The following is a 57,671-nucleotide window of genomic DNA, read 5'->3' on the forward strand; positions in this document are numbered from 1 at the left end:
TCTGAGCACCTGACACCGCCCGAGGTGAACCCAGCCACCGCGTGTCTGTGCCGGTGTCGCGGTCATGGTGTGGCTCCGGTGGGTCCGAGTACCTGACATCGGCCGAGGTGCAGCCGGTCGTCGTACCGGAACCGCCCCGGTGTCCGCGCCTGTGTCCGCGCCCGTGTCACCGTCATGCCCCGGCCCCGGGCGGCCCAAGTACCCGCCGTCGCCCGGGTACTGCCCGACGGCCTCTTCCGGAGAACTCCGCGCTCATGCCCCCGCCCCGCTCACCCCGTGGTCGCCGGGATCGTAACCGGCGGTCGCCGGTGGGAGCGCCGTATCCAGGGAGCTGCCGTCAGCGCGCACGCAAGCCCGAACAGGACCATCGGTGTCGCCCGCCCCGTCTCCTCGTCCATGAACAGCAGCATCCCGAGGTTGACCAGGGCGTGGAAGCCGCCCGCGAGGAGCAGGCGGTGGGGTCCGCCGGACTGTTCCAGGGCCAGGCCCAGGGCGAGGGACATCGCGACCGTCGCCAGCAGGAAGCCCGCCGCGTAGGCCGGGCTCTGCGCCAGCACCTGGACGTGCCACAGGCCCCACACCAGCCCGGTCGCCGCCGACGCGGTGACCGCAGGGAAGCGGGTGCGCAGCAGGGGCTGGAGGAAGCAGCGCCAGCCAATCTCCTCGCCGCAGGCGCCGATCAACTGGGCGAAGGCGATGAGGAGGAAGGGGTGGTGCAGGGTGCGCGGGTCGGTGGCGTGCGCGGTGCTGGTGAGGAGGGCGTACGGGGCTGCCGAGAGGAGGATGATCAAGAAAGGTGTGGTGAGGAGCGGGCGCCATGGGGGTCCGCAGGGCCCGGCGAGCAGGCCCCGCGTTCGGGACGGCCACAGGAGCGCCGCCACGGCCACGCCCAGTGCCGGGCCGAACTGGGTCAGTTGGACGACCTCCGTGGGGATCCCGGTGGCCGGCTGTGCGGCTCCCAGCCCTCCGGCCGCCACGAAGGCGACCGTCAGATAGACCCCTGCCTGTGCTTTCCACCGCTGTCTCGTCTGCATGGCCTCGACGATGCCGGGCGGGCCGCGCACGCGGACTGCACCTGAATGCCGAACCGGGCTGTACTCAGATCCACCCCCTGGGTGACCCGTCAGCGCGGCACCCGGGTTCCGGCGCGGCCGCGCGTTTGGCTGATCGCATGATCAGCAGACGAATCGCGTACCGGGGCGTCGCGGCGCTGCTCGCCACCGCGACCGCTCTGGCGGCGGCCGGAACCGCCGTAGCCGCCCCCCTGCCCGCGACCAGCCCGGCACCTCCGGCCCCTGCCCCCGCCCCCGCCTCCGAGCTGGTTCCGGGCGTCCCGCTCGGCCCGGCGCAGCCCTGGCAGATCGACACGCCCGACCAGATGCTGCCGCCGAAGGTCTACACGCCCACCGAGAGTGAGGAGGCCGTGGAGCCCGAGGACGCGGTGGCGGGGGCGTACGACCTCATCGAGTACGTGCCGATCTCCGACGCCGTCACCAAGGTGGCGTGCAGCAAGCAGACCGGGCCCTACCAGCGGCAGGTGGAGCGCTGGCTGAAGCTGAAGGCGGACGGCAAACAGTCCTCCGGCGACTGCAAGGCCGTTCGTGCCTTCCAGGTCCAGCACAAGATCAAGCCCGCCATCGGCTTCGCCGGGCCCGTCACTTGGTCGACGATGATGCTGATTTCGGCCAAGAAGAATCCCAACAAGGCCAAGAAATGTCCGGTCCGGTCGTACCGGGTCGCCTGTGTCGACCTGAACCGGCAGCTGACCTGGGTGCAGAAGGGCAGCAAGGTGGTGTTCGGGCCGGTCCCGATGCGCAGCGGCCGCAAGGGGCTCGTCACCCGGAAGGGCTGGCACACCATCTACTGGCGGCACAAGAACCATGTGTCGACCCTCTACAACCAGCCCATGCCGTACGCCCAGTTCTTCGACGGCGGCGAGGCCTTCCACGCCGTCTACGGCACCATCTACACCACCATCGGCTCCTACGGCTGCGTCAACCTGAAGCTCGCCGACTCGCGCAGGCTGTGGGACGTGCTGAAGAAGGGCGACCACGTCTACGTGTGGGGCCGGCGGCCGGGTACCTAGGCCCTGTCACCCGGGGCCCGTGCGGCCCTCTGAGACACTGGGGGCGCGATGAGTGAGACTGCACCTGTGCCGACCGCGCCCCTGCGCGCCCGGGCCGAGATCGATCTGGCCGCCCTGCGCGCCAATGTGCGGGCCCTGCGTGCCCGGGCGAAGGGCGCGGCCCTGATGGCCGTCGTCAAGTCCGACGGGTACGGCCACGGGGCCGTGCCGTGTGCCCGCGCGGCTGTCGAGGCGGGCGCGAGCTGGCTCGGCACGGCCACCCCCGAGGAGGCCCTCGCGCTGCGCGCGGCCGGTCTGTCCACCCGCATCCTGTGCTGGCTGTGGGTGCCGGGCGGGCCCTGGCGGCAGGCCGTCGAGGCGGACATCGACGTCTCGCTGAGCGGCATGTGGGCGCTGCGTGAGGTGACGGAGGCCGCGCGGCAGGCGGGCCGGCCCGCCCGGGTGCAGCTGAAGGCCGACACCGGGCTCGGGCGCAACGGCTGCCAGCCCGACGACTGGCCCGAACTGGTCGCCGAGGCCCTGCGCGCCGAGCGTACGGGGCTGGTCCGGGTCACCGGTCTGTGGTCCCACTTCGCCTGCGCCGACGAACCCGGGCACCCCTCCATAGCCGCCCAGCTCACCCGGTTCCGGGAGATGGTCGCCTACGCCGAGGAGCAGGGCCTGCGCCCCGAGGTGCGGCACCTCGCCAACTCCCCGGCCACGCTGACCCTTCCCGAGACCCACTTCGACCTGGTCCGTCCCGGTATCGCCATGTACGGCATCTCGCCCAGCCCGGAGATCGGCACCCCGGCCGACTTCGGCCTGCGGCCGGTGATGACGCTCAGCGCCTCCCTCGCGCTGGTCAAGCAGGTGCCGGGCGGGCACGGCATCAGTTACGGCCACCACTACGTCACGCCCGGCGAGACCACCCTCGGCCTCGTTCCCGTCGGCTACGCGGACGGCATTCCCCGGCACGCCTCGGGCACCGGGCCGGTGCTGGTCGACGGCAAGTGGCGGACCGTCGCGGGCCGGGTCGCGATGGACCAGTTCGTGGTCGACCTCGGCGGGGACACACCGGAAGTGGGCGCGCAGGCGGTGCTGTTCGGGCCCGGCGACCGGGGCGAGCCCACCGCCGAGGACTGGGCGCAGGCCTGCGGCACGATCGCGTACGAAATCGTCACACGGATCGGAACGCGCGTTCCTCGCGTCTATGTGAACGGGGAACAAGAGGGGTAACCCCTTGAAAAGGGCGCCTCGCGCTCGGTTACACCTGTCACGACCGGCACACCACGCACCACACCGGCACCACCTGTTTCATTCACCCAGCGAACTGCAGTACGGCGAAGAGGAGCGGTACGTGAGCGAGAGCAGTGCGGAGGCCGTGGCGGACGTCGTCGCCTCGGCGGCCGTCGCCTCCGCCGCGGGGGCGGCGAGCTGGCGCAGGGCGACCGGCATCGCCGGTGCCGCGATAGGCGTCCTCGCCGCGGGGGCGGCCGCCGGTGTGGCCATCGAGCGGATGACGGTCGGCCGCGGGATGCGCAGCAGGGCCCGGCTGGCGCTGGACTCGGCGGGCCCCTACGGCACCCTGCGCGGCACCCCCGGCAAGGCGTACGCCGAGGACGGCACCGAGCTGTACTACGAGGTCGACGACGTCGAACCCGACCCGGGTCCGCAGGTCTCCCCGCGCCGCCGCCGGCTCTTCGGCCGCAAGGCGCCCGCCCCGGTCACCGTCGTCTTCTGCCACGGCTACTGCCTCAGCCAGGACTCCTGGCACTTCCAGCGGGCGGCCCTGCGCGGGGTCGTACGGACCGTGCACTGGGACCAGCGCAGCCACGGGCGCTCCGGGCGGGGCGTGGCCCAGACCCAGGACGGCGTGCCCGTCACCATCGAGGAGCTCGGCCGCGACCTGAAGGCGGTCCTCGACGCGGCCGTGCCGGGCGGCCCGATCGTGCTGGTCGGCCACTCCATGGGCGGGATGACGATGATGGCGCTGGCCGCCCAGTACCCGGAGCTGATCCGGGACCGGGTCGTCGCCACCGCCTTCGTCGGCACGTCCTCGGGGCGGCTCGCCGAGGTCAGCTTCGGGCTGCCCGTCGCCGGGGTCAACGCGGTGCGCCGGATCCTGCCCGGAGTGCTGAAGGCGCTCGGGCAGCAGGCGGAACTGGTGGAGAAGGGGCGCCGGGCCACCGCCGACCTGTTCGCCGGGGTCATCAAGCGGTACTCGTTCGCGTCCCGGGACGTCGACCCGGCGGTCGAGCGGTTCGCCGAGCGGATGATCGAGTCCACGCCGATCGACGTGGTCGCCGAGTTCTACCCGGCCTTCACGGACCACGACAAGACCGAGGCGCTCGCCTGTTTCCGGGACATCCCGGTGCTGGTGCTGGCCGGGGTGCAGGACCTGGTCACGCCCAGCGAGCACAGCGAGGTCATCGCCGACCTGCTGCCCGACGCCGAGCTGGTGCTCGTGCCGGACGCAGGGCATCTGGTCATGCTGGAGCACCCGGAAGTGGTCATAGACCGCCTTGCCGACATGCTCGCCCGCGCTGGGGCAGTGCCACTAGCGGCTACCGTAAGTGGCTGTGACTCCGCCTCCTCCTAAGAGGTGGCTTCCAGCCTTACGGCTGCGGTTCAGCCCGAACCGATCCCTCACGGGACGTCACCACTGTACTACTGTAAGTGAGTGATCATGGAAGTGACTGCCGTACCGCACAATCCCGCTGAGGCCCGGCTGACCGTCACCTCTCCCGAGCAGATGCGGGAGCTGGGCCGACGGCTAGCCAAGCTGCTGCGCGCGGGCGACCTGGTGATGCTCACCGGGGAGCTGGGCGCGGGCAAGACGACGCTGACCCGCGGGCTCGGCGAGGGGCTCGGAGTGCGCGGTGCGGTCACCTCGCCGACCTTCGTGATCGCCCGTGTGCACCCCTCCCTCGGCGACGGGCCACCGCTCGTCCACGTCGACGCCTACCGGCTCTCCGGCGGCCTCGACGAGATGGAGGACCTCGACCTGGACGTCTCCCTGCCCGACTCGGTGATGGTCGTGGAGTGGGGCGAGGGCAAGGTCGAGGAACTGGCCGAGGACCGGCTGCGGGTCGTCATCCACCGGGCCGTCGGAGACACCACCGACGAGGTACGGCAGGTGACGCTGACCGGGCTCGGGCAGCGCTGGACGGACACGGACCTGGAGACGCTCGAGGCCTGAGCGGACCGGCTTTCCGACAAGCCGTCGGCAACATGTTGCGCAGGACGTCCCGGGCGTGGTCACATGGTAGCCAGCCCGTGGTTAGGTGTACCTAACCACGCCCGCCCCCCGCATGTCAGGAGGCGCCCATGTCCGCTACCGGGGTGTCCATGCGCGACCTGCTGGCGTCGTGCGCGGCCGCGGCCGCGATTTCCAGGCCACCGCGCCCCGAACAGCGTCCCCAAGAGGCGCGGGGAACGGCGCGACCGGCCACGACGACGCAGCAGACGACCGACGACCCGGCGCGGCCCCTCCGGCGGAGCGCTTAGCGGATCACCACCACCGGCACGCCGATCGTCGCGAACTTCCACGTCGCGTCGCCGTCCTCGCGCGTCTCCCGGATGCCGCCGGTCTTCACCGTCTGGTCGGCCGGGCCGGAGCCGCCGCCCACGGCCGCGCTGAAGCCGATCGTCACGCCGTCCAGGCTGGTGAAGCGCACCACGTGCTCGATGGGGATGCCGTCCGTCCCGGTGGCCGCGTGGGAGCGGGACGTGACCCAGTACTTTCCCGGCGGCGGGTCGACGGTGCCCGGGCGCACCCCGAAGCTGCGCTGCACCTGGCTCCACTGGTCGACCAGCCAGACCCGGTCGTCGTCCACCGAGTACACGACCCGCTCACCCGCACCGGAACCGCTCGGCAGCGCGGCCGGGTTGCGCCGGTCGCGCGGCGCCTTGGTCGCCCTCGCCGAGGGCGACGTACTCGCGCCGGGCCTGCCGCCGAGGCCCGGCGGGGCGGTCGCCTGCGCCTGGTAGGCGAGGAATCCCACGGCGCCGATGGCCACGGCGGTGAGGCCGGCCACGATCCCCGAGCTGGTCCCTGCCACGTGCGCCACCTCTGCCTCGTGTCATATGTCCTACTTCGTACAGACCGTAGCAGTCAGTCACGATCTGCCCTGGACGGCCGTGCGCGAGCCGCGGGCGCCGTAGGCTGTTCGCGTGCTCTTGCTCGCTCTGGATACCGCCACCCCCGCCGTCACCGTCGCGCTGCACGACGGCACGGACGTCATCGCCTCGTCGAGTCAGGTGGACGCGCGCCGGCACGGAGAGCTGCTGCTCCCGGCCGTCGACCGTGTGCTCGCCGAGGCCGGGCTCAAGCTGGACGCGGTCACCGGGATCGTCGTCGGAATCGGACCCGGCCCCTACACCGGCCTGCGCGTCGGTCTGATGACCGCCGACACCTTCGGTCTCGCGCTCGGCGTCCCCGTGTACGGCGTGTGCACGCTGGACGGCCTCGCCTACGCCGCCGACATCGAGAAGGGGCCCTTCGTCGTGGCGACCGACGCCCGGCGCAAGGAGGTCTACTGGGCCACGTACGCCGACTCCCGCACCCGCCTGACCGGCCCGGCCGTCGACCGGCCCGCCGACATCGCCGAGCAGGTCGCCGGGCTCCCCGCGGTCGGCGCGGGCGCGCTGCTGTACCCGGACACGTTCCCGAGCGCCCACGAACCCGAGCATGTGTCCGCCGCCGCCCTCGCCCGCCTGGCCGCCGAGCGGCTGGCCGCGGGCGAGGAGCTGCCGGCGCCGCGCCCGCTGTACCTGCGCCGACCCGACGCCCAGGTCCCCAAGAACTACAAGGTGGTCACCCCCAAGTGACTGAGCCGGCAACCCTCCGACTGCGCGAGATGCGCTGGTGGGACATCGACCCGGTGCTGGAGCTGGAGAAGGACCTGTTCCCCGAGGACGCCTGGTCCCGGGGCATGTTCTGGTCCGAGCTGGCCCACTCCCGGGGCCCCGAGGCCACCCGGCGCTACCTCGTGGCCGAGGACGACGACCGCATCGTCGGCTATGCCGGGCTCGTCGCCTCCGGTGAGCTGGCCGACATCCAGACGATCGCCGTCGCCCGCGAGCTCCAGGGCACCGGCCTCGGCGCCCGCCTGCTGACCGAGCTGCTGAAGGCGGCAACCGCCTTCGAGTGCGCCGAGGTCATGCTCGAATGCCGGGTCGACAACGTCCGCGCCCAGAAGCTCTACGAGCGCTTCGGCTTCGAGCCCATCGGCTTCAGACGCGGCTACTACCAGCCGGGGAACGTGGACGCCCTGGTGATGCGCCTGACCGACCCCTCAGCATCCGTACAAGGAACCGGGACCCATGACTGACGAACCCCTCGTCCTCGGCATCGAGACCTCCTGCGACGAGACCGGCGTCGGCATCGTCCGCGGCACCACCCTGCTGGCGGACGCCGTCGCCTCCAGCGTCGACGAGCACGCCCGCTTCGGCGGCGTCGTACCCGAGGTGGCGTCCCGGGCGCACCTGGAGGCGATGGTCCCGACCATCGACCGCGCCCTGAAGGAGGCCGGCGTCTCGGCGAAGGACCTCGACGGCATCGCGGTCACCGCGGGGCCGGGCCTCGCGGGCGCCCTGCTCGTCGGCGTGTCGGCGGCCAAGGCGTACGCCTACGCGCTCGGCAAGCCCCTGTACGGCGTCAACCACCTCGCCTCCCACATCTGCGTGGACCAGCTGGAGCACGGCCCGCTGCCGGAGCCGACCATGGCCCTGCTGGTGTCCGGCGGCCACTCCTCCCTGCTGCTGTCCGAGGACATCACCTCCGACGTCCGCCCGATGGGCTCGACCATCGACGACGCGGCCGGCGAGGCCTTCGACAAGATCGCCCGGGTGCTGAACCTCGGCTTCCCCGGCGGCCCGGTCATCGACCGCTACGCCCGCGAGGGCGACCCGGAGGCGATCGCCTTCCCGCGCGGCCTGACCGGCCCGCGCGACCCGGCGTACGACTTCTCCTTCTCCGGCCTGAAGACCGCCGTCGCCCGCTGGATCGAGGCCAGGCGCGCGGCCGGCGAGGAGGTCCCGGTGCGGGACGTGGCCGCCTCCTTCCAGGAGGCCGTGGTCGACGTCCTCACCCGCAAGGCGGTCCGTGCCTGCAAGGACGAGGGCGTCGACCACCTGATGATCGGCGGCGGCGTCGCGGCCAACTCCCGCCTGCGCGCCCTCGCCCAGGAACGCTGCGAGGCGGCCGGCATCCGGCTGCGCGTCCCGCGCCCCAAGCTGTGCACGGACAACGGTGCGATGGTCGCCGCGCTCGGCGCCGAGATGGTCGCCCGTAACCGGGCCGTCTCCAGCTGGGACCTGTCCGCGGACTCCTCCCTGCCGGTGACCGACCCGCACGTCCCGGGCCACGACCATGTGCACGAGGTCAGCAAGGAGAACCTGTACCCGTGACTGTCGCCCTGATGTGGGAAGCCCGGGCCGCCGAGGGGCGGGGCGAGGAGCTGCTGTCCTGGGTGCGGGGGCAGGACCTCGCCCGGGAGCCGTTGCGCCGCGAGACCTTCCGGGCCCCGCAGGACCGGGTGCTGGTCATCACCTGGTGGGATGCCCCGTACGACGCCTCGCTGCCCGAACTGCCCGAGCCGGACGCCGAGTTGGTGACGCGGGCGGTGCACCGGTGGCGGTTCGAACCGGTGGAGGGGGAGCGGCCGGAGCGCTGATTGGTGCGGTGCCCGTGCACGCGCTATGATCATCACACGCGAACGGCCGGAACTCCGGTCCGGACGCAGTGCGTTGGTGGTCCAAGGAAAGACGTCCCGCTTCCTGCGGGGAGATGCAGGTGCAAGGCCTGCCCGGCGCTCCATGAGACACCCCGCCTCCCCATCTTGGGGAGGCGGGGTGTTCGCGTTACGGGCGGCCGGCCTCCTGGGGGCTGACCGCCTCCGCCTCCGGGCCCTCGGACTCGGCCGTCCCGGCCCGCCGCTCCTGCACGTGCCCGTACGCCATCAGGCCGAACAGGACCGCGAGCAGCACCGCCGACGAGCCGGCCGTACCCAGGTCCAGTCCGCCCTTGGCGACCGGCTTGGTGAGGAAGTCGCCGGCCGTGGCGCCCAGCGGGCGGGTCAGCACGAAGGCGATCCAGAAGAGCAGGACGTTCGGGACGGACGGCGCCTTCATCAGCGCGAGCAGCACCAGCAGCAGGCCGGTCACCAGGGCTGCGCCGCCCAGGTAGCCGAGGCCCGAGCTGTCGGAGAGGAAGTCGCCCATCGAGGTGCCGAGGGTGTTGGAGACCAGGATCGCCGACCAGAAAAGGGCCTCGCCCCGGAAGGTGACGATCTCGGTGATCTGGAAGGTCATCCCGCTCAGCTTCCAGCCGAGGAAGATCAGCAGCAGGATCGAGATCAGGATCGCCGCGCCCTCCGGGTAGCCGAGGCCGAGGCCCTGCGGACCCCAGCCCAGCTTGGTCGCGCCGTTCGAGAGGAACTTGGTGCTGGCGTCGCGGTTCATGAAGTCGGACATCGTGGTGCCGGCCATGGAGGTCGACAGGATCACGGTCCAGTAGAAGAACGGGTTGTAGCGGGACGAGCGCAGCTGGATCACCAGCGTCACCACGAAGACCAGGAACAGGCCGATGGTGGTGAGGAAGTAGCCGAGCTTCAGCGTCTGGGCGAACAGGTCGCCCGCCGTCTCGCCCAGGGTCGTCGCGGCGATCTTCATGATCCAGAACGCCAGGGTGACCTCGGGCAGTTTCTTCATGACGGACTTAGTCGTCGTCAAGGGTGCTCCTGTCGGTTTGGGGGGACCGTGATCCGACCCTGACAGCGGCAACCTGAACACATCCTGAACGCGTGCGCCCCAGGGTCTTGCGGAACCGGCCGTTCTGTGGTCGCGATGTGGCTCAATCCGTTCCCCTCCATACGCTCGCCCCGGTCGGTTCGCTCAATCCGTTCCGCCGGACACCTCCACCTCGCACCGCAACCGCCGGTCGGCCCCGACCACCCGCACCGGACCCGTCAGCCGTAGCCGCGCCGTGTGCCGTACCTCGGCGCTCGACGGGCCCAGCCGGAGCTCCAGCGCGCCCGGCTCGACGCGACGGGCGCCTGTGCGGTCGGTGAAGGACGACAGGTCCGCGTGGAACCGGAAGGTCAGTCGGCGGCACTCACCGGGGGCGAGTTCCAGTCGCCGGTAGCCGATGAGCCGGACGTCCGGGCGGGTCACCGACGCCACCGGGTCGTGCAGGTAGAGCTGGACGACCTCGGCGCCCGCCCGCTCGCCGGTGTTGCGGACCGTCAGCGAGAGGTCGTACGAGCCGTCCGTGCCGGTCTCCGTGACCTCGTCGCCCGCGAACTCCTCCCAGGCGAATGTCGTGTACGAGCGGCCGTGGCCGAAGGGGTACAGCGGGGTCGGGTCCAGGCTGCTGACCTCGCCGGCCAGGCCCAGCGGGGGCTGGAGGTAGGTCCAGGGCTGTCCGCCGGGCAGGCGCGGGACGCTCACCGGGAGGCGGCCGGAGGGGTTCACCCGGCCGGAAAGGACGCCGGCGAGTGCCGGGCCGCCCTCCTCGCCGGGGAAAAAGGCCTGCACGACCGCGCCGAGCCGGCCGTGCCAGCGGCCCAGGGCGTACGGGCGACCGGTGAGGAGTACGAGGACGACCGGGACGCCCGTGGCGACCAGCGCGTCCAGCAACGCGCCCTGTACGCCGGGCAGGTGAAGGTCCGCCACATCGCAGCCCTCGCCGGACGTGCCCCGGCCGAACAGACCCGCCCGGTCGCCGAGGACCGCCACGCACACGTCCGCCTCGGCCGCCCGGGCCACCGCCTCCTCGAAACCGGCGGTGTCCGGGTCCGAGACCGGGCAGCCTGAAGCGAAGGTGACCTTGGCGTCCGGGAGTTCGGCGCGCAGGGAGTCCAGGACGGTCGGGATCGCGAGGCCCAGCGGGACCTCGGGGTGGTGCGTGAGCACGTGCGACGGGAAGGAGTAGCAGCCGAGCATCGCGAGCGCGTCCGCGGCGCGGGGGCCCACGACCGCGATGCGGGTGTCCGGGGCCAGCGGAAGAAGGCCTGCGGGGTTGTCCAGCAGGATCACCGACTCCTCGGCCAGCCGGCGGGCCAGCGCGCGGTTCTCCGCCGAGTCCAGGTCGACGGGACCCGCCGGCTCCGGCTGCCAGTCGGCGTCCAGCAGGCCCAGTTCGCACTTCTGCAGCAGGACGCGGCGGGCCGCGCGGTCCACCAGCGCCTGGGGGACGCGCCCCTCCCGTACGGCGGCGACGAGCGGCCTGCCGTAGCACTTCAGGGTCGGCAGTTCGACGTCGATGCCCGCCGTGAGGGCCAGCAGCGCGGCGTCCGCCTCGTCCGCGGCGACCCGGTGCTGGGTCTGGAGGAAGCCGATGCCGAAGTAGTCGGCGACCACCGTGCCGGTGAACCCCCAGTCCTCACGCAGGAGTTCGGTCAGCAGGCGCGGGTCGGCCGACACGGGCACCCCGTCGGTCTCGGTGTACGACGCCATCACCGAGCGCGCCCCGCCCTCGCGCAGCGCCATCTCGAACGGCGGCAGGGTCACCTCCGCGAACTCCCGCACGCCCGCCCGTACCGGGGCCAGGTTCCGGGCCCCCGCCGAGGACGCGTACCCGGCGAAGTGCTTGAGCGTGGCGATGACCCCGGCCGACTCCAGGCCGCGTACGTAGGCGGCGCCGATGGTGCCGACCAGGTACGGGTCCTCGCCGATCGTCTCCTCCACCCGGCCCCAGCGCGGGTCGCGGACCACGTCCAGGACCGGGGCGAGGCCCTGGTGGACGCCGACCGAGCGCAGATCGTGGCCGATGCGCCGGCCCAGCTCCGCCACCAGCGCGGGGTCGAAGGCCGCACCCCAGGCCAGCGGGACCGGGTACGCGGTCGCGCCCCAGGCCGTGAAGCCCGCCAGGCACTCCTCGTGGGCGACGGCCGGGATCCCGAAGCGGCCCGCGGCGGCGATGCGGCGCTGGGCGCGGGCCAGCGCGTGCGCGCCGAGCGCCGGGTCCACGGGGGCGGTGCCGAAGGATCGGGTCAGCTGGCCGAGGCCGAGGGTGATCAGCTCGTCCCAGTCGTAGTCGGCGGTCATCTCGCGCTGCAGCGGAGCGACGCCCTCGCCGTCCGTGGCGGCGCCCACCCACACGCCGTACAGCTGGGCCGTCTTCTCCTCCAGGGTCATCCGGGCGAGCAGGTCGTCGACGCGGGCGGCGGCCGGCCGGGCGGGGTCGCGCCAAGGAGCGGTGGTCATGGAACTCCCGTCGGAAGGGGTCCGGATGCTCACGAATGTTTCGGACAGTGCCTCGAATGTTCCGGGAACCTATGGCGCGCGAAGGCCTTCGTCAAGAGGGGCCGCAGGGATACGATCGCGGGCATGAAGCCTTCGAAGCCCGCAGAACCGCAGACGGCGACCCTCGCCGAAATCGCCCGGGAGGCCGGGGTCTCCGCTCCGACTGTTTCGAAGGTCCTCAACGGCCGCGCCGATGTCGCCCCCGCGACCCGCACCCGGGTCGAGGAGCTGCTGCGCGCCCACGGCTACCGGCGAAGGCGCGCCGAGGCCTCCCGCTCGCCGCTGATCGACCTGGTCTTCCACGAGCTGGAGAGCGCCTGGGCGATGGAGGTCATCCGGGGCGTGGAGAACGTGGCCCGGGACGCCGGGCTGAGCGTGGTGCTGTCCGAGTCGGCCGGGCGGCTCACCCCGGGCCGGACCTGGGCCGACCAGGTCGCCGCCCGCCGCCCGCACGGCGTGATCCTCGTCCTGTCCGGGCTTGACGAGTCCCAGCGGGCGCTGCTGACCAGCCGCTCCATCCCGTTCGTGGTGATGGACCCGGCCGGCGACCCGGGGCCCGACGTGCCGTCCATCGGCGCCACCAACTGGCAGGGCGGCCTCGCCGCCACCCGCCACCTGGTCGAACTCGGCCACACCCGGATCGGCGCGATCAGCGGCCCCTCCCGGATGATGTGCAGCCGTGCCCGGGTGGACGGCTACCGGGCCGCCCTGGAGACCGCCGGGCTCCCCGTCGACCCGGGCCTGATCAAGACCGGCGACTTCCACCACGACTCCGGCTACCGCCTGGGTCTGCAGCTGCTGCGCGGCCCGGGCCGGCCCACCGCGGTCTTCGCCGGCAACGACCTCCAGGCGCTCGGCCTGTACGAGGCCGCCCGCGAGCTGGGGCTGCGCATTCCGGAGGACCTGAGCGTGGTCGGCTTCGACGACCTGCCGGTGGCCCGCTGGGTGGGCCCGCCGCTGACGACCGTACGGCAGCCGCTGACGGAGATGGCCGAGGCCGCGGCCCGGCTGGTGCTGGAGCTGGGGCGCGCCGAGGACGAACGGGCGGCGACCCGGGTGGAGCTGGCGACCAGTCTGGTGGTGCGGTCCAGCGCGGCGGCGCCGGCCGTGGCCGGAAGGTGACGTATTGACGGGTGGGGTGTCCGCCCCGACACTCCTCCGAAGTCAATCGGTTGCACGACCGAAACTTTCGGAGGCACCCGCAATGAGATCCTCCAGAACTTCAGTGAGGGCCTGCCTGGCCGCGTTGCTCACCGCCGTCGGCCTGTTCGCCGCCGGCACCGGCACCGCACACGCCGCCGACACCCCGCTGCGCGACCTCGCCGCCGCCAAGGGCAAGGTCATCGGCACCGCCGTCACCGGCTCCAAGCTCACCGGCACCTACGGCGACCTGGCCGGGGCGCAGTTCAGCTCGCTGACCCCGGGCAACGCCATGAAGTGGGGCACGGTCGAGCCCACCCGGGGCAGCTTCAACTGGAGCGAGGCCGGCCAGATCGTGGCCTTCGCCCAGGCCCACCACCAGCAGGTGCGCGGCCACACCCTGGTCTGGCACAGCCAGAACCCGAGCTGGCTGACGAACGGCAGCTGGACCTCCGCCCAGCTCGGCAGCCTGCTGCAGAACCACATCGGCACCGAGGTCGGCCGCTACAAGGGCAAGATCGCGGCCTGGGACGTGGTCAACGAACCCTTCAACGAGGACGGCACCTACCGCTCGACCCTCTGGTACGACGGCCTCGGCTCCGGCTACATCGCCAGCGCTCTGACCTGGGCTCACGCGGCCGACCCGGACGCCAAGCTGTACATCAACGACTACAACGTCGAGGGCGTGAACACGAAGTCCACCGCCCTGTACAACCTGGTCAAGTCCCTGAAGGCACAGGGCGTCCCGGTCGACGGCGTCGGCCTCCAGGCCCACCTGGTCCTCGGCCAGGTGCCGGCCACGCTCCAGCAGAACATCCAGCGCTTCGCCGACCTCGGCGTGGACGTGGCCGTCACCGAGCTGGACGTGCGCATGGCGCTGCCCGCCGACAGCACGAAACTGGCCCAGCAGGCAGCCGACTTCACGTCGGTGGTGGCCGCGTGCGCGGCCGTGGCCCGCTGCGTCAACGTCACCGTGTGGGGCTTCACCGACTCCGACTCCTGGGTGCCGAGCACCTTCCCCGGCTACGGGGCGGCGACGCCGTACGACGAGAACTACGCGCCGAAACCGGCGTACCACGGCATCGCCGAGGCCCTCGGCGGTACCACGACCACCCCGCCGCCGACCGGCGCCTGCACCGCGGCCTACAGCGTGAGAAGCCAGTGGAACGCCGGCTTCACCGGCCAGGTGACGGTCTCCTGCTCCGGGGCCTCGCTGTCCTCGTGGCAGGTGAACTGGACGTACGGCGCGGGCCAGCAGATCACGCAGGCCTGGAACGCCGCCTGCACCCAGTCGGGCGCGGCGGTGTCCTGCCGCAACGCCTCCTACAACGGGTCGGTGCCGGACGGAGGTTCGGTGACGTTCGGGTTCAACGCGTCCTGGAGCGGAAGCAACCCGGTGCCCACGGTGTCGTTGGGATGAGAATTTCCCAAGAAAACGGGTTCTCACGGCTTCCGCTAACAGTCCCCTAATAATTCGGACTTACGTTCCTGCCCGTGACGCGACAAGGGGAGCAAGGCGACGCGGGCAGACAGGTGGGCCGGCGGGCGAGAGCGCTGAAAGCCGTCGGCCTCACTCTGGCGGGGTTCCTGGTGCTGGGCGCGGCCGCCGCCGGCTATGCGTACTGGCACCTGAACAACAACATCAAGAGCGTCGACATCGACAGCGCGCTCGGCGACAACCGCCCGGCGAAGGCGGTGACCGCCCCGGCCGCGTCCGCCGCCGCACCGCTGCCGACCGGATCCCTGAACATCCTGGTCCTCGGCTCCGACTCGCGCAGCGGCAAGGCCAACCAGGCCCTGGGCGGCGGCGACAGTTCCGGCGCCCGCTCGGACACGGCGATGGTGGTGCACATCGACGCCGGCCGGACGAAGGCGACCGTCGTCTCCATCCCGCGCGACACCCTGGTCACCCGCCCGTCCTGCCCGCTGTCCTCCGGGGGCTCGACGGCGGTGGCGTACCAGGCCATGTTCAACACCGCGTACGAAGTGGGCGGCCCGGTCTGCGCCGTCAAGACGGCCGAGTCGATCACGGGCGTCCGCATGGACCACTACATCGAGATCGACTTCTCCGGCTTCGCCAGACTGGTGGACGCGCTCGGCGGGGTCACGGTCACCACCGGCCAGGACATCGACGACGACAAGAGCCATCTCCACCTCAAGGCCGGCACCCACCATCTGAACGGCACCCGGGCCCTCGCCCTCGCCCGCACCCGGCACGGCATAGGCGACGGCAGCGACCTGGGCCGCATAGGCCTCCAGCAGAAGCTGGTGAAGGCCCTGCTGGACCAGATGGCCGCCACCGACCTCCTCACCGACCCCGCCCGGCTCTACCGGGTCGCCGACGTGGTCACCGCCGGCCTCACCACGGACACCGGCCTGGACTCCCTGGGCGAACTGATGAAGCTCGGCCAGAGCCTGAAGGGCCTCACCTCCGACCAGGTGAAGACGGTGATGATGCCGGTCGTCACGGCACCCTCCGACCCCAACCGGGTGGTGGCCAGGGAACCGGCGGCGAGCGACCTGTGGGCCTCCCTGCGCTGAGCGGCGCGACCAGGGGAGATCCCCGCGGGTCTGCGGCGCCGCGCGGCTCCGGAAAAAAAATTCTTCGAGGAAATTCCGGGAGCGTGTCGATCCAGGTGTCTCCCGATCGACGCATGGGTGAGCGGCGGGGACAGGCCCCCGTCGCCCGGCCGAAGGAGTCACCATGCCCCGCTACCTGTCGCTCGTGCGCATCGACGAGTCCACCGCCCCCGCCGAGGGTCCCAGCGCGGAGCTGATGCAGCGGATGGGCGAGCTGATCGAGGAGGTCACCAAGGCCGGCGTGATGCTCGCAACCGACGGGCTGACGCCGTCTGCCCAGGGCACCACCGTGCGCTGGGAGGGCGGGAAGATCTCCGTCACCGACGGGCCCTTCACCGAGTCCAAGGAGGTCGTCGGCGGTTACGCGATCATGCAGTGCAAGGACAAGGCCGAGGCCCTGGAGTGGACCAAGCGGTTCCTGAAGGTCCACGAGGAGTTCTGGACCGTCACCTGTGAGGTCCGGGAGATCGCGGAAGGCTGAACCTCCTTGGCCCCGGGCTGCCCGGGGGTGTTGCATGGTGGGCTGTGGAACCACAGCCCACCGCGGCACATGCCATCGAGACCGTCTTCCGCCTGGAGTCCCCGCGGGTCGTCGCCGGCGTCGCCCGGATCGTCCGGGACGTCGGCATCGCCGAGGAACTGGCGCAGGACGCGCTGGTCGCGGCCCTGGAACGGTGGCCCCGGGACGGTGTGCCCGACAACCCGGGCGCCTGGCTCATGGCCACCGCCCGGCACCGCGCCGTCGACCTGGTCCGGCGCCGCGAGACCTACGCCCGCAAGCTCGCCGAGATCGGCCGCGACCTGACGACCGCGGCCCCGCCCGAGGAACCCGCCGACCCGGACGACATCGACGACGACCTGCTGCGGCTCGTCTTCACCACCTGTCACCCGGTGCTGTCCCCGGAGGCCCGTACCGCGCTCACCCTGCGCCTGCTCGGCGGCCTGACCACGGCCGAGATCGCCCGTGCCTACCTCGTCCCGGAGCCGACGATCGCCCAGCGCATCGTCCGCGCCAAGCGCACCCTGGCCACGAGGAACGTCGCCTTCGAGGTGCCGTACGGCCCCGACCGCGAGGCCCGCCTCGGCTCCGTCCTGGACGTCATCTACCTGATCTTCAACGAGGGGTACGCAGCCACCGCCGGGGACGACCTGCTGCGCCCCGGGCTGTGCGAGGACGCCCTGCGCCTGGCCCGGGTGCTCTCCTCGCTGATGCCCAAGGAACCCGAGGTACACGGCCTGACCTCGCTCCTGGAGTTCCAGGCCTCCCGCACGGCCGCCCGCACCGGCCCCGACGGCACACCGGTGCTGCTGAAGGACCAGAACCGCCGCCGCTGGAACCGCATGCTCCTCGCCCGCGGCATCCGGGCCCTCGGCCGCGCCGACGCCACCGCCACCGCCCCGGGCCCCTACGCCCTCCAGGCGGCCATCGCCGCCTGCCACGCGCACGCGTACACCTACGAGGAGACCGACTGGCGGACCATCGCCACCCTGTACGGCCTGCTCGCGGCCCGCTCCCCGTCCCCGGTCGTGGAGCTGAACCGCGCCGTCGCCGTGTCGATGGCCCAGGGCCCGGCCGCGGGCCTGGAACTCGTGGACGCCCTGGTCGGCGAACCAGCCCTGCGCGACTACCACCTGCTGCCCAGCGTGCGCGGCGATCTGCTGGCGCGGCTCGGACGCACCGCCGAGGCCCGCGAGGAGTTCGTCCGGGCGGCGGCGCTGGCCCGCAACGAGAGCGAACGCCGACTGTTGAACGCGAAAGTGCATTCCCTTCCTGGTCAGTGACGGTTTACAGTTGCGCCGCTGCCGCGCAACCGGCGTGACACCTTCCGCGGGCGGGGCAGCATCTTCCTGATACCTGTGGGGGGTATTACTCACGTGCGATCTTCCAGATCCAGCAGATCCGCCGGCAGATCCAGCAGATCCACCGGTCCTTCCGCGCGCCGCAGACTCGTCGCGCTCGGTGCCGCCGCGGCCCTGGCCGCCGGAACCGTGGCCGCGCTGGCCCCGGGCGCCTCGGCGGACACGAACTGGCCCGCGGCCAACGGCATCCTCACCGGTGACCTGGACGGGTACGTCTCGCAGCTGTACGAGGACGGCACCGCGCCCGTGGTCCGGGTCAAGAATGCGATGAAGCCCGCCTGGTCGCCCGACGGCAGCCGCCTGGCCTACGTCAACCAGTCGACCGGACGCGTCAACGTCGTCGGCCACGACTTCACGGGCCCCGTGGAGCTCCCGGTCAACACGACCAACTCGATCGAGGCCGAAGACCCGACCTTCTGGTGGGGTGGCAGCGACGTCGTCTTCTCGCTCAGCGGGCGGCTGCGCGTCGCCCCGTCCGACGGCAGCCGCGCCCAGCAGCACCTGTTCGCCACCGCGCAGGAGGGCTGCGACAGCCAGCCGAGCGGCGCCGTCGACGGCAAGCTCGCGTTCATCCGCTCGGGCAGCACGTGCAGCGGCGTCGACCGCCGCTTCGGCGCCGTGTGGCTGTACGACGGCGCGAAGGGCACCTTCAAGCAGCTGGTGGCGGGCAAGGCCAACGCGCCGGCCATCTCGCCGGACGGCACGAAGGTCGCCTACACCGTCGGCGGCAAGCTGTACACGGCCGACGTGGTCACCGGCACGGTGACGCCATGGCTGCCCGACGAGACCGGATCCATCAGCAGGCCCGCCTGGTCGCCCGACGGCACCAAGCTGGCGTACGAGCTGTCGACGACCTCGAACGAGACGCAGGACCAGGTCCTCGACCTGGCCGGCGGCACCACCAAGGTCCTCTACGACACGCCCACCACCGTCAAGGGGGATCTCGCCTGGCAGCCGCTGCGCAAGAACCTCACCGGCCGGGTCTGGGGCTCCGACGCCTACGCCACCAACATCGCCTCCTCGCACTGGACCTGGAACACGGTCGGCGGCAGCGTGCCGGGCCTGATGAACGCCAAGGCCGCGGTGCTGACCAACCGGGACAGCACGGCGTACTCGCTCACCGCGCCCGCCCTGGCCGGCAAGAAGCACGGCCCGGTGCTCGGCACCCCGAAGAGCGGGCTGTCCTCGGCGGTGAAGCAGGAGCTGAAGCGGGTCCTGAAGCCCGGCTCCAACGTCTACCTCGTCGGTAACACGTCCATCCTCAGCAGCACCGTCGCCTCCCAGGTGACGTCGCTCGGCTTCACCCCGAAGCGGCTGTCCGGCACGGACCGCTACGCGACCTCGGTCGCCGTGGCCAAGTCGGTCACCAGCACGCCCAAGTACGTGTTCCTGGCCGACGGCACCACGTACAGCGCGGCCCTGCCGGCGGCGGCCGCGGCCGGTGCGGACGGCACGAGCAGCGCGGGCAGCGTCGTCCTCAGCAACGGCAGCACGCTGACGTCGTCGGTGAAGTCGTACCTGAACAGCCTGAGCCCCAAGAGCACGATGGTCATCGCGGTGGGTTCGAGCGCCAAGTACGCGCTCACGCACACGTACTTCTCGCACTGGCCGTCGACGTTCACGTACTACCCGATCACGGCGATGAAGTCCGGGCGCGAGACGGGTGCGGCCCTGTCCGTGGCCCTCGCGAAGTTCTGGTGGAGCGCGCCCTACCAGGTGGCCCTCGCGGACCCCACCTCCTGGCGGAGCGGTGTCTCCGCGGGCTCGGCGATGAACGTCTTCGGTCCCGTCCTGTGGACCGAACCAGCGGTGCTGCCGAGCGAGGTCAAGAGCTACCTCGTGCGCGAGGCCGCCAGCACCCAGGCCGTGATCGCCTTCGGCGGCAACTCGAACGTTTCGCCCGCCGGACTGGACATGGCGGGCACCGCGATCAGCGCGGGCGCCGACCAGTTCGTGTACCACCCGTACTACAACGGCGAGGAGCCCGCGAGCAGCTTCGCCGCGAGCACCGGCGAGGGCACTTCCGCACCGGTCGGCGCCGACCCGCACCTGGATTCGCTCAAGACGGTCCACCGGCAGTAGCCGACGGCCGCGCGGGGGCCCCGATCAGCATGGTCGGCGCCCCCGCGACCCGGGTGAGGAACACGGTCGCCGCGTTGGGGCCCTGCGGCTTGACCTTCCGGCGCAGCTCCTCCGGCTCCACCGCCGACCCCCGCTTCTTCACGGTCAGCGTGCCGACCTCCCGCTCCCGCAGCAGGGCCTTCAACTTCTTGACGTTGAAGGGGAGTTGATCGGTGATCTCGTAGGCGGACGCATAGGGGGTGGGGCACAGCTCGTCGGCCGTGACATACGCGATGGTCTCGTCGAGGAGGCCGCCGCACACGTCCTCGGCCACCTCCGCGACCAGATGGGCGCGGATGACGGCGCCGTCGGGCTCGTACAAGTACCGCCCGACCGGGCGCACCCGGGGATCGGGCAGACCCCGGCCGAGGAGGGTGCGCGGGCCCGGCAGCAGCGTGGCCCGTACGGCACCCGGCGCCCCGGTGCCGAACCACAGCACCGCCTCCTTCACGTCCCCGCCGTCCGAGATCCACTCGGCCTCGGCCTCGGCCGGGATCGCCTCGTGCGGGATGCCGGGGGCGATCTTCAGGGCGGCGCGGGGTGCCCCGAGGGCCGTGGCGACTGCCCAGGACAGGGGCGGCGAGTAGGCCTCCGGGTCGAAGATCCGGCCACGGCCGCCCCGCCGGGCCGGGTCCACGAACACCGCGTCGTAACCGGCGGTGCCGACCTCGGTGACGTCCGCCTCCCGCACCTCGATCAGCTCGCTAAGCCCCAGCGCCTCGGCGTTCGCCCGGGCCACGGCCGCCGTCAGCGGATCCCGGTCCACGGCCAGCACCCGGATCCCGGCCCGCGCCAGCGCGATCGCGTCGCCGCCGATCCCGCAGCACAGATCGGCGACCGAGGTCACCCCCGCCTCCTTCATACGGCCCGCCCGGTACGCCGCCACGCTCGCCCGGGTCGACTGCTCGACCCCGTTCGGCGTGAAGAACATCCGCCGGGCGTCCTCGGTCCCGAACTTCGCCGCCGCGCGCTGCCGCAGCCGGGCCTGCCCCAGCGCCGCCGACACCAGCTCGGCGGGGTGCTCGCGGCGCAGCCGGGTGGCGACGGCCAGCTCCTGCGCGGGGTCGGTGTCGCGCACCTCGTCGAGGAGAGCGCGGCCTTCGGGGGTGAGGAGGGGAGCGAGGTCGTTCACCGGGTCATTGTGGGCCAGTCGGTGGATGGTGCGCCTCCGGCGGCCCTGTCGCGCCGGGTCCGGGGCCCGGGCCTGGGAAGATCCGACGCTATGCGACTAGTAGTACAAAATGACAAATCTCGGGCACGGCTTCGGACGGTCGCCCGTCGCTGCGGGGTGGCCGCGCTGGCCTGTGCCGCCCTCGCCTCCGGCTGCGCCGCCCCCGGCGCCCCCGCCCCTGCCCCCGGCCGTGAACCCGGGCGTGCCGGCCCCGCCCAGGCCCTGGACCCCCAGGCCCGCCGCGCCGCCGAACACGCCCGACTGGTTGCCGCCGCCCAGCACTGGAGGCTGGACCGGGTGCCGCTGACGCCCCCGGCCCCGCCGGCCGGAAAGCCGGAGATCACCCCCCGCGACGGCTTCGAGGTGGACGGCCAGGAGGAGGAGAACCTGCCTCCCGTCTTCACCACCGTCCCCACCAGGAAGAAGGTCGTCTTCCTCACCATCGACGACGGCGCCGAGAAGGACCCGGCCTTCCTGCGCATGATGAGCGACCTGAAGATCCCCTACACGGCCTTCCTCAGCAACTACCTGGTCAAGGACGACTACGGCTACTTCCGCAGGATGCAGTCCGAGGGCCACACCCTCAACAACCACACCCTCACCCACCCGTACCTGCCCGGCCTGTCCTACGAGGAGCAGAAGGACGAGATCTGCGGCATGCAGACCGTCATGAAGAAACAGTTCGGCAAGGCGCCCACCGTCTTCCGCCCGCCCTACGGCAACTACAACGGCGACACCCTGCGTGCCGCCAAGGTCTGCGGGATCAAGTACGCGCCGATCTGGGACGAGGAGGTCTTCGTCGACCACTGGGAGTACCGCGACTGGGACCGCAGCCTGCACCCCGGCGACATCGTGCTCACCCACTTCCGCGGCCGCGACGACTGGGACGGCACGATGGTCGACGACATGCGCCGATTCCTGAACAAGGTCACCCGCGAGGGCTACGCCGTGGCCCGCCTGGAGGACTACCTGTGAGGCGCGGGGGGCGGGCGGGGGGCACCCCGGGCCGCCTGCGGCGCGTTCCGGCGCGCCTGGGGTCCGGGTGGGCACGCGGGTGGGGTGGCTCGGTCTGGGTGGGGGGTGGTTTGGGGGGTTTGCGGGGTGCTTCGGGCGGTGCGTTGGGCGGTTCGGCGCGGGTGGGCGGCGGTTCGGGTTCCGGAAGTACCCGGGGCCGTTCGGGAGGTGTGCGAGGCGCTGTGGGCACTGCGCGGGGCCGTGCGGTAGGTGTGCGGGGCCGTTGGGGAGGTGTGCGGGGTGCGTCGGGCGGTTCGGGAGGTGTGTGGGGCGGTTCCGGGGGTGCCCGGGTTCGTTCGGGAAGTGCGCGAGGCGCAACGGGGTCTGTGTTGGGCCATTCGGGAACCGTGTGGGGCCGTTCGGGAGGTGCCCGGGTCGGGGTGGCAGCGCGGGTCGGGTTGGCCGGTGTTCTTGTTCCGGCCCTCTTCCTCGTCGGCTGTGCTCAGTCCGTCGACCCCATCGAACGGCTGGGCAAGAAGGCGGCGCAGGGGGTACAGCCGTCGAGCCCGGCCGGAAGTGAGGCGTACCGCCGCTGGGGCCTGGCCGCCCCGCTCGCCGCCCCGCCCAGCCCCCCGGTCCGCCTCCTGACGGTCCACCGGGCAGGTCCCGCCCGCCCCCGGGTCGTGGACCACGTCAGGACCACCGACAAGGTCGTCTTCCTCACCTACGACGACGGTGCCGAACGCGACCCGCGATTCGTCGACATGGTCCGCGAACTCCGGCTGCCGGTCAGCTTCTTCCTCACCGACAGCGTCGTGGGACCCGGGTACGGCCACTTCGCCCGTCTGCGCGCGGTCGGCGCCGGCATCGAGAACCACACCCTCGACCACCCGGCGATGCCCGGACTGCCGTACGCCGGCCAGCGCGCCGAGATCTGCGGCCAGCAGGAGAAGCTCAAGTCCCGCTTCGGTATCCGCCCCCGCCTCTTCCGCCCGCCCTACGGCACGTACGACACCACCACCCTGCGCGCGGCCGCCGACTGCGGTATCTCCACGCTCGTCCTGTGGCGCGCCGCCATGACCCCCGACGGCATCACCTACGCGCGAGGCACCAGACACCTGAGCCCGGGCGACATCGTCCTCGTCGGCCCCGACGAGGCCACGGGCCCCACCCTCAAGGAACGCACGAGGCGCCTGCTGCGCCGGGTCCAGGCGAGGGGACTGACGGTGGGCCGCCTCGAGGACTACCTGTAACGGCGTCCTCAGCAGGGTCCGGGGGCGGCAGCCCCCAGGACGGCGGGGCCGACACCGGCCACGATTTCGGCCGACGCGCCGTACGGCATTGGCACTCCGCTTGACCGAGTGCTAACCCCGGTCATAGTCTCGGCTCTGGCACTCCCCACTGGAGAGTGCCAACAAAGCGACGGGCAGATCCGGCACCCGCGACGACGGATCGACCTGGTCGCCACCTCAGACAGTTAACCCCGTGAGATCTCCGAAGGGGGAGGTCGGATCGTGACGACCACCAGCTCCAAGGTTGCCATCAAGCCGCTCGAGGACCGCATCGTGGTCCAGCCGCTCGACGCCGAGCAGACCACCGCCTCTGGCCTGGTCATCCCGGACACCGCGAAGGAGAAGCCCCAGGAGGGCGCCGTCCTCGCCGTGGGCCCGGGCCGCTTCGAGAACGGCGAGCGTCTGCCGCTCGACGTCAAGGTCGGCGACGTTGTCCTGTACAGCAAGTACGGCGGCACCGAGGTGAAGTACAACGGTGACGAGTACCTCGTCCTCTCGGCTCGCGACGTGCTCGCGATCATCGAGAAGTAATCACCTCAAGCATTCCGCTTGACGCTGCGCCCCTGGCCCCCGCGACCACCTGAGAAGCCGGGCGCCGGGGCGCAGTTCTTTTTTCACCCACAGATTTCGAGAGGGCTCCCGCTGTCATGGCGAAGATCCTGAAGTTCGACGAGGACGCCCGTCGCGCCCTCGAGCGCGGCGTCAACAAGCTGGCCGACACGGTGAAGGTGACGATCGGCCCCAAGGGCCGCAACGTCGTCATCGACAAGAAGTTCGGCGCCCCCACCATCACCAACGACGGTGTCACGATCGCCCGCGAGGTCGAGATCGAGGACCCGTACGAGAACCTCGGCGCCCAGCTGGTGAAGGAGGTGGCGACCAAGACCAACGACATCGCTGGTGACGGCACCACCACCGCCACCGTGCTGGCCCAGGCGCTGGTGCGCGAGGGCCTGAAGAACGTCGCCGCCGGCGCCTCCCCGGCCGCCCTGAAGAAGGGCATCGACGCCGCGGTCAAGGCCGTCTCCGACGAGCTGCTCGCCTCGGCCCGCCCGATCGACGAGAAGTCCGACATCGCCGCCGTCGCCGCGCTGTCCGCCCAGGACCAGCAGGTCGGCGAGCTGATCGCCGAGGCCATGGACAAGGTCGGCAAGGACGGTGTCATCACCGTCGAGGAGTCCAACACCTTCGGTCTGGAGCTGGACTTCACCGAGGGCATGGCCTTCGACAAGGGCTACCTGTCGCCGTACTTCGTGACGGACCAGGAGCGCATGGAAGCTGTCCTCGAGGACCCGTACATCCTCATCAACCAGGGCAAGATCTCCTCCATCCAGGACCTGCTGCCGCTGCTGGAGAAGGTCATCCAGTCGGGTGCCTCCAGGCCGCTGCTGATCATCGCCGAGGACCTCGAGGGCGAGGCCCTGTCGACCCTGGTCGTCAACAAGATCCGCGGCACCTTCAACGCGGTCGCGGTCAAGGCCCCCGGCTTCGGTGACCGCCGCAAGGCGATGCTGGAGGACATGGCGGTCCTCACCGGCGCCACGGTCATCTCCGAGGAGGTCGGCCTCAAGCTCGACCAGGCCGGCCTGGACGTGCTGGGCTCCGCCCGTCGCGTGACGGTCACCAAGGACGACACGACCATCGTCGACGGCGCCGGCGACACCTCGGCCGTCCACGGCCGCGTCGCCCAGATCAAGGCCGAGATCGAGAACACCGACTCCGACTGGGACCGCGAGAAGCTCCAGGAGCGCCTCGCGAAGCTGGCCGGCGGCGTGTGCGTGATCAAGGTCGGCGCCGCCACCGAGGTGGAGCTGAAGGAGAAGAAGCACCGTCTGGAGGACGCCATCTCCGCGACCCGCGCCGCGGTCGAGGAAGGCATCGTCTCCGGTGGTGGCTCCGCCCTGGTCCACGCCGTCAAGGTCCTCGAGGGCAACCTCGGCAAGACCGGCGACGAGGCCACGGGTGTCTCGGTCGTCCGCCGCGCCGCCGTCGAGCCGCTGCGCTGGATCGCCGAGAACGCCGGCCTCGAGGGCTACGTCATCGTCTCCAAGGTGGCCGAGCTGGAGAAGGGCAACGGCTACAACGCCGCCACCGGCGAGTACGGCGACCTGGTCAAGGCCGGCGTCATCGACCCGGTGAAGGTCACCCGCTCCGCCCTGGAGAACGCCGCCTCCATCGCCTCCCTGCTGCTCACGACCGAGACCCTGGTCGTCGAGAAGAAGGAAGAGGAGCCGGCCGAGGCGGGTCACGGCCACGGTCACGGCCACTCCCACTGACCCACGTCAGCCCGCTGACCCACGTCAGCACTGAGGCCCGGCACCCCCTGGGGGGTGCCGGGCCTTCGCTGTGTGCCCTACTTCTCCAGCTCGTCCAGCGCCCCCAACTGCCCCAGCAGCCCGAGCCGGTCGTACTGCCACCAGCCCTCGCGGAGCTTGCCGTCGCCGTCGAAGCGGAAGACGGTCGTCCCCGTCATCGACACCTGGCGGCCGGTGTTGGGCAGGCCCATGAACTCGCCGGTCTGGATGCCGTTCCAGGTCCACCGGGTGCAGACCCGGTCTCCCTGGGTGAGCTGGTCGTCGATCATGAACGTGAAGTCGAAGGCGCTGCGCCACATCTCGATCTCACGCCGCATGTTGTCCAGCCCGAGGGTGTCCTGCTCGTTGGCCGGGTCGTGGTCGTGGTAGTTCTCCGCGATCAGGTCGTTCAGCGGCGGCAACGGCCCCTGCACCGCGACCGTGTCGAAGAACCGGCGGGCCGCGGCCGCCTGCAACGGCTCGTCGCGCACCACGTCCAGGTCCGTGAACGTCGGCATCTCGTCGCACAGAGCGACCATCTCCCGGAAGATCCTGTCGGTCTCCGGCAGGTTCGAGTTCCGCATCGCCTCCTCGTACGACGGGAACTCCACGATCTCGATGACGTGCGTCGCGTCCGAGCGGTCCTTGCCGACCACCGCGTGCGTCGCCGTCCGCTTCCCCTTGGTCTTCTCGACCCACTGGTCCATCAGCCGGTTCATGTCGTCGAGCCGGCTGGTCTTGCAGTCGATGAGCTGTACGAACGTCATGGCGCCGCCTCCCGGCCCCCTGGGTCCGGATCCGTCACGCCCATTTTCCCACCGGAACGCGGGCGCCACCCGTCCTACTGGGGCCCGTATTTGCGGCCCGTCCTGGAGCTGATGCCGCCCATCAGCCCGCGCGGGGTGACCTTCACCAGCCCCATCAGCGCCTTGTACCGGGGGTCCGGGATGGACAGTGTCTTGCCGCGCGCGAGGTCGGCCAGGGCCGCCGCGACCAGCTTGTCCGCGTCCAGCCACATCCAGCCGGGGATGTTGTCCGTGCCCATCCCGGCCCGCTCGTGGAACTCGGTGCGCACGAAGCCCGGGCACAGCGCCATCAGCCGCACCCCGCTGCCGGCCAGGTCCTTGGCCGCGCCCTGGGTGAACTGCACGACCCAGGCCTTCGAGGCGCCGTATGTGCCCCGGGGCACGAAGGCCGCCACCGACGCCACGTTCACCACCCCGCCGCGCCCGCGCTCGCGCATCGCCTCGGCCGCCGCCGACGTCAGCCGAAGCACCGCCTCGCAGTGCACCTTGAGCATCCTCAGCTCGTCGGCCATGGACACATCGAGATAGCGGCCCTTGTTGCCGAAACCGGCGTTGTTGATCAGCAGGTCGACCGGGTTCTTCCGGTCCCCGAGCCGCTCGGCCACCACCTCGATGCCCTTGTCCTCGGCCAGGTCGGCGGAGAGCACCTCCGCCTCGATGCCGTGCCGGTCGTGCAGCTCGGTCGCCTGCTCGCGCAGCCGTTTGGTGTCCCGCGCCACGAGGACGAGGTCATGCCCGTCAGCCGCCAGCCGCCGCGCGAACGCGGCACCGATTCCCGCGGTCGATCCCGTAATCAGAGCCGTTGTCATGGCCCAAGGGTAGTGACCCGGACCGACAGCGTCCGCTGTCCGGTGACGGCTCCTCAGCGGGCCTGTCCGGCGACGTACTTGCGGGCGGCGGCCAGCGCCTCGCTGTGCAGCGCCTCGCCCGCCGCGAGCAGCTGCGGCAGCAGCTCCCGCTCGGTGGTGACCGCGCGGAACTGCATCGCCGCCGTCACCTCGTGGTCCGGACGGTGCACGATCTCGATCGGATCGCCCGCCCGTATCTCACCCGGTTCGATCACCCGCAGGTAGGCGCCGGTCGCGCCCTTCCGGGTGAATCTCTTCACCCATCCCCGCTCGCCCAGATGGCCCTGGAACGTACGGCACGGAATCCGCCCCGAGGTCACCTCCAGAACCACCACGGACCCGATCCGCCAGCGCTCGCCGATCAGCGCCCCGGACACGTCGAGCCCCTCCGTCGTGAGGTTCTCGCCGAAGCAACCATTGGCCAACGATCGGCCCAGCTCCCGCTCCCAGTCGTCGAGATCCTCGCGCGCGAAGGCGTACACCGCCTGCTCGTCGCCCCCGTGGTGGCGCAGCTCGCACACCGTGTCCCCGGCGACCCCGCTCGCGCCGACCCCCTTGGGGCCGGGAGCCGCCACCCGCACCGGGCCCTCGACCGGCCGCTTGTCGATGGCCGTGACACCCTCCGCCTGGTCCGTGTACGGCACCGGCTGCGGACGGCCTACGTTGACCGAGAGAAGCTTCATGCCGGCACGGTACGGGAGCGCGTCCCAAAGTGTCGACGCGATATCGGGCGCCGCACCCAAGCCCAGCTTATGATCAGGGGGTGATCGAGGCCCGTCATCTCCGTGTCCTGCGCGCTGTCGCCACCACCGGTTCTTTCTCGGCGGCGGGGCGCGAACTGGGCTGCACCCAGCCCGCCGTCAGCCAGCAGATGAAGGCCCTGGAAGCCTCGGTCGGCACCCCGCTGCTGGTCCGCAGCGGCCGCGAGATGCGCCTGACCCAGGCCGGCGAGGCCCTCGTCCGGCACGCCTCCGGGATCCTCGCGGGGCTCACCGCGGCCGAGGAGGAGGTCGCCGCCATCGCGGGCCTCAGGGCCGGCCGGGTCCGGCTGGTCTCCTTCCCCAGCGGCAGCTCGACCCTGGTCCCGACCGCCCTGGCCGCCCTGCGCGCCGCCCACCCCGGCACCCGGGTCTCCCTGGAGGAGGCCGAGCCCCCGAAGTCCGTCGAGCTGCTGCGCGAGGGCGACTGCGACCTCGCGCTGGCCTTCCGCTACGAGGGCGCGGCGGCCGCCGAGGAGTGGGACGACCTCGTCGTACGGCCCCTGCTGATGGACCGCCTGGTCGCCCTGGTGCCCGAACGGCACCGGCTCGCACGCACCGGGTCCTCGGGGTCCGTCGCCATCGGGGAACTGGCCCAGGAGCCCTGGATCGCGGGCTGTCCGCGCTGCCGCGGCCAATTGGTGGAGGTGTGCGAGAGCGCCGGCTTCACACCCCGCATCGACTTCGCCACCGACGACTATCCGGCGGTGGTCGGCCTGGTGGGCGCGGGCCTCGGCGTGGCCGTACTGCCGCAGCTCGCGGTGGAGTCGGTCCGGCCCAGGGGAGTGCGCACGGTGGCGCTGGAGCCGCTCGTGCGGCGGCAGATCGTCGCCCTCACCCTGCCCGACCTGGCGCAGGTGCCGGCCGTCGCGGCGACGCTGGAGCAACTGGCCCGGGCGGCCGGGCGCGCACAAGGCCCGTCGACAGGAGTCCGCGTGTAGCGGCCGCCGACAGGGGTCGGGGCACGCGCGTGCGTGCCCGAAGGGAGTAGTTGCAGAAACGTTCCTTCAGGCGTTTGGGGCGGTGCCCCCGCTGGTGGTCGATGCCGACACCAGGCGGTTGCGTGCCCGTCCCATCAACTCTTCGCGCTCGTCCTCGGTCAGGCCGCCCCAGACTCCGTACGGCTCGCGCACCGCCAGCGCGTGCGCCGCGCACTCCGCACGGACCGGGCACCTCATGCAGACCTCCTTGGCCGAGTTCTCGCGAGCGCTCCGAGCCGCCCCGCGCTCGCCCTCGGGGTGGAAGAAGAGCGAGCTGTCGACCCCGCGGCAGGCAGCCAGCAGCTGCCAGTCCCACAGGTCAGCGTTCGGTCCGGGAAGGCGGGAGAAATCTGCCATTACGTGACCCCTTGTAGCCGTTCTGGGCGGATACGGTGCCAACGACCGTACATCTCCGGTCTAAGGAGATGAAAATATGACTCATTGCGAATCTAGCTCCAGACACTGGGAAACGGGAGCAAAAACGGCTAAATGGGTCATAGGTTGTGATGAAAAGTTGAGGGTCCGTCGGGCATGTCTGCACCGTGTCGGCGCCCTCACATAGAGTGCCGAAGACGGCACGCGGCCCCGTAACTCTTTCGAGTGACCGTCGTTGAGAGTGCGGAGGCGGTTGAAAGCACAAGCGCTCGGGCAGGCGTCCGAGACGGTCGACCGCACAGGTGACGATTCCGTACCAGCCTGGAGGCTCAAGGTGACGCGCATCAGCTGGGGAGGGCGGTCATGACATCCGTCCTCGTCTGCGACGACTCCCCGCTTGCCCGAGAGGCGCTCCGCCGCGCGGTCGCGACCGTGCCCGGCGTCGAGCGCGTGACGACGGCGGCCAACGGCGAGGAAGTCCTCCGCCGCTGGGGCGCCGACCGCTCCGACCTCATCCTGATGGACGTACGCATGCCCGGCCTGGGTGGCGTCGAGACCGTGCGCCGGCTGCTGTCCGCCGACCCGGGCGCGCGCATCATCATGCTCACCGTCGCCGAGGACCTCGACGGCGTGGCCCTCGCGGTCGCCGCCGGCGCCCGCGGCTACCTGCACAAGGACGCCTCGCGCGCGGAGCTGCGCGCCACCGTGACCCAGGCCCTCGCCGACCCGACCTGGCGCCTTGCCCCGCGCCGCCTCCGCTCGGCCGAGATGGGTGCTGCGCCCACCCTCACCGCGCGTGAGATCCAGGTGCTGGAGGGCATGAGCCACGGCCGCTCCAACGCCGAGATCGGCCGCGAGCTGTTCCTCTCCGAGGACACCGTCAAGACCCACGCCCGCCGCCTCTTCAAGAAGCTCGGCGCCTCGGACCGGGCCCACGCGGTGGCACTCGGTTTCCGCTGGGGACTGGTCCGGTAGGGGGTGGGCCGCGGCGGGGCTGCGGTCCGCCACCCCGTGATCCCCGCCTGCCGAGCGGCAGGCGGGGGTGGAGCTCGCGCGGGCGCCGTGGGGGGTGGGACCGTGCGCGGGGTCGGGCGTGCATATGGGGCCAGGACAGCCGGGCTCGGGCCCGCCGGTGTGCTGCCGGTGGGCGAGGTAGCGGGAAGGGGTGGATCCGTCCTGCCCGGAATCCCTCGCTACCCGCATGACCTGCTGATTTACGCTCCGTCCGTGGGGGCGGATCCAGCACTTTCCCCTCTGCGAATCTCGCGTGGCACGTCGGGGGGGCTGGCGCGGTATCGGGGTGCGGGGCGGTGGTGGCGGGGGTGTCCGCGGCGGGTGGGCAAGGCGGCCCGCCGGACGCCCGCTGCTCGTTTCGCCGCGGATGCCGCATCCTTGAGGTGTGGAGTCTCTCGGGGACGAGTCGGTCGAGCGGAAGGGGAGGGCGCAGGGGATGAGTGCCGGCGCACCTGCTCATAACGCTTCGGTGCACAACCATCAGCACGATGCGACGGACCGGACGGCCGCAAGGCACCATGGACCGATGCGCGACGACGATGCGGGCACGGCCCACGGGGCGATCGGTGCCCTCGTGCATCGTGCGGTCGACGGGGACGAGCAGGCCACGCACGATCTGCTCGCCCATGTTCACCCCCTGGCGCTGCGCTACTGCCGCACCCGGCTGTCCCGGCTGCCCGGCGACGCGCGCCACTTCGTCGAGGACCTCGCCCAGGAGGTCTGCGTGGCGGTGCTCCTCGCCCTGCCGCGCTACCGCGACACCGGCCGCCCCTTCGAGGCCTTCGTCTTCGCCATCGCCTCGCACAAGGTCGCCGACCTCCAGCGCGCCGCGATGCGTCACCCGGGCTCCACGGCCGTCCCCTCGGACGAGATGCCGGAACGCCCCGACGACTCCCTCGGCCCCGAGGAGCGCGCCCTGCTCAGCAGCGACGCCGAATGGGCCAAGAAGCTGCTGGCCAATCTCCCCGAGAACCAGCGCGAACTGCTCCTGCTGCGCATCGCCGTGGGCTTGACCGCGGAGGAGACGGGGCAGATGTTGGGAATGTCACCCGGCGCGGTCCGAGTGGCCCAACATCGTGCGCTGAGCCGCCTCAGGGCGCTTGCCGAACAGTAAGCGAGATTTTTCCCGCCGCTGCGGCGATCAGCCACGACGGCGCAAACCGCCGGTGCCGAACGCGCATCAGCCCGCTCGCGCACCGTCGTCCCTGCCTCTCGATGAACAAGTGTGCCGACGGTTCCGTACGAACATACGAAGCCTGAAGTCACCCCGCACCGTGGAATTTGCTAGCGATGCTTCCCGTTAGCATGGACATCCGCACCGATCAAGGCCATTTGGGGAAGGTGTCATGACTGCCAACGTCGACGGAGTGCCCGGTAAATTCGCGACACTCGGGCTGACCTACGACGACGTGCTGCTGCTGCCGGGCGCGTCGGACATGGCGCCCGACGAGATCGACACCGCCTCGTACGTCTCCAAGAACGTGCGGGTCAACATCCCGCTGCTGTCCGCCGCCATGGACAAGGTGACCGAGTCCCGCATGGCGATCGCGATGGCCCGGCAGGGCGGCGTCGGCGTCCTGCACCGCAACCTCTCCATCGAGGACCAGGCCAACCAGGTCGACCTGGTGAAGCGCTCCGAGTCCGGCATGGTCACCGACCCCATCACGATCCACCCGGACGCCACGCTCGCCGAGGCGGACGCGCTGTGCGCCAAGTTCCGCATCAGCGGCGTCCCGGTGACCGACGGCGACAAGAAGCTCCTCGGCATCGTCACCAACCGCGACATGGCCTTCGAGAGCGACCGCAGCCGCCGTGTGCACGAGGTCATGACCCCGATGCCGCTGGTCACCGCCAAGGTCGGCACCTCCGGCGCCGAGGCCATGGAGCTGCTGCGCAAGCACAAGATCGAGAAGCTGCCGCTGGTCGACGACGAGGGCGTCCTCAAGGGCCTGATCACGGTCAAGGACTTCGTCAAGGCGGAGAAGTACCCGAGCGCCGCCAAGGACGCCGAGGGCCGGCTGCTCGTCGGCGCGGCGGTCGGTGTGGCCGGTGACGCCTTCGAGCGTGCCCAGGCCCTGATCGAGGCCGGTGTCGACTTCATCGTCGTGGACACCGCGCACGGCCACTCCCGCCTGGTCGGCGACATGATCGCCAAGATCAAGTCGAACTCCTCCGGCGTCGACGTCATCGGCGGCAACGTCGCCACGCGCGACGGCGCCCAGGCCCTGGTCGACGCGGGTGCCGACGGCATCAAGGTCGGTGTCGGCCCCGGCTCCATCTGCACGACCCGCGTGGTCGCCGGTGTCGGCGTCCCGCAGGTCACCGCCATCTACGAGGCGGCGCTCGCCGCCAAGGACGCCGGTGTCCCGGTGATCGGCGACGGCGGTCTGCAGTACTCCGGCGACATCGCCAAGGCCCTGGTCGCGGGCGCCGACACGGTGATGCTCGGCTCGCTGCTCGCGGGCTGCGAGGAGTCCCCGGGCGAGCTGCTGTTCATCAACGGCAAGCAGTTCAAGTCGTACCGCGGCATGGGCTCCCTGGGCGCGATGCAGACCCGTGGCGACCGCAGGTCCTTCTCCAAGGACCGCTACTTCCAGGAGGGCGTCGCCTCCGACGAGCAGCTGATCCCCGAGGGCATCGAGGGCCAGGTGCCCTACCGCGGCCCGCTCTCCTCCGTCGTCCACCAGCTGGTCGGCGGCCTGCGCCAGTCGATGTTCTACGTCGGCGGCAGGACCGTTCCGGACCTTCAGACGAACGGCCGGTTCGTACGGATCACCTCGGCGGGCCTCAAGGAGAGCCACCCGCACGACATCCAGATGACGGTCGAGGCGCCGAACTACAGCAGGAACAAGTGACGCACACGCGCGCGTGAAGCCGTGAAAGGGGCGGTCCCGGAGCATCCGGGACCGCCCTTGTCGTCCCCAGGGAGGGCCGCTGTCGTACCCGTCGGCGATACTGGGAGACGCTGAAACGCAGAGGGAAAGGCCACAGACGTGACTGAGATCGAGATCGGGCGCGGCAAGCGCGGCCGCCGGGCGTATGCCTTCGACGACATCGCCGTCGTCCCCAGCCGCCGTACGCGGGACCCGAAGGAGGTCTCGATCGCCTGGCAGATCGACGCCTACCGCTTCGAGCTGCCGTTCCTGGCCGCCCCCATGGACTCGGTCGTCTCCCCGGCCACCGCGATCCGCATCGGTGAGCTGGGCGGCCTCGGCGTCCTGAACCTCGAAGGTCTGTGGACGCGGTACGAGGACCCGCAGCCGCTGCTGGACGAGATCGCCGAGCTGCCCGCCGAGCAGGCGACCCGCCGCCTCCAGGAGATCTATGCGGCTCCCATCAAGGAGGAGCTGATCGGCGCCCGCATCAAGGAGGTGCGCGACTCCGGCGTGGTCACGGCGGCCGCGCTCTCCCCGCAGCGCACCGCCCAGTTCTCCAAGGCGGTCGTGGACGCGGGCGTGGACATCTTCGTCATCCGCGGTACGACGGTCTCGGCGGAGCACGTCTCCCACTCGAGCGAGCCGCTGAACCTGAAGCAGTTCATCTACGAGCTGGACGTCCCGGTGATCGTCGGCGGCTGCGCCACCTACACCGCGGCCCTGCACCTGATGCGCACCGGCGCGGCCGGTGTCCTGGTGGGCTTCGGCGGCGGCGCCGCGCACACCACGCGCAACGTGCTCGGCATCCAGGTCCCGATGGCCACCGCGGTCGCCGACGTCGCCGCTGCCCGCCGTGACTACATGGACGAGTCCGGCGGCCGGTACGTGCACGTGATCGCGGACGGCGGTGTCGGCTGGTCCGGCGACCTCCCGAAGGCGATCGCCTGCGGCGCCGACGCGGTGATGATGGGCTCCCCGCTCGCCCGGGGCACGGACGCGCCCGGCAAGGGCCACCACTGGGGCATGGAGGCGGTCAACGAGGAGCTGCCCCGCGGCAAAAAGGTTGACCTGGGCACGGTCGGCACGGTCGAGGAGATCCTCACGGGTCCCTCGCACACGCCGGACGGCTCCATGAACTTCTTCGGCGCCCTGCGCCGCGCCATGGCCACGACCGGGTACAGCGAGCTGAAGGAGTTCCAGCGGGTCGAGGTCACGGTCGCGGACTCGCAGCACCGGCGGTAGTCCGTACGACGTGAGGGGGCCGGTCGCCTGGTGGGGTGACCGGCCCCTTTTGCATGTCCGAGTGGGCCCGTGGGGGCGCGTGGGGTGGTCTGGGGGCGCGCGGTTGCCTTCGGGGCGGATACGGGCCGGTGAGCAGGGCCGAGGGCGATAACGTCCGTGACGGCGCCCCAGGTTTCTGGAGCGCCCCCTTCCAAGGACATGGTTCCGGACCCCGGCTGCTCGGGGCCCGGCCCGATTTCCAACGGACCGCCTACCGGGTCAATGGGCGGCGTCGTGGAAGGGGGCGCCGATGGGTCGCCATCGCAGGCCCACCCGCTGGGATGGGATCCGTCTGTGGACGGTGAAGTGCCGGAGGAGGTGGATCTTGCGGCTGTTTGGATGGTGAGCGGCCGCCCCCACAGAGACTAGGGGCGGACACTCCGTGATCCATCCAGGAGCCTGCCGTAGCGACCAACTGCGGTGGGCTCCACCTTTTTGGCGGGATGGTGAGCGGCCGCCCCCCGAGAGACTAGGGGCGGACACTCCGTGATCCATCCAGGAGCCCGCTGCAGTGACCGCTGCGGTGGGCTCCACTTTGTTGGCGTGATGGGTGAGCGGCCGCCCACACAAAGCCTAGGGGCGGACACCCGTAATCCATCAGGAGCCTGCCGTAGCGACCAACTGTGGTGGGCTCCACCTTTTTGGCGGGATGGTGAGCGGCCGCCCCCACGGAAACTAGGGGCGGACACTCCGTGATCCATCCAGGAGCCTCCCGCAGTACCCACTGCGGTCGACCCCACCTGTTTCCGTAAGGTACCCGCGCCACGCCCCGCGTGCCACCAGCCCCGGGGCTCGGCCCGCCCGCGCGCCCCCCGCTCACAACCGATGCGCCGCCCCCGTGGGCGTAGCACCCCGCGTGTCCAGCAGCAGTTGCGCCTTCACCGAAAGCCCCTGCAGGTCGTACGTCCGGTGCTGCTGGAGCAGGATCGTCAGGTCGGCGTCGGCAGCCGCCTCGTACAGGGAGTCCGCGCGCGGCAGCGGGCGGTCCAGGACGCTCCACGACGGCACGTACGGGTCGTGGTAGCTGACGGAGGCGCCCAGCTCCATCAGCCGGATGGCGATCTCCTGGGCGGGCGTGCTCTGCAGGTCGGCGAGGTCGGGCTTGTAGGTGACGCCGAGGAGCAGGATGCGGGCGGCGCGGGCGGACTTGCCGTGTTCGTTGAGGAGGGCGGCAGCGCGCTGGACGACGTAGCGGGGCATGCGGTGGTTGACCTGCTGGGCCAGTTCCACCAGGCGCAGTGTGCGGGTCGCATGGCCGGTCAGGTCCTGCGGGACGCCGTGCCCGCCGACCCCCGGGCCCGGCCGGAACGCCTGGAAGCCGTACGGCTTGGTCTCCGCGCAGCGGATCACGTCCCACAGGTCGACACCCAGCTCGTGGCAGAGGACGGCCATCTCGTTGACGAGCGCGATGTTGACGTGCCGGAAGTTGGTCTCCAGCAGCTGCACGGTCTCCGCTTCGCGCAGCCCACGCGTGCGTACCACCTTGTCGGTGATCCGCCCGTAGAAGGCTGCTGCCGACTCGGTGCAGGCGGGGGTGAGGCCCCCGATGACCTTGGGCGTGCCGGCCGGGGTGCGGTCGCGGTTGCCGGGGTCGATCCGGCTGGGCGAGTAGGCGAGGTGGAAGTCGCGGCCGGCGCGCAGCCCGGAGCCCTTCTCCAGCAGGGGGCGCAGGAACTCCTCCGTGGTTCCGGGGAGCACCGGAGACTCCAGGATGACCGTGGTGTGCGGGCGGAGCTGTTCGGCCAGGCTGCGGGCGGCCGCCTCCACCTGCCCGAGGTCGAGCGCGCCGTCGGCACCGCGCGGGGTCGGCACGCACAGCACCGCGGTGCGCACCCGGCCGAGCTGGGCCGGGTCGGTGCCCGGCCGGAAGCCCGCGGCGTGCATCCGGCGCAGCTCGGCCGGGCTGAGGGAGCTCGCCTCCAGGCCGATGGCGTACCCGATGGTCGGGATGCCTGCGGCGACGGCGGCCTGCGCGAGCGGCAGGCCGTAGGGACCGAGTCCGATGACGGCGAGGTCTGCGGGCATGGAGTTGGGCCGTCCTTCCCAGGAACCGAAGCGGGACCGATGCGCAACCGCTGTGCACAGGGTGAGAGAGCGCTCTGTCACACTAGGAGTAAATATGACCGTTATGCGGGATTGTGCTCGTGTGTCTTCCGGCGGTTGTGCGCGAGTTGTCCACAGGTTGGAAGCGCGTGGTGGCTGAAGTCGGGCAAGCCGGTCAGAATTTGGGCATGAGGAGGGGGTGAACCGGGCTTCGCCCGCCGGGTGCGGCCGACGCGATCGAGTTGTTCGAAGCGGGAGGCAGCGGTGAGGACAGCGACTCTGGGCCCGGCGCAGCGCGCCGAGGCGCTTGCGGCGATGGCGGAGCGCGAGCTGGACGTGCTGGTGGTCGGCGGCGGAGTGGTCGGCGCGGGCACGGTGCTGGACGCCGTCACCCGCGGCCTGTCCACCGGACTGGTCGAGGCCCGCGACTGGGCGTCCGGCACGTCCAGCAGATCCAGCAAGCTCATCCACGGCGGCCTGCGCTATCTGGAGATGCTCGACTTCGCGCTGGTCCGGGAGGCGCTGAAGGAGCGCGGTCTGCTCCTGGAGCGGCTCGCCCCGCACCTGGTCAAACCGGTGCCCTTCCTCTACCCGCTCCAGCACAAGGGCTGGGAGCGGATGTACGCGGGCTCGGGCGTGGCCCTGTACGACGCGATGTCCATGGCCCGCGGCCACGGCCGGGGCCTGCCCCTGCACCGCCACCTGACCCGCCGTCACGCCCTGCGCGTCGCCCCCTGCCTGAAGAGGGACGCACTGGTCGGTGCCCTGCAGTACTACGACGCCCAGATGGACGACGCCCGCTTCGTGGCCACCCTGGTGCGCACGGCGGTGTCGTACGGCGCGCAGGCCGCCAACCGCGCGCGCGTGACGGGGTTCCTGCGCGAGGGCGAGCGGGTCGTCGGTGCCCGGGTGCAGGACGTGGAGGGCGGCGGGGAGTACGAGATCCGCGCCCAGCAGATCGTCAACGCCACCGGTGTGTGGACCGACGACACGCAGGCGATGGTCGGGGAGCGCGGCCAGTTCCACGTCCGCGCCTCCAAGGGCATCCACCTCGTCGTGCCCAAGGACCGCATCCACTCCACCACCGGCCTGATCCTGCGCACCGAGAAGTCCGTCCTGTTCGTCATCCCCTGGGGTCGGCACTGGATCGTCGGCACGACCGACACCGACTGGGACCTCGACAAGGCCCACCCGGCCGCCTCCAGCGCCGACATCGACTACCTGCTGGAGCACGTCAACTCGGTGCTCGCCGTCCCGCTCAGCCGCGACGACGTGCAGGGCGTGTACGCGGGGCTGCGCCCGCTGCTGGCCGGCGAGTCCGACGCCACCAGCAAGCTGTCCCGCGAGCACACCGTGGCGCATCCGGCGCCGGGTCTCGTGGTCGTGGCGGGCGGCAAGTACACGACGTACCGGGTGATGGCGAAGGACGCCGTCGACGAGGCGGTGCACGGCCTCGACATGCGCGTCGCCGACTGCGTCACCGAGGACATCCCGCTGCTCGGCGCCGAGGGCTACCGGGCGATGTGGAACGCCCGGGCGCGGATCGCCGCCCGCACCGGACTGCACGTGGTCCGGGTTGAACACTTGCTCAATCGCTACGGTGCGATGGCCGAGGAGGTTCTGGACCTCATCGCCGCCGACCCGGCCCTGGGCGAGCCGTTGCAGGCAGCCGACGACTATCTGCGCGCCGAGGTGGTGTACGCCGCCTCGCACGAGGGCGCCCGGCACCTGGACGACGTACTCACCCGCCGCACCCGTATCTCCATCGAGACGTTCGACCGGGGCACCCGCAGCGCCCGCGAGGCGGCCGAGCTGATGGCGCCCGTCCTCGGCTGGGACAAGGATCAGATCGAGCGCGAGGTGGAGCACTATGAGAAGCGGGTCGAGGCCGAGCGTGAGTCGCAGCTCCAGCCGGACGACCAGACGGCGGACGCGGCGCGCCTGGGGGCACCGGACATCGTGCCGCTGTAGCCGCGCCGGCCGTTGTCCTGCTGCGCCTGTGCCGGACCTGGTGCAGCTGACGTCGTGCCATCCGACGAGCAGCCGATATCACCCGAATGGGTGTCCCTGACCGGGATCTCTGCTCGAACCTCGGCCGTTTTACCGGGTGCGAGGGCAGAACTCGGCGGCGAGCGGGGCGGGTTCGAGCCGGGAATCTGCCGTCGCGTCCGTGTTGGCATGGAAAGTGAGGAGGTGTCGGCCGTCGGCGGTGGCGGCGGTGCGCACGCCAGGAGCGCCGGTATGGACAGGACTGTCCGAAGCGTCGGCATCCGGGCTCCTTCCCCCGTCGGGGCCCGTCATCCCGGCAAGCGGAACGCTTGCTTCAGAGGGTCCTCCGGTGCGCGGAGCCCCTTGTGCGGCCAGGGGCACCCTGGGCGTCGGGCACTTGTCGGGTGAGGGACAATGGAGGCTCTGTCAGGGCGGGTTGCATGAGGGGACGCATGTCGGAGGCGGAGCGGGCGGGGACATCTCGTCAGGAGACTCGTCAGGACAAGGGCGAGCGTCGTCTCCTCGCCGGGCGGTACCGGCTGGGAGATGTGCTGGGCCGAGGCGGCATGGGCACGGTGTGGCGCGCCGAGGACGAGACCCTGGGCCGGACGGTCGCCGTCAAGGAGCTGCGGTTCCCGTCGAACATCGACGAGGAGGAGAAGCGACGCCTGATCACGCGCACCCTGCGCGAGGCCAAGGCGATCGCCCGGATCCGCAACAACAGCGCGGTGACGGTCTTCGACGTGGTCGACGAGGACGACCGGCCCTGGATCGTCATGGAGTTGGTCGAGGGCAAGTCCCTTGCCGAGGCCATCCGCGAGGACGGCCTGCTGGAGCCCAGGCGGGCGGCCGAGGTCGGGCTCGCCGTCCTCGACGTGCTGCGCTCCGCGCACCGCGAGGGCATCCTGCACCGGGACGTGAAGCCGTCCAACGTACTCATCGCCGAGGACGGCCGGGTCGTCCTCACCGACTTCGGCATCGCGCAGGTCGAGGGTGACCCGTCCATCACCTCCACCGGCATGCTCGTCGGCGCCCCCTCCTACATCTCCCCGGAGCGCGCCCGCGGGCACAAGCCCGGTCCCGCGGCCGACCTGTGGTCGCTGGGCGGTCTGCTGTACGCGGCGGTCGAGGGTGTGCCGCCGTACGACAAGGGTTCGGCGATCGCCACGCTGACCGCGGTGATGACCGAGTCCCTGGAGGAGCCCAAGAACGCGGGTCCGCTCAAAGACGTCATCTACGGCCTGCTCACCAAGGACCCGGCGCAGCGGCTCGACGACACCGGCGCCCGCGCCATGCTCGACGCGGTGATCCACGCGCCCGAGCCGGAGCCGATGGACGCCACGCGGGTGGTTCCGCTGCCGGTGCAGCCCGACGGGCCCGAGGGCACGCGGGGCGAGGAGCCCGGGGAGAAGCTGCGCGGCGCGCTGCGTTCGGTCCGCAAGGCGGCCGGGGCGGCCGGTGCGGCGGCCGCTGCGCGCGCGAAGAGCGGGAGCGGCACGACAGGTGCGGCCACCGGCGCCTCGGCCGGGACTTCTGCCGGGACGTCCGCGAGGCCCTCTGGTGGCGCCTCCGGCGGAGTCTCCGGTGGCGTGGCCGGGGCGGGTTCGGCGTCCTCCGGGGTCGGGGGCGCCGGAGCTGCGGGGAGGCCGTCCGGTCCGGCCCAGGGTTCCGCTGCCGTGCCGAACTCCAGCGCGAACAAGCCGAGTTCCGGCTGGCCCGTGATGCCGCCGCCGGACCTGGACCTGCCGAAACGGCCGGTACCGAGGGCGCCGCTCACCGACGTGGTGCCCAAGCGGACGCTGGTGATCATCGCGGTGGTGGTCGTCCTCGCGGTGATCGGCACCGTACTGGCCTTCGCGCTCGGCGGGGACGACGACAAGGGCAGCAAGAACGGCAGCGGTGCCAAGGCCGCGGCGAGCGCCGGCGCCTCCACCAAGAAGGACAAGGGCACGGGAGGCAAGGGGAGCACCGGCGGCAGCACGCAGACGGACGGCGACACCTCGGCGTTCGCCACGACCGGTTCCGCGGCGAACGGCGCGGCGAGCGCGAGTGCTTCCGGCAGCGACGGCTCCGGCTCGAAGAGCGGCGGGAGCGCCCCGGCGGAGTCGACCCGCAAGAGCGGGCAGGGGTACTCGATCGGGCTGCCCAAGGGGTGGAAGTACCAGTCGAGCGACGACGCCGGAGACCGCTACACCGGGCCCGACGGACAGAAGCTGCTCGTCGGCTGGACCAGCACGCCCAAGGACGACCCGGTGGCGGACTGGAAGTACCAGGAGCGCTACATGGTGCGCTCCCAGTACCAGAAGATCCGCATAGAACAGGTGGACTACCGCGGCTGGAACACGGCCGACTGGGAGTTCACCTACGCCAGCGGTGGCACCAAGTACCGTACGATCGACCGGGGGTTCGTCGTGAACGGCCATCTCGGTTACGGGCTGATGTACACCGCGAAGGCGGGCAACTGGGACAGCGGGCTGCGCAAGGACACGTGGAAGACGCTGACGACGTCCTTCGAGCCCAAGTCGTGATGTGAGCGAGCCCTGTTCGGGGCCGTGAGAATCCGTCATCCCCTCGGTGCGGGTTGCCTCCGGCACGTATCGTGAATGGTTGAGGACCGTACGCAGCCGGATGTGGATACGGAACGGGCCGTAAGGGAACGGATGTGAACGACAGGCGGCCGGGGGAGGCACTGTGGACGACTACGCGGGCCGGGTGCTCGCCGACCGCTACCGCCTGCCGCTGCCGCCCTCCGACGAGTACGAACTGACCGAGACCCGGGCCTTCGACACCTACAGCGGGCAGGAAGTGCTGGTCCGTCAGGTGCCGTTGCCGGAGGTCGTCGAGGCCGAGGTGCTCGACGCGGAGGGGCTGCCCGAGGGGTTCACCGCCCGGGAGCGCGGAGACCGCCGGAGCCCGGCGGCCCGGACCGCCACCCGCCGGCCCTCGGACCCGGCGGTGCGGCGCGCCGTCGAGGCCGCGCAGGCGGCGGCCCGCATCCCCGACCATCCGCGCCTGGACCAGGTCTTCGACGTGTTCGCCGAGGGCGGCTCGCTGTGGATCGTCAGCGAGTGGGTGTCGGCGCGCCCGCTGTCCGCACTGCTCGCCGAACAGCCGCTGTCGCCGTACCGGGCGGCCGAGGTCGCCTCCGACGTCCTCATGGCGCTGCGCGTGCTGCACGCCCACGGCTGGGTGCACCGCAACATCACCGCCCGCACGGTCCTCGTCTGCGACGACGGCCGCGTGATGCTGACTGGCCTCGCGGTCGGCGCGGCAGAAGAGGCGCTGAGCGGATACGACCCGGTGCCGGCTCCGGACGGGCCGGAGGGCCAGGACCAGTCGGCCGGGGCCCTCGGGCCCGGCGGCGGGGCCGGTGACGGCGACGGGGGGCGGGGACTCGGTGGCTTCGATGGGCGTGGTGCTCCGGGAGCCGGGGGTCCGGCCGGTGCGGTGAGCAGCCCGGCAGGCCCCACGGGACCCCTTCCCTCGCCCGATGCGGATCCCGAGGCTGCGCGGCGCGCCGCGATCCAGGCGCGGGCGGCCGACGGATTGCCGGTGCCGGGCGCGAACGGGGCTTCCGGCGGGGCCACCGTCCCCGGACCGCAGGGGAGACGGGCCCTGGAGAGCGGGGAGGACGTCCGTGCCGCCCGGGCCGGAGCCATCGCCGCGTACCGTGCGGGAGCCCGGGCCGCCGCCCGGGTGCAGGAAGCCGGGCAGAACGGCCGAGCCGCCCTGCCCGCAGCCCGCCCGCCCGCCGAGGGCGAGCACGACGCCACCCGCGCGGGCGGTACGGCGCAGCCGCCGTACTCCGCCGGGCAGACCGCGCCCCCGTCCGGCCAGATAGCCGACCCGTACGGGGTGCGCGGCACGCCCTGGCACGGAGCCTCGCCTCGCACCGACCCCGGTGCTCCGCCGAGCGCGCCCCACGCCGGGGGACAGCGCCCGGGACTTCCGGCGAGTGGCACCCGCCCGGGCGCGACACCCGGCTCGGGCCCTGCGCTCGGCTCCGGTCGGACGCACCCGGATCAGCGGCGCGGCGCGGGCCAGGCGCGCCCCGAGCAGGCGCTCGGGTCCGGCCGATGGCCCGGTTCCGGTCTGCTGCCCGTGCCCGGTCAGGCGCCGGACGGTCAGCCGCGTGGTTCCGGGTACGGAGCCGACCGCGCCGCTGCAGCCCCGGGCCAGGCGCCGCATGCCCCCGCGGGTGCGGCTCCCGCGCCCCTGCCCGCCCAGGCAGGCCCGGCCTCCCGCTGGGACGGTCCGGGTGCCGGCGGTGCCGTACGGCGGGGGCCGGGTACCGCGCTTGCCGCCGAGCGGGCGCGGCAGGTGCGGATGACCGTGGTGGGGCCGGTGACCGAGCGGTGGGCGCCGGAGCAGGCCGGGCCCGTGCACGAGAACTGGCAGCTGGCGGCGCCGATCGGACCCGCCACCGACCTGTGGGCTCTCGGCGCCCTGCTCTTCCGGGCCGTTCAGGGACACGCGCCCTACCCCGAGGAGTCCACGGCCGAGCTCGTGCAGCTGGTGTGCGCAGAGCCGCCCGCCTTCGCCGAGGAGTGCGGACCGCTGCGCCCGGTCGTGGAGTCGCTGCTGCGCCAGGACCCCACCGACCGGCTGGACTTCGAGGAGCTCGGCGGCTGGCTGCGCTCGCTGGTGCGTTCCGCGCCCGAGCCGGACGCCGGCACCCATGTCGTGCCCGTCCCGCCCGCCGACCCGAGCCGGCTGCCGATCGTGCGGCGCCGCGGCGAGTTGGTGCGGCGGCGGCGCGCCGGACTGCCCGCGACCCATCCGCACGGCCGGCACAAGCGGGCCCGGGAGGAGGCGAGTTCCCCGCGCCGTCTCGGCCGGACACTACTCCTGCTGATCCTGCTCCTGCTGGCCGGCGCGGTCGCGTACGCGATGCTGTTCATGCCGAAGCAGGGGGAGAGCGGTGCGGCGGGCAGCGACCGTACCGGCAGCGCCGGGCAGGCGAGCCCCGCCCCTTCCCGTACCCGGCAGCCGTCCTCCGGGCAGTCCGCGGACGGCGATCCCTCGGCGTCCGCGCCCGCCACCGAGACACAGACCGGCGGCGGCCCCTCTGTCGCCGACGGGTTCACCCTGCGCACCGACCCGGACGGCTTCCAGGTCGCCGTCGCCAAGGGCTGGGACCGCACGCCCAAGAACGGCAGCGGCCAGGTGGTCTACTCGCACGGCAACTTCGAGCTGCTCGTCGTACCGGGGAGGGACAGCGCCTCGTCGGGCGGCAGCGACCCGATGGTCTACCAGCGGGACAAGGAGCGCGAACTTCAGCCGTACCGGGACTCCAGCTGGGCCACGGCCACCGGCCTGAGGACCATCGAGGTGGGCGGGCGGACCATGGCGGAGGGCCAGTTCACCTGGACCGACGGGCAGGGACGCGACCTGTACGTGCGCAACATGGCCATCCTGCTGAACGGCCGCTACCACATTGTCCAGGTCCGCGGTCCGGAGGCCGAGCGCGACGAGGTGACACGGCTGTACGAGCAGGCTACGGCGACGTACCGCTACACCGGTTGAGCGCCCCGTATACCGGTTGAGCGCACCGGGATTCGGTTCCCGTTCGCGCGCAGAAGCGAAAACCGTCACAGTGCGGTTTCCTTGGCCCCCCGCTTGTTCCCTGCGGGCAGGGCGGTCCTTAGTCTGACCCTGTCAAGAGCATTGCGGGGCAACGTGAATCAGATGCAGGGCCTGCTGATAGCGGGCCGCTACCGGCTTGCCGATTCCATCGGCAGCGGCGGCATGGGCCGGGTGTGGCGCGCCCACGACGAGGTGTTGCACCGGAAGGTCGCCGTCAAGGAGTTGACCGCCGCGCTCTACGTCTCCGAGAGCGACCAGGCCGTACTGCTCGCCCGAACGCGGGCCGAGGCGCGCGCCGCCGCGCGTATCAACCACTCCGCCGTCGTCACCGTCCACGACGTGCTGGAACACGACGGCCGCCCATGGATCGTCATGGAGCTGGTCGAGGGCCACTCGCTGGCCGACGCGGTCAAGGAGCGCGGCCGCATCGAGCAGCGGGAGGCCGCGCGGATCGGCCTGTGGGTGCTGCGGGCGCTGCGCGCCGCGCACTCCGCCGGTGTGCTGCACCGGGACGTCAAGCCCGGCAACGTACTGCTCGGCCGGGACGGCCGGGTCCTGCTCACCGACTTCGGCATCGCCCAGATCGAGGGCGACACCACCATCACCCGCACCGGAGAGGTCGTCGGCTCGGTCGACTACCTCGCGCCCGAGCGGGTGCGCGGCCACGACCCCGGCCCGTCCTCGGACCTGTGGGCGCTCGGTGCCACGCTGTACACGGCGGTCGAGGGCCGTTCGCCGTTCCGCCGCACCTCGCCGCTGAGCACCATGCAGGCGGTTGTCGAGGAGGAGGTGGAGGAGCCCCGTCACGCCGGTCCGCTCGGGCCCGTCATCGCCGCCCTGCTGTGCAAGGAGCCGGCCCAGCGGCCGGGCGCGGAGGAGGCGGAGCAGATGCTCGCGGAGGCGGCGGAGGGCCGCCGCCCGCACACTGCCCAGGCGTTCATCCCGACCCAGGGCTCGGGCATGGACACCAGCGGGTCGTACACCTCAGGGTCGTACACCTCGGGGTCGTACGGCTCCGAGCCGTACGCCTCCGGGGCGGGCACCTCGGGTTACGGCTCCGGGCCGGCAGCCTCCGGCTACGGCTCCGGCGCGGCGGCTCAAGGCTACGGCTCCGGGCCGGGCGCCTCCGGGCGTTCCGCCACCGGGCCGACCACGGTGGCGCCGACCGCGGCGGGGCCCAGTTCGGTCGGGCCCACCACCATCGGGCCCACGTCGGCCGGGCCTCGCACGGCACCGGCCCGCCCCCGGCGGCGCCGCCTGCGCACGCTCGCGCTCGTCGTCGCCGTCGCCGCCGTGCTCGGCGGAGGTGCGGCGGTGGCCTTCCAGCAGTGGGGCTCGTTCCAGCAGGAAAGCGACGCGGGCGGAGCGACCCCTGCGCCGGCGACCTCGGCCAAGAGCACCTCGGGCCAGGAGGGCGCGGTCCCCGACGACTGGGAGCGCAAGGACGACCCGCTGGGCTTCAGCCTCTCCCTGCCCAAGGGCTGGAAGCGCAAGGTGTACAGCAACGACGGCGCGCTCAAGCAGATCGACTACTCGCCCGACGGCGGCAAGCACTTCGTGCGCATCGCCATCGACACCAACCCGGACTTCGCCGACGCCTTCCAGCACCAGAAGGACCTGGAACAGCAGCTCCAGCGGCTGGTCGGCTACCAGCGCGTGGCCATGGAGGAGAACACCTACCGCGACCGCAAGGGCTCGCTGTGGGAGTACACCTGGACCGCGCTGAAGAAGGACCCGCCCCACGTGCCCGGCCCGCGCCACGCCATCGAGGAGACGTACTACTCGCGCGAGGGCGTCGAGTACGCGATCTACATGTCGTCGCCCGCCGCCGACTGGGCGAAGACGAGCAAGCAGTTCAAGTGGGTGCTGCAGAGCTGGCAGCCGCCGAACGCCGGCTGAACCGGCTGGACCGGGTGAACGCGGCCTGAACGCCCGAGGCTTGGCCGATCACCGCCCGGGAGGGCGTGCTCCGGTGCGGCATGATGGGGCTCATGGGATCCGACGGGGACGACCTCCGTGTGATCGCGGGCCGATACCGCCTTCAGGCGCGGATCGGGCGCGGCGGGATGGGCGTCGTGTGGCGGGCGAGCGACGAGGTGCTGGGCCGTCTGGTGGCGGTCAAGGAGCTGGCCCCGGACGACTCCCTCCCGGACGACGACGCCCGTCGCCGCCGGGAGCGCACCTTCCGTGAGGCGCGGGCGGTCGCGCAGTTGCGGCACCCGCACATCATCGTCGTGCACGACGTGGTCGAGCACGACGAACGGCCGTACATCGTCATGGATTTGATCGACGGCGGCTCGCTCGCCGACCGCATCGACACCGGCGGCCCGCTCGATGCGGCACAGGCCGCCCGGATCGGTATCGACCTGCTGAGCGCGCTGCGCACAGCGCACGCGGCCGGGGTGCTGCACCGGGACATCAAACCCGCGAACGTGCTGATCGAGTCCGGCACCGACCGGGTCGTGCTCACCGACTTCGGCATCGCGCAGGTCGCCGGCGCCACCACACTCACCGAGACCGGCTCGTTCGTCGGCTCGCCCGAGTACACCGCCCCGGAGCGGATGTCCGGCGTCCGTACCGGGCCGGAGTCCGACCTGTGGTCGGTCGGCGCGCTGCTGTGCACGGTGCTCAGCGGCGAGTCGCCGTTCCGGCGCGACTCGATCGGCGGCATCCTGCACGCCGTTGTCGCCGCCGAGATCCGGCCACCCGCGCAGGCCGAGCCACTGCTGCCCGTCGTACGGGGCCTGCTGGAGCGCGATCCCGACCGGCGGCTGGGCGCGGCGGAGGCCGAGCGGATGCTGCGGACGTTCCTGGAGACGGGCCGCACTCCGGATGCGCCGGGCACACCGGGCACGGGCCGCACACCCTGGACCGGTGACTCCGCGGGCCGTACCGCCGTGGCCGCCTCCTACACGCCGACCGAGCACGACGTGCCGCGCCGGTTCGTCGTCCTGCCGGCGCCCGGGCCCGAACAGCCGCCGGCCGCACGCCAGTCCGCGCGGGGCGTCCTGGTCGCCGCGCTGCTCGTCGCCGCGGTGGCCGGGGCGGGCGTGTCGGCGGCCGCCCTGCTGCTGAACCAGGGCGGGCACGGGGGCGGCGGCACACCGGGCGGTACGGCGACCAGCCCGGCGGCGCCGACCAGCCCGGCCGCGCCCACCAGCACCTCCCCGTCCCCGACGGCCACCGCGAGCAGTGCACCGGCTGCCACGGCGAGCAGCTCACCGGCGGCCTCCCGTACCCATACCGCTCCCTCCGGTTACCGCACCGCACGTGACCCGGCCGGCTTCTCCCTCGCCGTACCGCAGGACTTCACCCGCGACCGGCAGGGCGAGCGCGTCTTCTACGTGTCCGAGGGGCAGACCTTCCGCCTCGGCATCAAGGTCGCCGCGCCCGAACCGGGCGGCCCCGTCGCGGTGATGAACCGAGCGGCGGCCGACGGGCCCAGCACCAACCCCGGTTACCACGACGGCCGGGTCACCGAGACCACGCACGCCGGACATCCCGCCGCGCTCTGGGAGTTCAGCTGGGACGGCTTCAGCGCCGCGGAGGGGCCGCGCCACACCTACGACCTGTGCTGGGAGGAGGGCGGACGGATGTACGACGTGTGGGTGTCGGCGCCGGTCGGGAAGGTCAGGGAGGCCCGGGAGTACTTCGACGTGGCCGTGGACACCTTCTCGGTCACGGCTTCGTGACCGGTTCGCCTTCCCTGTGGATCCGGACGCGCATGGCGCGATATGGATGAACCATGAGCAGTGACGGGGGAGTCGGCCACCCGGCCGACGACACGACGAGTTTTGTTCTGCAACCGCCGAGCCCGAACGCGGTCCCACAGCCTCCTGCGGTGCCCACCCAGGGCACCGGACGGCTGATCGCCGGGCGGTACCGGCTGCTGGCCAAGCTCGGCCACGGCGGGATGGGCACGGTGTGGCGGGCCAAGGACGAGATGGTGGACCGCGAGGTCGCCGTCAAGGAGCCCCGGGTACCGGACCACCTTCCCGAGCGTGAACGCGCCAACGCCTTCGAGCGGATGCGCCGCGAGGCGCGCGCCGCGGCCCGGCTCGACCACCCCGCGGTGGTCGACGTGCACGACGTCGCGGTCGTCGACGGCCGCCCGTGGATCGTGATGGAGCTGGTGCACGGACGCTCGCTGGGCGGCGCGCTCCAGGAGGGCACGCTGGACGCGCGCGAGGCGGCCAGGATCGGTCTGCAGGTGCTCGGCGCGCTGGAGGCGGCGCACGCGGCGGGCGTCCTGCACCGGGACGTGAAACCGGACAACGTGCTGCTGGGCCGGTACGACCGGGTCGTCCTCACGGACTTCGGCATCGCGCAGATCGAGGGCGAGACGAACCTGACCGACACCGGCGGCTTCGTCGGCTCGCCCGAGTACATCGCGCCGGAACGGGTGCTGGGGCAGCGGCCCGGCCCGGCGAGCGACCTGTGGTCCCTGGGCGTCGTCCTCTACACGGCCACCGAGGGCGTCTCCCCGTTCCGCCGCAGCAACACCCCGGCCACCCTCCAGTCCGTCCTCAACGCCGCCCCGGCCGCGCCCGCCGCCGCGCGGGGCCCGCTGTCCGAGGCCATCAACGGCCTGCTCCACAAGGACCCCGCCCGCCGCCCGACGGCGGCGCAGGTCCGCGCCCTGCTGGAAACGGCCGCGAACCCTCAGGCGCCGGAGCCCACCCAGCGCGTGCAGGTCACCGCGCCCGCCACCCGCTCCCCGCGCCGCCTGGGCCGCAAGGCCTGGCTGGGGGCGGGCGCGGCCGTGGTCGCGGCCGCGGTGGCCGGCTACCTCCTCCTCGCGGACCCCTTCGCCGGCCCGCTGCCGGACGGCTGGGCGAAGCGGACGGACGCGAAGCTGGGCGTCACCCTCGCCGTCCCCGCGGCCTACCAGCCCGGCCACCCGGAGAAGGACGACACCGACAAGAACTGGGTGTCGTACACGGACTGGAGCGGCAGCATCGCGATCGTCGTGCACCTCGCCAGGAGGTCGGACGACTCCCAGCACGAGATCCTGAGCAACGCGACCGCCCAGATGCTCGACGACAACGAGAAGTTCCGGAACGAGGGCGCCTACGAGCTCGACATGCCCAAGGGTGCGAAGACGGACCCGGACAAGAACGCCACCTACCACGGCAGGGCGGCCGCCAGGAACACGGTCGTTTACACCACGGACGACAGCCAGAACCCGCGCCCCCGTGAACTCCAGATCTTCTACTACCGTACCAAGTCCGGCGACCTGTACAAGCTCACCGTCAGCTATCCGGGCAAGGGCGACTTCACGGCCCGCGGCCGGGACGTGGCGAAGGCGGCGATCGCGAACCTGGACATCAAGAAGCCGTGACAGCCGGGCGGGCGGCCCGGGCCTGCTCCCGGTACCGCCCCGGCGTGGTCCCGAACTCCCTGCTGAACGCGTGCGAGAGGGCGTACGGGCTGCCGTAGCCGGTCTCCCTGGCCACCGTCGCCAGGGGCGCGTCCGAGTCGCGCAGGCGGGTCGCCGCCAGGGTCAGCCGCCACCAGGTGAGGTACGTCATCGGCGGGCGGCCGACCAGGGAGGTGAACCGGCGGGCCAGGGTGGCGCGGGAGACGCCCGCCTGCGAGGCCAGGCGGCCGGCCGTCCAGGGGGCCGCCGGATCGGAGTGCAGGGCCCGCAGCGCGGCCGTCGTCACCGGGTCGTTCAGCACCGCCGGCCATGCGCCCGTCTCCGCCCGGGCCATCCAGGCGCGGACCAGGTAGATCAGCAGGAGGTCCAGCAGGCTCGGCAGGGCCAGGCAGGCGCCCGGCCGGGCTTCGTCCAGCTCCCGGGCCAACAGGTCGACGGCGGTGCGCAGTTCGGGATGGTCACCGACCCGGTGGGGCAGATGCACCACCTGTGGCAGCTCCGCCAGCAGCGGGTGCGTGCGATTGCGGTCGAGGCGGTACTTGCCGCACAGCAACTCGACGTCGGGGCCGGGCCCGGGACGCCGTACGTCCGAGTCCCGCACCTCCTCGAACGGCACCGCCCGCCGCACCTCGGCAGCCCCCGCCGCCCGGTCCGCCAGCACATGACCCGCCCCGTGCGGCAGCAGCACCACGTCCCCCGTGCCCAGGGTCACCGGCTCGCCGCCCCCGTCCGGTACGAGTCGGCAGGTGCCGCTCAGCACGACATGGAAGCCCGCGCCCTCGTACGGCGCCAGCCGGACGCTCCAACTGCCGCTCACCCGCAGCCGGTTCGACGACGGACGGCCGGCTCGGACCGCGGAGATCGCATCGCTCACCACATCCATGAGACGTCAGCGTATTCGAGCGAGCCGGATGAGCATCGGGAAACTCATTTCCGGCTCCTAGAGTCATCGGTATGGCTGACAACGTACAGAGCTTCATGGTCGGTGACGTCGAGGTGCTCCGCATCCTGGAGTGGCGGGGGCCGCACGTGCCCGTCGGCGCCCTCGTCCCGGACTGCGACCCCGAGGTGTGGAGCGCCTACGAGGACCAACTCGTCCCCGACCACCGGGAGCCCGGCGGTGACCGTGCCGTGGTGGCAGTCCAGACCTGGGTACTGCGGGCCGGCGGACGCACCGTGCTGGTCGACACCGGCGTCGGCAACGGCCGGGAGCGGCCCGGCAATCCGCTCTTCCACCGACGCCAGGGGGACTTCCTGGACCGCCTGGAGCGGGCCGGGGTCCGTCCGCAGGACGTCGACGTCGTCGTCAACACCCACCTGCACGGCGACCACGTCGGCTGGAACACCCGGGACGCCGACGGCGAGTGGATACCGTCCTTCCCCGGCGCGCGGTATCTCCTGCCGGCCGCCGACGACCACCACTTCGGCCCGGCGGGCGGCTACGCGGGCGGCGCGCGCCCCATCGACCGGCTGATCTACGAGGACAGCGTCGCGCCCGTGCACCGGGCCGGGCAGGCCGTGGTCTGGGACGGCGCGTACCGGATCGACGAGCATCTCGTCCTGGAGGCCGCCCCGGGCCACACCCCGGGCTCCTCCGTCCTGCGCCTCGAATCGCGCGGAGAGCGGGCCGTGTTCGTCGGAGACCTGCTGCACAGCCCGGTGCAGATCCTGCACCCCGAGTGCAGCAGCTGCTTCTGCCTCGACCCGCGGCAGGCGGCCGAGACCCGGCTCCGGGTGCTCGAACGCGCCGCCGACGAACGGGCCCTGGTCGTCCCCGCCCACTTCGGCGGTGCGGGCGCCGTGGAGGTGCGCAAGGGGCGCGGGGGGTTCACCCTGCACCGGTGGGCCGCCTGACCGCCCGCTTCGACAAGGGCATGGTGTGCACGGTACTCATGTGACATGAGTGGAGACGGCGAACTCCCGTCCGACGGACGTCTGATCGGTGGGTGCTACCGGCTGGTCGAGCGCATCGGGTCCGGTCCGACCGGGACCGTCTGGCGCGCCCGGGACGAGCGGGGGCAGGGGCAGGTCGCCGTCAAGGAGCCCGCGCTGCCCGCCGCTCCAGCCGATGACGAGGAGAGCCGGCGCGTCGCACACCGGCTCTACCGCGAGGCCCGGGCCGCCGCGCGGGTGCGGCACCCCTCGGCCGTCACGATCCACGACGTCGTCAGCGAGGACGGAGTCCCCTGGATCGTCATGGAGTTGGTCGAGGGCGAGTCGCTGCGGGAGGTCGTCCGGCGCGGACCACTCCCGCCCGCCGAGGCCGCCCGGGTCGGGCTCGCGGTCCTCGGGGCGCTGCGCGCCGCGCACGCCGTCGGGATCGTGCACCGGGACGTCAAGCCCGCCAACGTCCTGATCGAGTCCGGCACCGGCCGGGTTGTCCTCACCGATTTCGGGATAGGGGACGGGCACGCCGAGGAGGCCCCCGCCGCATTCGTCGCCCCCGAGCGCGCGTCGGGTCCCGGCGCCGGGCCGGCCTCCGACCTGTGGTCGCTGGGTGCACTGCTCGCCGCCGCCGTCGAGGACGCGGAGTCCGGCCCCCTCGGCCCGCTGCTGACGCGGCTGCACGCACGCGAGCCCGAGGCGCGGCCGGGCGCGGAGGAGGTCACCGAGGCGCTGGCGGCACTGGCCGGTGAAGGGGCCGTAGAAGCTTCCGTACGCGAAAGCGCGCCGCCCCTGAAGCAGACACCGGTGGTCCCCGATGTCACTCCCGCTTGTGCACCCGTTCCCCGACCCCGCCGCCGCACCCCGCTTGCCGCGCTGGGTCTCCTGCTGGCGAAAAAGCCCGAAGCCGAGTGATCGTCACCCTGCCAACCCCCTGATCAGCACATTTGCTGCCAGTGATCACTGGCGCCGTGTGAGCACTCGGTGAATCCCCGTTACCGACGGGTACCCAAAGCCCCCGCTGCGGCATACCCTGCGCGTCATGACGGACTCGCAGGCCCCGGACATCACCGGCACCAACCCCCTCGCGCCCGCCCCCGAGGGCGCCCGCACCGCTGCCGACGTGGTCACCCCCGAGCTGGTGGCCCAGCTGACCAAGGGCGTCGTCGGCTCAGGCCGTACCGCCAACCACACCCCGTTCACCGGCGAGAAGCTGGCCGACCTGCCCGAGTCCACGCCCGAGGATGTCCTGAAGGCCTACCAGGCCGCCCGCGCCGCGCAGGCGGTGTGGGAGAGGACGCCGGTGCGGCAGCGCGCCGCCGTGCTGCTCCGCTTCCACGACCTGGTGCTCGCCCGCCAGGCCGAGGTCCTCGACCTCATCCAGCTGGAGACCGGCAAGGCCCGCCTGCATGCGCACGAGGAGGTGCAGGCCGTCGCCGTCGCGGCCCGCCACTACGGCCGCAGGGCCCCCGGCTACCTGCGGCCCAAGCGGCACGCAGGCGCCATGCCCACCCTGACGAAGGTCACCGAACTCCGGCACGCGCGCGGGGTCGTCGGCCAGATCGCCCCCTGGAACTACCCCCTGGAGCTGTCCGTCGGCGACGCACTGCCCGCCTTCGTGGCCGGCAACGCGGTGGTGATGAAGCCGGACACGGAGACCTGCCTGACCGCCCTCTGGGCGCGTGACCTGCTCATCGAGGCCGGACTGCCCGCCGACGTCTTCCAGGTCGTGCTCGGCGAGGGCCCGGTCGTCGGCCCGGAGGTCGTCAGGCACGCCGACTACGTCTCCTTCACCGGCTCCACCCGCACCGGCCGCGAGGTCGCCCAGGGCGCCGCCGCCCGCCTGGTCGGCGTCTCCCTCGAACTCGGCGGCAAGAACGCCATGCTGGTGATGGACGACGCCGACATCGAGAAGGCGGCCGCCGGTGCCGTACGCGCCTGCTTCTCCTCGGCCGGCCAACTGTGCATCTCCATCGAGCGGTTGTACGTCCACGAGTCCGTCGCCGACGCCTTCCTGGAGCGCTTCGCCGCCCGCACCAGGGCCATGCGGCTCGGCAACTCCCTCGCCTACGGCGCCGACATGGGCTCGCTGGTCGGGGAACGGCAGCTGAAGACCGTCGAACGGCATGTGGAGGAAGCCGTCGCCAAGGGCGCGAAGGTGGTCGCGGGCGGCGTGTCCCGCCCGGACATCGGCCCGTACTTCTTCGAGCCGACCATCCTCGACGGCGTGGAGGACTCCATGGCCGTGTGCGAGGAGGAGACCTTCGGCCCTGTCGTCTCCGTCTACCGCTTCAAGACGGACGACGAGGCGGTCGAGCGCGCCAACTCCACGTCGTACGGCCTGAACGCGTCCGTGTGGACCAAGAGCGCCCGCCGCGGCCAGGACATCGCCTCCCGGCTGCGCACCGGCACGGTCAACGTCAACGAGGGCTACGCGCCCGCCTACGGCAGCGTCCAGTCCCCGATGGGCGGCATGAAGGACTCCGGCCTCGGCCGCCGCCACGGCTCCGAGGGCATCCTCAAGTACACGGAGGCCCAGACGGTGGCCCAGCAGCGGTTGCTGCCGATGGCGCCGTCACTCGGCATGGACGACGAGAAGTACGCCCAGTTCATGAGCCGCAGCCTCCGGCTCATGAAGGCATTCCGGTTCAGGTAACCCACCTGAGGGACGCGGGGCTGTATCGATATGCGGCTCCGCCGCGTGAGCGCGAGAAACCACAGACAACCCGCACGCGAAACTCAACGAGGAGATCCCCGTGCCCCAGGACGCTTACGACTACGACGTCCTTGTCATAGGCTCAGGCTTCGGCGGCTCGGTATCCGCCCTGCGCCTGACAGAAAAGGGCTACAAGGTCGGCGTGCTGGAGGCGGGACGCCGCTACACGCGTGAGGCTCTCCCGCGCAACTCCTGGGACCTGAAGAACTACCTGTGGGCTCCCAAGCTCGGCTGCTACGGAATCCAGCGCATCCACCTGCTGGGCAACGTCATGGTGCTGGCGGGCGCAGGCGTCGGCGGCGGCTCGCTCAACTACGCCAACACCCTCTACGTGCCGCCGAAGGCCTTCTTCGACGACCCCCAGTGGCGGGACATCACCGACTGGCAGGAGGAGCTGAAGCCGTACTACGACCAGGCCCAGCGCATGCTCGGCGTGCGGCTCAACCCGACCATGACCCCCTCCGACGTGCACCTGAAGGCGGCGGCACAGCGGATGGGCGTCGGCGACACCTTCCACCTCGCGCCGGTCGGCGTGTTCTTCGGCGACGGCAAGGACGCCGACGGGACGGCCAAGGCCAAGCCGGGCGGGCAGGCGGACGACCCGTACTTCGGCGGGGCCGGTCCGTCCCGCAAGGCCTGCACCGAGTGCGGCGAGTGCATGACCGGCTGCCGGCACGGCGCGAAGAACACCCTCAACGAGAACTACCTGTACCTCGCCGAGAAGGCCGGCGCGGTGGTCCATCCCATGACGACGGTCGTGTCCGTCACGGACGACTCGCGGGGCGGGTACGCGGTGGCGACGCTGCCGACGGACGAGAAGAAGAAGGGCAAGGGGCGGCTCTTCACCGCGCGGAAGGTCGTGATCGCGGCCGGCACCTACGGCACCCAGAGCCTGCTGCACCGCATGAAGGCCGGCGGGCAGCTCCCGTACCTCTCCGCCCGCCTCGGCGACCTGACCCGCACCAACTCCGAGGCGCTGGTCGGCGCGCAGACGGACAACCGCCGCTACCGCAAGGCCACCGGCGAACCGAGGGCCGACTTCACGCGCGGGGTCGCCATCACGTCCTCCGTCCACCCCGACGAGAACACCCACATCGAGCCCGTCCGCTACGGCAAGGGCTCCAACTCGATGGGCGGCCTGTCGATCCTCCAGGTCCCCTACGCCGAGGGCTCCTCGCGCGTCCTGGCCTGGCTGGCGAACGCGGCCCGCCACCCCCTGCTGGTCGCCCGCTCCCTGTCCAACCGGCGCTGGTCGGAGCGGACCATCATCGGCCTGGTGATGCAGTCGCTGGACAACTCGCTGACGACGTACCTGAAGCCCGGCGGCGTCGGCAAGGGCCTGCTCACCGCCCGGCAGGGCCACGGCGCGCCGAACCCCAAGCAGATCAAGGCCGCCTCGGAGGCGGCATCGGCCCTCGCCGCCGAGATCAACGGCTTCGCCGGCAGCAACGTCGGCGAGCTGATGGGCACCCCGCTGACCGCGCACTTCCTCGGCGGCTGCCCCATCGGCGACTCCGCGGAGACCGGCGTGATCGACCCGTACCACCGGCTCTACGGCCACCCCGGCATCTCGGTGGTGGACGGCGCCGCGGTCTCGGCCAACCTGGGTGTGAACCCGTCGCTGACGATCACCGCACAGGCCGAGCGGGCGATGTCGTACTGGCCGAACAAGGACGAGGAGGATCAGCGTCCGGCGCCGGGAGCGGCGTACGAGCGGCTGAAGCCGGTGGAGCCGCGGAACCCGGCGGTCCCCGCGGACGCGTTCGGCGCGCTGAAGCTGCCGTTCCTGGGGATCCCGGCGGTGCCGCCGAAGAAGTAGCCGGACCGGGAAAAGCGACGGGTGACCTGCATCCCCCTCCGAACGCAGGTCACCCGCTTCTTACCGTCTTCTGATCCGGCAGCAGGTTTGATCAGTGAGGACCCCGGACGGTTGCCCCGCCTCGCGGAATTTCCCTGTGAAGTGAGTCACGCACGATGAGCGCGACGAAGGGCCCCGCGGAACTTGAGCCGCGGGGCCCTTCTTTTCGTCAGCACCGACGTCAGGGCAGCGTCGGTGCCTGGAAGCGGCGCCGGGGGGTTGCGCCGCTGGCTCTGTGGCCTCGACCGCAGGCGGACAGGCGGTGGAGCAGTGCCGTTGTCTGCGCGGGGACTTGGGGGCTTCTACGCATCGTGCTGGATGGTGGAGGCATCCGCAACCGTTTGACCCGGCACTGGTGCATTTTTGCAATTTTCCGCCGGTCGGCCCCGGGCGTCCCCGGGGCCGACCGTTCTCTTGGGTGACCGGGCTGCTGTCCCCTGCCGTCCGGTCACTTTCCTGGAGCGAGGTCCCACGACGCACGGCACGACCCGTACGTCTCATCGCTCCAGCGAGCCACGCGTGGTTCTGTCGGGCCCGCCCCTGGCTGGCACGGACAACCGACTCAACGAAGCGTGCGCGGGCCGGTCACGCGCCGTACGGGTGAGACCGGGACCGAACTCAGATGCGACCCCGGCACAGCTCCAGCAGGGTCATCGCGAAGGCGGTGCCCGGCTTGCCGAGGGCCTCGCGGTAGCGGCCGAGGATCTCCATCTCGCGGGAGAGGTGCACGCGCCGGCCGCCCGAGGCGATACGGGTCTCCTGCACGACGGCGGACACGGCCATCCGCTCCTGGATCAGGCCGATGATCCGGTCGTCGAGCGCGTCGATGCGCTCGCGGGCGTCGGCGATGGTCTGTTCCGCGCCGGTGGTCGTCACGGTGGTCATGTCGGGGCTCCTCGGGAGGTGATCGGCGGATGCCCCGGAACGAAAGGCCACGGAAAACGACAGGCGCCCCGGGCCTTGTCGGCCCGGGGCGCCTGGGAAGTCGCTTGGCGTTCGGCTCAAGCAGCACGACCATGGCATCCGGCGGGCCGGTTGCCATAGGTAAAGAAGCGGGTCGTCTGCGTAAGCACGACCTCAGTATGCCACGCCACCTGCACGCCCCAGACAGCCGGACAGGACGGCATACTCCGCCGGTCCGGGGCGGGTGGGGTCGCTTTCCGGGGCCGCATTCCGCCGGCCCGGGTCGGGCGGTGGGTGGGCACAGGTAACGGGGTCCGGGGGCGGAGCCCCCGGGAGGACGGCGAGGTCACCCACGCCCACCCCGGTAGAATCGGTAAACACCAGACCCCGCCCAACCGCCGGAAGGCACCCCGTGTCATCAGCGACCCAGTCTGCCGCCACCCCCGACACCGTCCTGGTCGTCGACTTCGGCGCGCAGTACGCCCAGCTCATCGCCCGTCGCGTCCGCGAGGCGCGGGTCTACAGCGAGATCGTGCCGAGCACCATGCCGGCCCAGGAGATGCTCGCCAAGAACCCCGCGGCGATCATCCTCTCCGGCGGCCCCTCGTCCGTGTACGAGGAGGGCGCCCCCCGCCTCGGCCGCGAGCTC

Annotated in this window: 46 protein-coding genes and 1 pseudogene (1 of these 47 cut by a window edge); 34 read left to right on the forward strand and 13 right to left on the reverse strand. The window is 71.9% G+C overall.

Annotated features, from left to right (window positions below):
- Positions 1-269: 269 nt before the first annotated feature.
- Positions 270-1,034 carry a CPBP family intramembrane glutamic endopeptidase gene (locus AQI88_RS10925; RefSeq protein WP_066996115.1) on the reverse strand — a complete coding sequence of 255 codons (765 nt, stop codon included), beginning with the start codon at positions 1,032-1,034 and terminating at the stop codon, positions 270-272.
- Positions 1,035-1,171: 137 nt separating this feature from the next.
- Between AQI88_RS10925 and AQI88_RS10930 the strand changes: the two genes are divergently transcribed.
- The 4 genes from AQI88_RS10930 to tsaE all read left to right on the forward strand — a co-directional run bounded on the left by AQI88_RS10930 (position 1,172) and on the right by tsaE (position 5,264).
- Positions 1,172-2,086, forward strand: a complete 915-nt coding sequence (locus tag AQI88_RS10930) for a L,D-transpeptidase family protein (protein ID WP_066995764.1) — start codon at positions 1,172-1,174, stop codon at positions 2,084-2,086.
- A 48-nt stretch (positions 2,087-2,134) separates the two neighbouring features.
- On the forward strand, positions 2,135-3,301 hold the full coding sequence (alr, locus tag AQI88_RS10935; protein WP_066995766.1) for an alanine racemase: 1,167 nt from the start codon (positions 2,135-2,137) through the stop codon (positions 3,299-3,301).
- 121 nt (positions 3,302-3,422) lie between these two features.
- Entirely contained in the window at positions 3,423-4,664 is a 1,242-nt protein-coding gene (locus AQI88_RS10940; protein WP_066995768.1) for an alpha/beta fold hydrolase, read from the forward strand.
- An 87-nt stretch (positions 4,665-4,751) separates the two neighbouring features.
- Positions 4,752-5,264: a tRNA (adenosine(37)-N6)-threonylcarbamoyltransferase complex ATPase subunit type 1 TsaE gene (gene tsaE, locus AQI88_RS10945; protein WP_066995770.1), complete on the forward strand. Its 513-nt coding sequence runs from the start codon at positions 4,752-4,754 to the stop codon at positions 5,262-5,264.
- A gap of 304 nt (positions 5,265-5,568) precedes the next feature.
- Here the strand turns inward: tsaE and AQI88_RS10950 are convergent, their stop codons facing one another.
- Entirely contained in the window at positions 5,569-6,126 is a 558-nt protein-coding gene (locus tag AQI88_RS10950; protein ID WP_066996118.1) for a hypothetical protein, read from the reverse strand.
- Positions 6,127-6,238: 112 nt separating this feature from the next.
- On the opposite strand from AQI88_RS10950, the gene tsaB reads away from it, so the two are divergent.
- Genes tsaB through AQI88_RS10970 form a run of 4 tightly spaced genes read left to right on the forward strand, consistent with a single transcriptional unit; the run spans position 6,239 to position 8,742 of the window.
- Positions 6,239-6,895 carry a tRNA (adenosine(37)-N6)-threonylcarbamoyltransferase complex dimerization subunit type 1 TsaB gene (tsaB, locus tag AQI88_RS10955; RefSeq protein WP_066995772.1) on the forward strand — a complete coding sequence of 219 codons (657 nt, stop codon included), beginning with the start codon at positions 6,239-6,241 and terminating at the stop codon, positions 6,893-6,895.
- Positions 6,892-7,398 carry a ribosomal protein S18-alanine N-acetyltransferase gene (gene rimI, locus AQI88_RS10960; RefSeq protein WP_341849517.1) on the forward strand — a complete coding sequence of 169 codons (507 nt, stop codon included), beginning with the start codon at positions 6,892-6,894 and terminating at the stop codon, positions 7,396-7,398. Before tsaB ends, rimI begins: the two co-directional genes overlap by 4 nt.
- On the forward strand, positions 7,391-8,476 hold the full coding sequence (gene tsaD / locus AQI88_RS10965; protein ID WP_066995776.1) for a tRNA (adenosine(37)-N6)-threonylcarbamoyltransferase complex transferase subunit TsaD: 1,086 nt from the start codon (positions 7,391-7,393) through the stop codon (positions 8,474-8,476). The genes rimI and tsaD overlap by 8 nt, the downstream gene beginning before the upstream one ends.
- The gene (locus AQI88_RS10970; protein WP_066995778.1) at positions 8,473-8,742 is read left to right on the forward strand and encodes a hypothetical protein; all 270 of its coding nucleotides are present in this window, start codon (positions 8,473-8,475) and stop codon (positions 8,740-8,742) included. The genes tsaD and AQI88_RS10970 overlap by 4 nt, the downstream gene beginning before the upstream one ends.
- Before the next feature lie 187 nt (positions 8,743-8,929).
- On the opposite strand, the gene AQI88_RS10980 is transcribed toward AQI88_RS10970, so the two are convergent.
- Both AQI88_RS10980 and AQI88_RS10985 read right to left on the reverse strand, forming a co-directional pair.
- Positions 8,930-9,799 carry a COG4705 family protein gene (locus tag AQI88_RS10980; protein ID WP_244184100.1) on the reverse strand — a complete coding sequence of 290 codons (870 nt, stop codon included), beginning with the start codon at positions 9,797-9,799 and terminating at the stop codon, positions 8,930-8,932.
- 162 nt (positions 9,800-9,961) lie between these two features.
- Positions 9,962-12,274, reverse strand: a complete 2,313-nt coding sequence (locus tag AQI88_RS10985; RefSeq protein ID WP_066995780.1) for a beta-xylosidase/alpha-l-arabinosidase — start codon at positions 12,272-12,274, stop codon at positions 9,962-9,964.
- 123 nt (positions 12,275-12,397) lie between these two features.
- Between AQI88_RS10985 and AQI88_RS10990 the strand changes: the two genes are divergently transcribed.
- The 6 genes from AQI88_RS10990 to AQI88_RS11015 all read left to right on the forward strand — a co-directional run bounded on the left by AQI88_RS10990 (position 12,398) and on the right by AQI88_RS11015 (position 19,975).
- Complete coding sequence (locus AQI88_RS10990) at positions 12,398-13,435, forward strand: LacI family DNA-binding transcriptional regulator (RefSeq protein ID WP_066995782.1); 1,038 nt, start codon at positions 12,398-12,400, stop codon at positions 13,433-13,435.
- 82 nt (positions 13,436-13,517) lie between these two features.
- On the forward strand, positions 13,518-14,873 hold the full coding sequence (locus AQI88_RS10995; RefSeq protein ID WP_066995783.1) for an endo-1,4-beta-xylanase: 1,356 nt from the start codon (positions 13,518-13,520) through the stop codon (positions 14,871-14,873).
- Positions 14,874-14,947: 74 nt separating this feature from the next.
- Positions 14,948-15,994, forward strand: coding sequence for an LCP family protein (locus tag AQI88_RS11000; RefSeq protein ID WP_208615757.1), 1,047 nt, complete (start codon positions 14,948-14,950; stop codon positions 15,992-15,994).
- 163 nt (positions 15,995-16,157) lie between these two features.
- The gene (locus AQI88_RS11005) at positions 16,158-16,514 is read left to right on the forward strand and encodes a YciI family protein (protein ID WP_066995785.1); all 357 of its coding nucleotides are present in this window, start codon (positions 16,158-16,160) and stop codon (positions 16,512-16,514) included.
- Between the two features lie 44 nt (positions 16,515-16,558).
- Entirely contained in the window at positions 16,559-17,815 is a 1,257-nt protein-coding gene (locus tag AQI88_RS11010; protein ID WP_066995787.1) for an RNA polymerase sigma factor, read from the forward strand.
- 93 nt (positions 17,816-17,908) lie between these two features.
- Positions 17,909-19,975, forward strand: a complete 2,067-nt coding sequence (locus tag AQI88_RS11015) for a cell wall-binding repeat-containing protein (RefSeq protein ID WP_079057508.1) — start codon at positions 17,909-17,911, stop codon at positions 19,973-19,975.
- Here AQI88_RS11015 and AQI88_RS11020 read toward each other — a convergent pair.
- Complete coding sequence (locus AQI88_RS11020; RefSeq protein WP_066995789.1) at positions 19,953-21,146, reverse strand: THUMP-like domain-containing protein; 1,194 nt, start codon at positions 21,144-21,146, stop codon at positions 19,953-19,955. The genes AQI88_RS11015 and AQI88_RS11020 overlap by 23 nt on opposite strands.
- A gap of 90 nt (positions 21,147-21,236) precedes the next feature.
- Here AQI88_RS11020 and AQI88_RS11025 point away from each other — a divergent pair, with 90 nt between their 5' ends.
- The 4 genes from AQI88_RS11025 (at position 21,237) to groL (ending at position 25,707) form a co-directional block, all read left to right on the forward strand.
- On the forward strand, positions 21,237-22,160 hold the full coding sequence (locus AQI88_RS11025; protein ID WP_079057509.1) for a polysaccharide deacetylase family protein: 924 nt from the start codon (positions 21,237-21,239) through the stop codon (positions 22,158-22,160).
- Positions 22,161-22,579: 419 nt separating this feature from the next.
- Positions 22,580-23,392 carry a polysaccharide deacetylase family protein gene (locus AQI88_RS11030; protein ID WP_066995793.1) on the forward strand — a complete coding sequence of 271 codons (813 nt, stop codon included), beginning with the start codon at positions 22,580-22,582 and terminating at the stop codon, positions 23,390-23,392.
- A 261-nt stretch (positions 23,393-23,653) separates the two neighbouring features.
- The gene (gene groES, locus AQI88_RS11035; protein WP_066995800.1) at positions 23,654-23,962 is read left to right on the forward strand and encodes a co-chaperone GroES; all 309 of its coding nucleotides are present in this window, start codon (positions 23,654-23,656) and stop codon (positions 23,960-23,962) included.
- Between the two features lie 116 nt (positions 23,963-24,078).
- Complete coding sequence (gene groL, locus AQI88_RS11040) at positions 24,079-25,707, forward strand: chaperonin GroEL (RefSeq protein WP_066995803.1); 1,629 nt, start codon at positions 24,079-24,081, stop codon at positions 25,705-25,707.
- A gap of 77 nt (positions 25,708-25,784) precedes the next feature.
- On the opposite strand, the gene AQI88_RS11045 is transcribed toward groL, so the two are convergent.
- The 3 genes from AQI88_RS11045 to AQI88_RS11055 all read right to left on the reverse strand — a co-directional run bounded on the left by AQI88_RS11045 (position 25,785) and on the right by AQI88_RS11055 (position 28,062).
- Entirely contained in the window at positions 25,785-26,492 is a 708-nt protein-coding gene (locus tag AQI88_RS11045) for an ester cyclase (protein ID WP_066995805.1), read from the reverse strand.
- 74 nt (positions 26,493-26,566) lie between these two features.
- A complete protein-coding gene (locus AQI88_RS11050) occupies positions 26,567-27,340 on the reverse strand; it encodes an SDR family NAD(P)-dependent oxidoreductase (RefSeq protein WP_066995807.1) in 774 nt (257 codons plus the stop codon).
- A 53-nt stretch (positions 27,341-27,393) separates the two neighbouring features.
- Positions 27,394-28,062, reverse strand: coding sequence for an MOSC domain-containing protein (locus AQI88_RS11055; RefSeq protein ID WP_066995809.1), 669 nt, complete (start codon positions 28,060-28,062; stop codon positions 27,394-27,396).
- Positions 28,063-28,142: 80 nt separating this feature from the next.
- Here AQI88_RS11055 and AQI88_RS11060 point away from each other — a divergent pair, with 80 nt between their 5' ends.
- Entirely contained in the window at positions 28,143-29,078 is a 936-nt protein-coding gene (locus tag AQI88_RS11060; protein ID WP_066995811.1) for a LysR family transcriptional regulator, read from the forward strand.
- 66 nt (positions 29,079-29,144) lie between these two features.
- Here the strand turns inward: AQI88_RS11060 and AQI88_RS11065 are convergent, their stop codons facing one another.
- Entirely contained in the window at positions 29,145-29,474 is a 330-nt protein-coding gene (locus AQI88_RS11065) for a WhiB family transcriptional regulator (protein ID WP_066995813.1), read from the reverse strand.
- 381 nt (positions 29,475-29,855) lie between these two features.
- Between AQI88_RS11065 and AQI88_RS11070 the strand changes: the two genes are divergently transcribed.
- The 4 genes from AQI88_RS11070 (at position 29,856) to AQI88_RS11085 (ending at position 34,624) form a co-directional block, all read left to right on the forward strand.
- On the forward strand, positions 29,856-30,467 hold the full coding sequence (locus AQI88_RS11070) for a response regulator transcription factor (protein WP_003948568.1): 612 nt from the start codon (positions 29,856-29,858) through the stop codon (positions 30,465-30,467).
- Between the two features lie 565 nt (positions 30,468-31,032).
- Complete coding sequence (locus AQI88_RS11075) at positions 31,033-31,620, forward strand: sigma-70 family RNA polymerase sigma factor (protein WP_066995815.1); 588 nt, start codon at positions 31,033-31,035, stop codon at positions 31,618-31,620.
- 232 nt (positions 31,621-31,852) lie between these two features.
- Complete coding sequence (guaB, locus tag AQI88_RS11080) at positions 31,853-33,361, forward strand: IMP dehydrogenase (RefSeq protein WP_066995817.1); 1,509 nt, start codon at positions 31,853-31,855, stop codon at positions 33,359-33,361.
- A gap of 138 nt (positions 33,362-33,499) precedes the next feature.
- Positions 33,500-34,624 (forward strand): GuaB3 family IMP dehydrogenase-related protein, encoded by a 1,125-nt coding sequence (locus AQI88_RS11085; RefSeq protein WP_066995819.1) that lies wholly within the window; start codon positions 33,500-33,502, stop codon positions 34,622-34,624.
- 855 nt (positions 34,625-35,479) lie between these two features.
- Here AQI88_RS11085 and AQI88_RS11090 read toward each other — a convergent pair.
- Positions 35,480-36,688 (reverse strand): nucleotide sugar dehydrogenase, encoded by a 1,209-nt coding sequence (locus tag AQI88_RS11090; protein ID WP_066995821.1) that lies wholly within the window; start codon positions 36,686-36,688, stop codon positions 35,480-35,482.
- A 282-nt stretch (positions 36,689-36,970) separates the two neighbouring features.
- Between AQI88_RS11090 and AQI88_RS11095 the strand changes: the two genes are divergently transcribed.
- A complete protein-coding gene (locus tag AQI88_RS11095; protein WP_079057511.1) occupies positions 36,971-38,677 on the forward strand; it encodes a glycerol-3-phosphate dehydrogenase/oxidase in 1,707 nt (568 codons plus the stop codon).
- 129 nt (positions 38,678-38,806) lie between these two features.
- On the opposite strand, the pseudogene AQI88_RS47600 reads toward AQI88_RS11095, so the two are convergent.
- A pseudogene (locus tag AQI88_RS47600) lies at positions 38,807-38,932 on the reverse strand (serine hydrolase); the annotation flags it as partial.
- A 215-nt stretch (positions 38,933-39,147) separates the two neighbouring features.
- Here AQI88_RS47600 and AQI88_RS11100 point away from each other — a divergent pair.
- The 5 genes from AQI88_RS11100 (at position 39,148) to AQI88_RS11120 (ending at position 49,622) form a co-directional block, all read left to right on the forward strand.
- Positions 39,148-41,223: a serine/threonine-protein kinase gene (locus tag AQI88_RS11100; protein WP_107118524.1), complete on the forward strand. Its 2,076-nt coding sequence runs from the start codon at positions 39,148-39,150 to the stop codon at positions 41,221-41,223.
- Between the two features lie 163 nt (positions 41,224-41,386).
- Complete coding sequence (locus AQI88_RS11105; protein WP_066995829.1) at positions 41,387-44,221, forward strand: protein kinase; 2,835 nt, start codon at positions 41,387-41,389, stop codon at positions 44,219-44,221.
- A gap of 162 nt (positions 44,222-44,383) precedes the next feature.
- Positions 44,384-46,180 (forward strand): serine/threonine-protein kinase, encoded by a 1,797-nt coding sequence (locus tag AQI88_RS11110; RefSeq protein WP_066995832.1) that lies wholly within the window; start codon positions 44,384-44,386, stop codon positions 46,178-46,180.
- 92 nt (positions 46,181-46,272) lie between these two features.
- Entirely contained in the window at positions 46,273-47,973 is a 1,701-nt protein-coding gene (locus AQI88_RS11115) for a serine/threonine-protein kinase (RefSeq protein WP_066995835.1), read from the forward strand.
- 53 nt (positions 47,974-48,026) lie between these two features.
- Positions 48,027-49,622 (forward strand): serine/threonine-protein kinase, encoded by a 1,596-nt coding sequence (locus AQI88_RS11120; protein ID WP_066995838.1) that lies wholly within the window; start codon positions 48,027-48,029, stop codon positions 49,620-49,622.
- On the opposite strand, the gene AQI88_RS11125 is transcribed toward AQI88_RS11120, so the two are convergent.
- Positions 49,609-50,544, reverse strand: coding sequence for an AraC family transcriptional regulator (locus tag AQI88_RS11125; RefSeq protein ID WP_066995841.1), 936 nt, complete (start codon positions 50,542-50,544; stop codon positions 49,609-49,611). The genes AQI88_RS11120 and AQI88_RS11125 overlap by 14 nt on opposite strands.
- A gap of 71 nt (positions 50,545-50,615) precedes the next feature.
- Between AQI88_RS11125 and AQI88_RS11130 the strand changes: the two genes are divergently transcribed.
- The 4 genes from AQI88_RS11130 (at position 50,616) to AQI88_RS11145 (ending at position 56,080) form a co-directional block, all read left to right on the forward strand.
- Positions 50,616-51,515 carry an MBL fold metallo-hydrolase gene (locus tag AQI88_RS11130; protein ID WP_066995844.1) on the forward strand — a complete coding sequence of 300 codons (900 nt, stop codon included), beginning with the start codon at positions 50,616-50,618 and terminating at the stop codon, positions 51,513-51,515.
- Positions 51,516-51,560: 45 nt separating this feature from the next.
- Positions 51,561-52,460 (forward strand): serine/threonine-protein kinase, encoded by a 900-nt coding sequence (locus tag AQI88_RS11135; RefSeq protein ID WP_066995847.1) that lies wholly within the window; start codon positions 51,561-51,563, stop codon positions 52,458-52,460.
- A 127-nt stretch (positions 52,461-52,587) separates the two neighbouring features.
- Positions 52,588-54,201 (forward strand): succinic semialdehyde dehydrogenase, encoded by a 1,614-nt coding sequence (locus AQI88_RS11140; RefSeq protein WP_066995851.1) that lies wholly within the window; start codon positions 52,588-52,590, stop codon positions 54,199-54,201.
- Positions 54,202-54,301: 100 nt separating this feature from the next.
- A complete protein-coding gene (locus AQI88_RS11145; RefSeq protein ID WP_066995854.1) occupies positions 54,302-56,080 on the forward strand; it encodes a GMC family oxidoreductase in 1,779 nt (592 codons plus the stop codon).
- 657 nt (positions 56,081-56,737) lie between these two features.
- On the opposite strand, the gene AQI88_RS11150 is transcribed toward AQI88_RS11145, so the two are convergent.
- Complete coding sequence (locus tag AQI88_RS11150; RefSeq protein WP_066995858.1) at positions 56,738-57,004, reverse strand: chorismate mutase; 267 nt, start codon at positions 57,002-57,004, stop codon at positions 56,738-56,740.
- A 430-nt stretch (positions 57,005-57,434) separates the two neighbouring features.
- Here AQI88_RS11150 and guaA point away from each other — a divergent pair, with 430 nt between their 5' ends.
- A protein-coding gene (gene guaA, locus AQI88_RS11155) for a glutamine-hydrolyzing GMP synthase (protein ID WP_066995861.1) crosses the window boundary here: on the forward strand, positions 57,435-57,671 show its 5' portion. It continues 1,344 nt past the right edge of the window; only the first 237 of its 1,581 coding nucleotides appear in the window; the start codon lies at positions 57,435-57,437; the stop codon falls past the right edge of the window.

Origin of the sequence: Streptomyces cellostaticus, assembly GCF_001513965.1 — a bacterium.
Taxonomy (GTDB): Bacteria; Actinomycetota; Actinomycetes; order Streptomycetales; family Streptomycetaceae; genus Streptomyces; species Streptomyces cellostaticus.

What these genes read in the sequence shown, in the direction of transcription:
- AQI88_RS11125 (WP_066995841.1), bottom strand. Translation starts at nt 50,544, where the DNA reads ATGGATGTGGTGAGCGATGCGATCTCCGCGGTCCGAGCCGGCCGTCCG.
- AQI88_RS11115 (WP_066995835.1), top strand. Translation starts at nt 46,273, where the DNA reads ATGGGATCCGACGGGGACGACCTCCGTGTGATCGCGGGCCGATACCGC.
- AQI88_RS10990 (WP_066995782.1), top strand. Translation starts at nt 12,398, where the DNA reads ATGAAGCCTTCGAAGCCCGCAGAACCGCAGACGGCGACCCTCGCCGAA.
- AQI88_RS11075 (WP_066995815.1), top strand. Translation starts at nt 31,033, where the DNA reads ATGCGCGACGACGATGCGGGCACGGCCCACGGGGCGATCGGTGCCCTC.
- AQI88_RS10985 (WP_066995780.1), bottom strand. Translation starts at nt 12,274, where the DNA reads ATGACCACCGCTCCTTGGCGCGACCCCGCCCGGCCGGCCGCCGCCCGC.
- AQI88_RS11070 (WP_003948568.1), top strand. Translation starts at nt 29,856, where the DNA reads ATGACATCCGTCCTCGTCTGCGACGACTCCCCGCTTGCCCGAGAGGCG.
- AQI88_RS10925 (WP_066996115.1), bottom strand. Translation starts at nt 1,034, where the DNA reads ATGCAGACGAGACAGCGGTGGAAAGCACAGGCAGGGGTCTATCTGACG.
- tsaE (WP_066995770.1), top strand. Translation starts at nt 4,752, where the DNA reads ATGGAAGTGACTGCCGTACCGCACAATCCCGCTGAGGCCCGGCTGACC.
- groL (WP_066995803.1), top strand. Translation starts at nt 24,079, where the DNA reads ATGGCGAAGATCCTGAAGTTCGACGAGGACGCCCGTCGCGCCCTCGAG.
- AQI88_RS11045 (WP_066995805.1), bottom strand. Translation starts at nt 26,492, where the DNA reads ATGACGTTCGTACAGCTCATCGACTGCAAGACCAGCCGGCTCGACGAC.
- AQI88_RS11120 (WP_066995838.1), top strand. Translation starts at nt 48,027, where the DNA reads ATGAGCAGTGACGGGGGAGTCGGCCACCCGGCCGACGACACGACGAGT.
- AQI88_RS11025 (WP_079057509.1), top strand. Translation starts at nt 21,237, where the DNA reads ATGCGACTAGTAGTACAAAATGACAAATCTCGGGCACGGCTTCGGACG.
- AQI88_RS11100 (WP_107118524.1), top strand. Translation starts at nt 39,148, where the DNA reads ATGTCGGAGGCGGAGCGGGCGGGGACATCTCGTCAGGAGACTCGTCAG.
- tsaD (WP_066995776.1), top strand. Translation starts at nt 7,391, where the DNA reads ATGACTGACGAACCCCTCGTCCTCGGCATCGAGACCTCCTGCGACGAG.
- guaB (WP_066995817.1), top strand. Translation starts at nt 31,853, where the DNA reads ATGACTGCCAACGTCGACGGAGTGCCCGGTAAATTCGCGACACTCGGG.
- AQI88_RS11090 (WP_066995821.1), bottom strand. Translation starts at nt 36,688, where the DNA reads ATGCCCGCAGACCTCGCCGTCATCGGACTCGGTCCCTACGGCCTGCCG.
- AQI88_RS10995 (WP_066995783.1), top strand. Translation starts at nt 13,518, where the DNA reads ATGAGATCCTCCAGAACTTCAGTGAGGGCCTGCCTGGCCGCGTTGCTC.
- AQI88_RS11055 (WP_066995809.1), bottom strand. Translation starts at nt 28,062, where the DNA reads ATGAAGCTTCTCTCGGTCAACGTAGGCCGTCCGCAGCCGGTGCCGTAC.
- AQI88_RS11135 (WP_066995847.1), top strand. Translation starts at nt 51,561, where the DNA reads ATGAGTGGAGACGGCGAACTCCCGTCCGACGGACGTCTGATCGGTGGG.
- AQI88_RS11050 (WP_066995807.1), bottom strand. Translation starts at nt 27,340, where the DNA reads ATGACAACGGCTCTGATTACGGGATCGACCGCGGGAATCGGTGCCGCG.
- AQI88_RS11130 (WP_066995844.1), top strand. Translation starts at nt 50,616, where the DNA reads ATGGCTGACAACGTACAGAGCTTCATGGTCGGTGACGTCGAGGTGCTC.
- AQI88_RS11110 (WP_066995832.1), top strand. Translation starts at nt 44,384, where the DNA reads ATGCAGGGCCTGCTGATAGCGGGCCGCTACCGGCTTGCCGATTCCATC.
- AQI88_RS10930 (WP_066995764.1), top strand. Translation starts at nt 1,172, where the DNA reads ATGATCAGCAGACGAATCGCGTACCGGGGCGTCGCGGCGCTGCTCGCC.
- AQI88_RS11065 (WP_066995813.1), bottom strand. Translation starts at nt 29,474, where the DNA reads ATGGCAGATTTCTCCCGCCTTCCCGGACCGAACGCTGACCTGTGGGAC.
- AQI88_RS11140 (WP_066995851.1), top strand. Translation starts at nt 52,588, where the DNA reads ATGACGGACTCGCAGGCCCCGGACATCACCGGCACCAACCCCCTCGCG.
- alr (WP_066995766.1), top strand. Translation starts at nt 2,135, where the DNA reads ATGAGTGAGACTGCACCTGTGCCGACCGCGCCCCTGCGCGCCCGGGCC.
- AQI88_RS11005 (WP_066995785.1), top strand. Translation starts at nt 16,158, where the DNA reads ATGCCCCGCTACCTGTCGCTCGTGCGCATCGACGAGTCCACCGCCCCC.
- AQI88_RS11150 (WP_066995858.1), bottom strand. Translation starts at nt 57,004, where the DNA reads ATGACCACCGTGACGACCACCGGCGCGGAACAGACCATCGCCGACGCC.